Consider the following 57,671-nt stretch of genomic DNA (forward strand, 5'->3'; position numbering starts at 1 on the left):
AGAGCAAATTATTAATGTTATAACGCCTAATATAAAAGATCGCAGTCGCCAAGATGCACCGCTTGCTTTCACAATCGCGATTAACTTCGACCCTCGTAAGGGTAACATTGAAGAGGCCATTGTTAGCCAATGCACTTTAGGCGAAGACTACTCAAGCTTTTATAAACAAATTAGTAAAGACATTACATCCCAACTTATATTTGTAATGCGTTTATATATTTCGCGCACAGGTCGCCCTGACACTGACTACCTCTCTAATGAGCTAAAATACGTAAGCCAATACGCAATGCACAAAGCAAAAGATTTAGAAGAAGCCTTATGGGCTGTTGCGGGTGTGGGTGACGTAGTAGATATAACTGAAGAAGCTTTAAGCCATTTAGAACTTAAAAAAGAGCAAGTTGAACAAATGGGCCGTCGTAAGCTAATTTGGTTAAACCGCTTACGCTAAGCGGTTTAACTTAATTTATTTTAAAGTGTTGGTTGTTTTTCTAACGGAATAGCCAACATATACAGCAATTGCAATAATGACCCTTCACAAATAGCTGCTTGCGCTTGCTCAACTACTTTAGGTTTACCATGTACAGCAACACCAAGGCCTGCTTTTGCCATCATTACTAAATCGTTTGCGCCATCTCCAATAGCTACAGTTTGTGTTTTTTTAAACCCTAGCTTTTGCTGAAGCGCCTCTAAAATAACCGCTTTTTGCTGCGCGTCTACAATTGTACCCAGTACCTTACCTGTTAATTTATCGTCTTTAAATTCAAGCACATTAGCGTGTACTTCATCTAAATTAATAAGCTCTTGAACGCGCTCAGCAAACGGTACAAAACCTCCAGAAGCTATTGCTAAATACCAATTATGCTGCTTTAAAATTTGGCATAATGCTTTAATACCAGGCATTAAAGGCAATGCATTTTTTAGCTCTTCAATTAAGCTTTTTTCAATACCTGTAAGCTTCGCTACACGCTGATTTAAGCTCTCGCTAAAATCAAGCTTACCGGCCATAGCAAGTGCGGTTACAGAGGCAACTTCATCGTATACATCTGCAAGGCGTGCTATTTCGTCTATGCACTCAATAGTTATTGCAGTTGAATCCATATCCATAACCAATAAACCAGGCTCATATAAATTAGGTGGAGTAACAACTTGCACTAATTGACAATCTAGAGTGGTTGAAAATTCTTGTAGCACGAGCGGGTTTATAGTTTTATCTGCATTTTGCGCGTAAAAACACAATGCAGGTGCAAGCCCTAAATCTGGTTGATATTGGCATATAGCAGTGACGGTTTGGTTATGCGTAGCTAAAAAATCAATAATGCTCACAATGTGTTTTTCTTCAAAATCACCTGCAAACGCGATGCTGAATAACCCTAATGCTTTATTGGGAATATAATCAAGAAATGTAAATACACCATCACTAAAGCCAAACCATTTATTTAAAGTTAAGTGTTGTAATGGCTGCTCAGCAGTTGGCTGTGCCATGTTGATTTGCGACATGGGATCTCCGTGTTTATTTTTATTTTCCTGATAGTTGGCATATCAAAACTGGTATTCTCAACACTAAATTCGCCATCAGGTGGGGTTTAAGGTTATAGTTAGTGTAGTTGTAACATCAAATCAAAATGCTGTCAGCAGCATAAACGGTGACTATGAAAAATAACCATATTAAAAACCCTATTACCGCTTCACAAAGAAAGCGACTTGTTCGCTTAATACTTGCGGCTGGCTGTTTTGTATTATTAAGCTGGGTAGGCGTTAATAGTAGTTTTCAAAGTCATCAATTGTTATACGATAGCGCCGATAGCACTGCAAAAAGCCTCACTCAATTTATGGCTTTAAATGTTAAAACACCGCTCATAGAAAAGAATAAACCACAACTCAACGCCATTTGTAACGATATAAGTAAAGATGAGTTTGTGCTTTCTGCCACTATTTATGATCAACAAGGCATTTTAATTGCCAGTAGTGACAATTGGCAATCACACCATATTTATGGACAGCTTCCAGACTCAACACCGGGTATTAGTAAACTAAAAACACCTTTTATGGAACCCGTGATAAGCGATGATGACCGCCCTATAGGCTTTGTGTCTGTTACTTATTTAACTCGCGCTGCAATATCCGACAGCCATAATCATTTTCATGACTTAGGTCGGCAGGTACTATTAATGCTAGTGATTGCGTGTATTTTTACGTGGCAATTAGGCCGAGGTTTAAAACGCTGGCAAGTAAACCGTTATATGCAAAAAACATCTGAGCAAGAATCGTAAAGCTGTTTTGCAAGCGCTTCTCTTTCGCTGCGTGGCTTTAAATCACATAACGCGTTAAACACATCTGGTATATGTAATGGCGTGTTTACTTTACCTTGGAAGCCGCTTAGTGGCATTGAGGGAGAATCTGTTTCAAGCACTAAGTGCTCTGGCTCAATAGCAGCAATAACAGCACGAGTTTTAACTGCACGTTCATAGGTAATAACACCGCCTACGCCAAGCTTAAAGCCGTGTTTAATATAATACTGCGCTTGTTGGATTGCCCCCGAAAATGCATGAATCACTCCCCCATTTATTGGCTTACAACGTTTAAACGATTGCGCAATTAAATCATGGCTTTGTCTGTGATGTACAATAAGCGGTAAGCTTAGCTCATTAGAAAGCCCTATTTGCTGTTCAAATAAGTAAGTTTGTTTAGAGAGGTTTTCAATACTTCTATCAAGCCCGCACTCCCCAATAGCTACCAGTTGGCGCTTATTTGCAGTCGCAAAATCAAATAACGCTTCTATGTCCGATTCTTTATGTTGCTCTAAAAAGTAAGGATGTAGCCCTGCGGCTATTTTTATACTTGGGTAAGTTGCTTTGAGCTTTATGAGGGTATGCGATTGAGCAAGCGTAATACCTGGCACAACAAACTGATTAACTCCCTTTGCTACACACTCGTTTATGAGCGATTCACGATTTGAATCAAACTCGCTAAAGTCGAGATGGCAATGAGAGTCAATAAATTGCACGGTTACTTACTCATCTTTTTATTAAGGGTTTAAGCGTGTAATTTGCCAGCTGTTATCGGCTTGACGCTGATACATAAAACGGTCGTGCAAACGATGCGCTCCGCCTTGCCAAAACTCAATTTTAGTGGGTACTACACAATATCCGCCCCAAAAATCAGGAAGTGGTATTTCACCTTTAGCAAACTTGTTTTTCATATTGGCAAAGGTTTCCATGAGTACTTTACGTGATGACACCGGACGACTTTGCGCTGATGCCCACGCGGCTAATTGGCTTTCTTTAGGACGGGATAAAAAGTACTTTGCCACAGCAGAAGTCGGTAAGGGTTTAGCCTCGCCATACACAATAACTTGGCGCTCCATGTGATGCCACGGAAAGTGCAAGGAAATTTTATTATTACCTTTAAGCTCTTGCGCTTTACGCGAGCCGGTATTAGTAAAAAACACAAACCCGTTATCATCTAAATGTTTTAAAAGCACAATACGCTGTGAAGGCTGACCGGTTTCATCAACGGTTGCTACAACCATTGCTGTTGGATCGGGTAGTTTACTTGCTACCGCATGCTCAAGCCACGTTTCAAACTGCTTAAACGGCTCATCTTGCAAATTATCTTCGCTTAACGCGTCTTGCAGGTATTCACGGCGGATATCTTCGAGTTTCATAACAAGTCCTTTAAATAAAGCCTTAGAAAAGAGCTTAGAGTAGCGAGCTTAAAACAATAGATGTTGAGTAATAACAAATATTAAGATTCAGGTGTATGCGATAGCAATAACACCGAGTCTTGAGTGTATTCGATAACAGTAAACATAGAGTCTCAGGTGCATTCGATAGCAATAAACACAGAGCCTCAGATGCATTCGATAGCAGTAAACATAGAGTCTCAGGTGGATCGTTGGGTTTCGTTTCACTCAACCCAACCTATAACGTAAACTACACAACTCAGATATCTGCAAGTGTAGAAGTGCTGACAAGACGGAGTGCTTTTTTATGCCAAGGAGCATACATTTAGTATGTGACTTAGGCTAAAAAAGCACGACAACGCAGTCAAAGCGAACTACACGCAGCAGAAGGTGATTACATTTGCTCCATAACTTCAATGCCAAGTAAGTCTAATCCCGTCTCTAATGTTTTAGAAACCAAATTACACAGCACTAAACGGCTATCGCGCACGCTTGGCTCTACGCCTTCTTTAAGTACTGGGCAGGCTTCGTAAAATGTCATGTATAAGCTTGCTAACTCATATAAGTAACCACATAGTACGTGCGGTGTTGCTTCACTGATCATTAAATCAAGTACTTCTTCAAGCTGTAGTAGCTTAAGTGCTAGTGCTTTTTCTTGAGGCTCAACAATTGCTACGTCTGAATTTAATGTAGCTGCATCAACGCCTGACTTACGGAAAATACTGCGGATACGTGTATAAGCATATTGTAAGTAAGGGGCTGTTGCGCCTTCAAAGCTTAGCATGGCGTCCCAGTTGAATATGTAATCGCTGGTACGGTGCTTAGAAAGGTCAGCGTATTTAACTGCGCCAATACCTACTTTACGGGCAATTTCGCTGCGATCGCTATCACTTAAATCCGATTCACGTTCAGCTAGTTTTGCAGCTGCACGGTTGATTGACTCTTCTAATAAGTCAGCAAGTTTTACTGTGCCGCCAGTACGTGTTTTAAATGGTTTGTTATCGGCGCCCATCATGGTGCCAAACGGGCAAAACTCGTAACTTGTTTCGTCTCGTAATAAACCTGCTTTGCGTGCTGTAAGCTCTACTTGATTAAAGTGTAGATTTTGACGTGCATCTACAAAAATTAAGATGCGATCGGCACCTAATTTATTTGAACGGTAATCACATGCCGCTAAATCGGTTGTTGCATATAAAAATCCGCCGCCAGATTTTTGTACGATAAACGCAGATGGTTCGCCATCTTTGTTGGCTAGCTCATCTAAAAACACAACTTGCGCGCCTTGCGACTCTACAGCAATGTTTTTATCTTTAAGTAGGCTAATAATATCGTTAAGCTCTGCGTTGTATGCGCTTTCAGCCATAATATCGGCTTGAGTAAGCGTTACATTTAAACGTTTGTATACTTCTTCAGAGTGCTTAACTGAGGTTGCTATAAATAGTTTCCAAAGCTTTTCACAGTGCGCGTCGCCACCTTGTAATTTAACAACGTAATTACGGGCTTTATCTGCAAAGCCTTCTTCGTCGTCAAAACGTTTTTTAGCATCGCGGTAAAAGGTTTCTAAATCGGCAAGTGCAACTGTATCTAAGTCTACACCTTGGCTAATTTGGTCTTCTAAATGCGCGATTAACATACCAAATTGCGTGCCCCAATCACCCATGTGATTTTGACGTACAACCGTATCGCCTCTAAATTCAAGCGCACGTACAATTGAGTCACCAATAATGGTTGAACGTAAATGGCCTACGTGCATTTCTTTAGCAAGGTTTGGTGATGAGTAATCCACAACCACTTTTTGTGGTTTAGCGTGCTCGTTTACTGCAAGCTTTGCATCGCTATTAGCTGCTTTAACACTTTGCGCTAAAAACTCTGGCTTTAAATGAATGTTAATAAAACCTGGACCCGCAATTTCAGTTTTCTCTGCGATATCACTTACATCAAGGTTATCTATAATTTTTTGTGCAAGCTCTCGTGGGTTGCTTTTCATTTTTTTAGCCGCGCCCATTGCGGCATTAATTTGGTAATCACCAAATTGTGGGCGTGTGCTTTGCGTTACTGCTGGGTTTGTGTCTTCAGGTAAGCCTGCGCCAGCCATAGCGGCAATAGCTTTTTCGATTAAAATAGTACGAATGTTCATTATATTATTTACCTTTGTAAGCCCGCCTTAGCAGGCTTTCAGTTAACTGTAGTCGGTCAATTCTAGTTTTCGCGCGTGTGGTTAAACGTTACTTCTGGGTAACGCTCTACCGATAAATTAAGGTTTACACGGCTCGGCGCTATGTAAGTTAAGTTATCGCCACCATCGAGTGCTAAATTGCTTTCGCATTTGCGTTTAAAGTCTTCAAACTTTTTAACGTCACTGCACTCAACCCAGCGTGCTGTATTTACGTTTACACCTTCGTAAATAGCATCTACGTTATATTCAGCTTTTAAACGCGCTACAACCACATCAAACTGAAGTACACCTACCGCGCCCACAATTAAATCGTTGTTTATAAGCGGTCTAAATACCTGTACAGCACCTTCTTCAGAAAGCTGTACTAAGCCTTTTAATAATTGCTTTTGCTTAAGCGGATCGCGTAGACGAATACGACGAAATAGTTCAGGCGCGAAGTTAGGAATACCACTAAATTTAAGTTTTTCGCCTTGCGTAAACGTATCACCAATTTGAATTGTACCGTGGTTATGCAAGCCAATAATATCGCCAGCGTAAGCATCTTCTGCTCGCTCACGATCGCCTGCCATAAAGGTTACCGCATCAGAAATACTCACCTGCTTACCAATACGCACGTGGTTCATTTTCATGCCCTGGCTGTACTTACCCGATACAATACGCATAAATGCAATACGGTCACGGTGTTTAGGGTCCATGTTGGCCTGAATTTTAAATACAAAACCGGTAAAATTCTCTTCTGTTGCAACAATAAGTCTGTCTTCGGTTTCGCGTGGTAATGGCGTTGGCGCCCATTTAGTTAAGCCATCTAAAACATGGTCAACACCAAAGTTACCAAGTGCAGTACCGTAATAAACTGGCGAAAGTTCACCGGCTAAAAACAGATCTAAATCAAATTCGTTTGATGCGCCAATAACAAGCTCAAGCTCATCGCGTAATTGCGCGGCTAAATCTTCGCCAATCGCAATATCTAACTCTGGGTTATCAAGTCCTTTAATAGTGCGAACTTCTTGAATTTTATGACCCTGACCTGTTTTGTATAAAACAGCTTCGTCATTATGAATATGATAAACACCTTTAAACTCTTTACCACAACCAATTGGCCACGTAATTGGAGCACAGGCTATATTTAGCTCTGTTTCAACTTCGTCCAATACTTCCATTGGGTCACGAATATCACGGTCACACTTATTCATAAACGTAACAATTGGCGTTGTACGCAGGCGCGTAACTTCCATGAGCTTACGGGTACGGTCTTCTACACCTTTTGCCGCATCAATAACCATTAAGCACGAATCTACCGCTGTTAGCGTGCGGTAAGTATCTTCCGAGAAATCTTCGTGTCCTGGCGTATCAAGTAAGTTAACAAGCGCATTGTTATACGGGAACTGCATTACAGAGGTAGTAACCGATATACCACGCTCTTTTTCCATTTCCATCCAGTCAGATTTAGCATGCTGATTAGAACCACGCCCTTTTACAGTACCGGCTCTTTGAATAGCTTGTCCGAACAACAATACTTTTTCGGTGATAGTTGTTTTACCAGCATCCGGGTGAGAGATGATAGCAAAAGTCCTTCGCTTGCTGATTTCATTGATAATAGTTTGGTCTGCCATTAATAAATTCTTTTAGTTTGATGCGGGGTTGAATGCATTTAAATAAGCGCTTGCGAGTAAACCCGTAATGTTGATCGTAATTAACTACTATTTTCGCTGATTTTAACGTTATAAACAGCTGATAATAAAACGCCAATAGCTAATTTTTTAATAATGACAATTGTAACAGGAGTCGGTATAAAAGTGTGCTATCTAACTTAAAAATATCTTGGCTTTATAATGAAGAGATGTGACTAGAAATATTTGAAATATGCTCAGCAATTAAATTACAGACCATTTTATAATTGTTTAAGCGATGATTCGTTGCTTTTTAAGCTTATTTTCACCGAGGAATTTATATAAGTATTTTATTTCACAACCTTAGATAAATTAGACTCACTAGTTAGCACGTACTCAACTCTAAATTAATAATTACTTAGCGCTCACCTAATACTTCAAAATCGTCACTTTTTAACTTTGCTTTTCCATCTGCAGCAACAACCCAATGTTCGCGATGAACAACACCATACGCTTGGTTCATTGTCCATTTAGCTGATAAAACATAACCATCATCACCAAGCATTTCCCATGTTACATCAGTGTATTGCACATTTTTAAAGCCTTGATCCATGATCCCTTGCCAAAAGCTTTCTATAGCAACCTCTCCTTTAAACATACCAAATGGGCGAGCATGCATTTCACAATCAGAAAAATACTGTTGCGCGCAGCCTTTTGCATCTTGGTTATTAAATGCATCCTGCCAATCCGCTATCCCTTGTTTGCATTTTTGAAGTACTAATTCGCTATTCATAGATCACCTGTAGTTAATAAATTACGCTTATATTAGCCATATCTTTTAACACTAAAAACAAAGATAATAAAAAATACAGTTTAGAAAAACAGAACAATAAATATGAGTAAATTTAAACAAATGTCGGTGTTTGCAAATATTATTGAGGCAGGTTCTATATCTGCCGCAGCTGATAAGCTTAATGTTTCTAAATCGGTAGTAAGCCAGCATTTAAAAGCGCTAGAGCTAGAGCTTGGGGTAACCCTTTTAAAACGCACAACGCGTAGACAAGCATTAACGGCAACCGGCGAGCTGTTTTACATACAATGTAAAGAGTTAAATAATATCGCGACTACGGCATGGGATACCGTAAAAACTCAACAAGCAGAGCCTACTGGCAATATAAAGATAACCGCCCCAAATGCATTAATGGAAACGCTTATTACCCCTGTTATTGCTAACTTAATGAATCAATACCCCAAATTAACGCCAGAGCTTGTAAGTGCCGATCAGCATATAGATTTTTTAGATCATAATATTGATCTCGCTATTCGAGTGGGTCCCTCAAAAGACAGCGCCCTAAAACAAAAGCGCATAGGTAGCTTTACTGACAGGCTGTGTATAAAAACGGGAGTAATTAAAAGCCCTAAACAGCTAGAGTCTAAAATATTAAATGCAACGCCTTACATCGCTAATACTTGGCAAGGGTTAAATATAGATCACACCTTTAAAAATAAACATGGAGAACTACTTCACTTCAGTACCCAAGCTCGTTGCCTTGCAAACTCTTTCCATAGTTGTTTATCGCTTATAAGAGCAGGAGCTGGAATGGGGCTGGTACCTGATTTTTACTTAAACTTAGTAAAGCCATCACTTGAGGTAATTAACCCCGATTACTCACTTAGTAGTAAAAGTATTTATGCATTAACGCCCTACACGCACAACATGCCAATCTCTGTAAAAATATGCATTGATGAAATAACAAAACACTTAAACAAACTTACAACTTAAGTTTAATAAGCGTTACTCCACTTTTTTAAATATATTAAGCATAAAAAGTCACTTTTACATGCATAAATATTGTAAAATTTATTCAATCACTAAAATACCATTTCAATAATACGTAACTTATTAAATTAAAATAACTTAATTATACAAATAAGTAGCTAACCTTAGCTAAATACCGCGCAATTAATGGTTACATTTCAGCCATCAAGACCGCTATAAGCTTGTTTAATAAAGCCGTAACGCATATTATTGGTAGATTGCATGGAGGATAAGTCGCTTGGTCATGAAAACCAGTAAGTTAAGTATTCGATTATTATGGTATATAACACCCCTTGTTATTCTACCGCTGCTATTTTTAGGTGGCTTTACGCTCACCAATGTAACTAATTCAACACAAAAACAAGCTGATTTAATAATGAGCCGTTTTGTTGAGCAACAACAGCAAAAAATATTTAACTATATCGACTCTTTTCACTCTACAGCAAAACTACTTTCAACTTCGCCAGTACTTAGCGACTTTTTAGCAAACGACATTCGTGCCAACGGTAACCACACCCGAAAACTTGGCGCGCTGATGGATGTATTTGCCAGCTACAGTGAAGCTTATCCAGATATTATTAGTATTAATTTAGTCTCTGCCAGTGGGAAAAGTGATGCTTACTACTCTAACAACCTAACTACTGCACCTAAAAGCTATCCATTTTTTAATCAAGTCTTGCAAAGTAATTTAAGTAAACAGCAATTTATGATTCAAAAGGATGACGGCACCACTAGTTTGTATTTTATTCAACGAATTTATAGTGTTGATTACTACTTAAAACGCCCACAGCAACTTGGTTTTATTGTAATACATATAGAGCCTTCGATACTTAACTCCAGTATTTTAGAAGCCCCATATAACAACACGCTTAATTTGATGTTAACAAAAGACGGTAAGATATTATTTAGCTCTGACTACAACATGCGCGGCCAATATATAAGCGAATACGAACTCAACCAAATCCACGACCTGGCCGATATAGGCATGCTTTCGACCATTGAGCTCTCAAGTATAGATAAAATTGAGCGTATGATTTTTGCAGTACAAATGCCTGGCGGATATTATTACGTATCTACCATTCCAAAAGGTGTGCTTTACCAATCAGGCAAAGCTATAAGTTTAATAACGGGCTTAATTGTTATTATTTCAGTGATCACTCTACCAATATTAATTTTTGTAGTGGTGCGTAATTTATTACTTAATCCAATTGAGTTACTAGGTGCAGCGAGTCACCGTGTAGGTGATGGTGATTTGTCGGTGCACTTACCTGCGCACACTAATGATGAAGTGGGTGTTTTATTTAACGACTTTAACCACATGGTTAATCAAATAAGGCATTACCAGCAGCAGCTTGAAGAATATAAGCATCATCTTGAGGATAAAGTAGAAAGTCGCACCCAAGCACTTGAAGCCATGAACAGCCAACTTGAGTTGGCTATTGGCCAAGCTGAGCAAGCCAATCAACTTAAGAGCCGATTTTTAGCTAACATGAGCCATGAAATACGCACGCCACTTACTGCTATTATGGGCTTTACAGAACAGTTGCTACACAATGGCAAGGTTGAGAACGATAAGCAACATCTCAGTACTATTTTACGTAACTCAAAACACTTATTAGAGCTAATAAATAATATTTTAGATTTATCTAAAATTGAAGCCGAAAAGCTAGCTGTTGATTTGTCAGCATTAAACGTAGTGCAGCTTGTGCACGACATTGAATCAATTATTCAACCACTGGCACAAGAAAAACAATTAACCCTTAATATTGACTATCAACTACCGCTACCTCGCACCATTTATAGTGATGTGACTCGCTTAAAACAAATACTTATAAACATTGCCAATAACGCCGTTAAATTTACCGAAAATGGCAGTGTGTCTATTTGTGTGCACTATTTAGAATCGAGTCAAAAGCTTGAGTTTGTAATTAAAGATACCGGTATTGGTATGTCTGAGCATCAAATAGAGCGTGTATTTAAACCGTTTGAACAAGCTGATGCAACAACTACACGTCGTTTTGGTGGTACAGGTCTTGGGTTGTGTATTTCTAAAAACTTAGCACTGCTACTTGGTGGCGATGTAAATCTTGAAAGTGAAGTGGGTGTTGGTAGTCGCGTTACAATTAGGGTGGCGTGTCAGTTATCTGATGATCAACCCATGCTTGAATTTTTAACGCAAGACAGCCAGTTAATACCAGAGAAAGACCCTCTATTATCATTTGCCAGCAACAGCTTCGACGCCAATATATTAGTTGCTGAGGATAACCCAGATAACCAATTATTAATTAAATTACTACTGCAAACCTGGGGTCTTGAACCCGATATTGCCAATAATGGTGCACAAGCCGTAGAAATGGCACTCGTAAACGACTACCAACTTATTATTATGGATATGCAAATGCCTGTAATGGGCGGGTTAGAAGCGACTAAAATGCTTCGCCATGCCGCGTATGATGGCCCTATTATTGCCCTTACTGCCAATGTAATGAACCACGATATAGGGACTTACCTAGAGGCTGGTTGCGATAAAGCACTTGCTAAACCCATTGATAAAGATGCTCTGGAAAATGTACTCGTGAGCTACCTGCATCTTGAAAAAGATAATCAAAATAAATGGGATAGCCTATTAAAAAGCGAAAAATTCCAGCAAATTGCTGATAATTATTTAGCTAACTTACCTACATATTTAAAAGAAGTTAAAGCTCTGCAACATTGTGATGATTGGGAAGCATTAAGAGGTGTAGCGCACAGTATTAAAGGTAGTTCTGGATGCTTTAACTTTGATGAAATTTACCATAGTGCTGCGGCACTTGAAGAGAACTTAAAAAGTAACAATAAAGTGCCAAGAGACGAGCTGGTAAATGATCTAATAGCAGCCATTGAGCAAGCAATTAGCGACAAAGTAACCTAAAAGCAAACTTACAAAATGCAGTACTTTAGCGACTCTGTATTTTAAATGCTAATTATCGACTTTAATTATGAAAAGTTTAAACCTAGCGCCATACCCATTAAAATTGCGTCTTCAAAGCCATTTTTAGCAGGGTTATCACTTGGGTAGTAGTTTTTACGCACTGACATTTCAGTAAAGCCTGCGTTCTCGTACAGCGCAATAGCACGCGTATTTGATTCGCGTACTTCTAAAAAGAGGTTTTCAGCATTTTGCTGCTCACCATATTCAATAAACTGCGCTAACAACTGCCTTGCAATACCCTTACCCTGGTGACTTGGTGTTACACAAATATCCATAAGTGTAAAATCAGGCCCTGCTTTTTCACCAATATAAAAACCAATCATGCTCGCATCATCAAATGCGGCAACATTAAAATAGCGCCCGCCTATGCATGAACTCATTGTATTTAAAGTCCACGGATGGCTATGACACGCTGTTTCGACGGCCATTAATTGAGATATTGCAGTTTCATCTACTGGTTTAAAGTTTATCAAGGTGTTCACTCATTAAAGCCCATAAAGCACGCTTTTCAGAAGCGTTGAGCTGTGGGGTTGGCAATGTAAGCTCATTATCGTTTAATTGCATCTCACGGCCCTGTACAACACTATTTATAATAATAGGCTCGGCACTTAGTTTAATGTCTGCAAGTAATTGCTCATTGAGCGTTAAAGGACTGGCTATCGCACTTTGTAATAAAGTATTAGCTTGATCATTTGCTTGAGGACAATAATGTTGATTGAGTTCAAGATTTTCTATATCAAAAATAGCTGCGTAACGTGGATGCATAACAACTCAGTAGATTAGACATTTGAACAATATAAGAAGTAATAAAAACGATGTAAAGAAGAAATGGCAGGGGCGGAGAGATTCGAACTCCCAACCATCGGTTTTGGAGACCGCTGTTCTACCAATTGGAACTACGCCCCTGCAATGACGACGAATTATAGAGAAGTTTCGCCAAAGGTAAAGAGAAAAATCACTCTTTTAGCTCAACTGCTTTTAAAATAAACAAAACGGTGAATTAGCATGCTAATTCACCGTTTTATCTACTGTAGTAACACAATAAATACTTTTATTTAGCGCTCTGCCCAGCGAGGGTTATTAAGAATAGACATCATAGAAACATAAAGAACATCAGTTCCATGCAAAAAGTTGGTGACAAAAACACCTAAAGTAACTGTCATTACTGTTTTATTAACTAAATAAAACTTAGCGGATGAGTAAACATACAAACAAATCAATAACATTGATAGCATTTATGATACAGTTTTTCCTCCAGAAGATCCGCGCTTTATCTCTAAATTGCATATTTCATCATGTATCTTATTCACGCGGGTTATACACAATACCAATATGGAGGAGTTTTACTATTCGCTTTTGCGGATGGTTTACACCATGTTATATGAAGTTTAAATCAAAAAAATATAGTATCGATTCAACCGATTATCAAGTAGGTCAAGATAACGTCAGTAAATGGGGGATGGATATTCATAGTAATGTGTTTTCTATTTCAATTGGCTTATCTTTACTTTTCATAATAACTTTACTCGCCTTGCCACCTAGCGAAACAAAAGACGCTATTAACACGATAAAAAATGCTGCACTCGTAAATTTTGATTTCGTATTTATGTGGGGGGCAAATATACTCCTGCTTTTTGCTATCGGCATTGCAGTATCTCCGCTTGGAAAAATTCGCTTAGGCGGCGATAAAGCAACAACCGACTACTCTACCCTTTCTTGGGTTTCAATGTTATTCGCTGCTGGCATGGGCATAGGGCTTATTTTTTGGGGTGTTGCCGAACCAACCGCATTTTATACAGACTGGGCAGGTACTCCTCTCAATGCTGAACCATTTACCGAGCAAGGTCGAGAAATTGCCTTAGGTGCAACGGTATTCCATTGGGGTCTTCATGCGTGGGCGATTTATGGGATGACCGCATTATGCCTAGCTTATTTTGTTTATAATAAAGGCTTACCACTTTCAATGCGCTCTATATTTTATCCACTTTTTGGGGATCTAGTATGGGGGAAACTAGGCGATGTTATAGATGTAATGGCTGTTTTAGTAACTCTATTTGGTTTGGCTACATCACTTGGTCTCGGTGGGTCGCAAGCAGCAAGTGGGATAAGCCATGTTTTAGGGTTTGAAAATTCGCTACTATTGCAACAAGGCATCATTTTACTGATTATGGGCTTAGCCATTTTGTCGATTATACGTGGTATGGATGGCGGCGTTAAACTGCTTAGCAACATTAATATGGGCATTGCTTTTGTGTTTCTTGCTCTAATTGCTATTTTAAATTTTACTACCGTACTTGATTCTGGCTACACCGCAGTCGTCGGCTATGTAAAAAATATTATACCTTTGAGCTCAAGCACAGGCCGAGAAGACACTGAGTGGCTACATAGCTGGACTGTATTTTACTGGGCTTGGTGGGTGGCTTACGCACCTTGCTTTGGCATGTTTGTGGCACGTATCTCTAAAGGCCGCACCATACGAGAGTTTTTAGTATACGTATTACTTATCCCAACGCTTGTTACTACAGCCTGGATGTCGGTTTTTGGTGGGATAGCTATCGATCAGGTTATAAATGAAATTGGAGTGCTAGGCGCCGATAAAGGTATTACTGATGTATCACTTAGCTTATTTTATATGTTGGATGCATACTCTTTTAGTACAGTGCTTTCGCTTTTAGCTATCGCGTTGATTATCATCTTTTTTGTAACGACTCTAGATTCGGGCTCTATTGTGATAGATAGCCTTACATCAGGCGGTAAACTTGAAGTACCAATAAAACAAAAGCTAGTATGGGCTAATATTGCAGGTATTATTGCAATGCTAATGCTCTGGATTGGCGGTACTGAGTCTATTCAAGCACTACAATATATAACGATCATTGCGGCGCTCCCTTTTACGCTTATTTTATTACTTGGCAGTATTAGCCTTGTAAAAGGACTAATGACAGAGCTAGAAACACACAAGTAAAAACCTATCAGCACGAAGCTGTAGTCGTAAAAAAGCCCGTTTTATAAACGGGCTTTTTAATGAGCGACTATAAACTGACTAAAATAAGCTTATACGCTTATACGCTTATACGCTTAGCGTTATTCCCACTCAATAGTTGCCGGTGGCTTACCAGAAATATCGTAAACTACACGTGAAATACCATCTATTTCGTTAATGATACGGTTTGATACCACACCTAAAAACTCATATGGTAAATGTGACCAGCGCGCAGTCATGAAGTCGATTGTTTCAACACAACGAAGTGATACAACCCAATCGTACTTACGTGCATCGCCCATAACCCCTACCGATTTAACAGGTAAAAATACAGTAAATGCTTGGCTTACTTTATGGTAAAGCTCAGCTTTGTGAAGCTCTTCGATGAAAATCGCATCAGCGCGGCGTAATAAATCACAGTATTCTTTTTTGATTTCGCCAAGTACACGCACACCTAAACCTGGTCCAGGGAAAGGGTGACGGTAAAGCATGTCGTACGGTAAACCTAGCTCTAGGCCAATTTTACGTACTTCATCTTTGAATAATTCACGTAATGGCTCAACAAGTCCCATTTTCATGTCATCTGGTAATCCGCCCACATTGTGGTGAGATTTAATAACATGTGCTTTGCCTGTGGCAGATGCCGCAGATTCAATAACGTCTGGGTAAATTGTACCTTGCGCTAACCATTTTGCATTTTTAAGCTTTTTGGCTTGCTCATCAAATACATTAATAAACGTGTGACCAATGGCTTTACGCTTATCTTCTGGGTCTGACTTACCAGCAAGATCATTTAAAAACTGCTCTTCGGCTTCAACTTTAACAATGTTTAAACCAAATTTATTACCAAACATGTCCATTACTTGTTGGCCTTCGTTTAAACGAAGTAAACCATTATCAACAAATACACATGTTAGCTTTTCGCCAATTGCACGGTGAATTAGCATAGCCACAACCGATGAATCAACACCACCAGAAAGGCCTAAAATAACTTCGTCATCACCAACGGTTTCTTTAATACGCTCGATAGCATCATCGATAATTTTTGCAGCAGTCCACAACTTTTCACAGCCACAAATATCAATAGCAAAACGCTCTAATAAGCGCTGACCTTGATGCGTGTGCGTCACTTCTGGATGAAACTGTACGCCGTAAAAACGTTTTTCTTCATTAGACATTGCAGCATGTGGACAAGTAGATGTTTTAGCTGTTGTAGTAAAGTCAGCTGGAATATCCATTACTTTATCGCCATGGCTCATCCAAACGTCAAGTATGCCGTTGCCGCCATCTGTAATATGGTCTTCAATTGCATCAAATAATGCACAATTGCCCACTTTTTCTACTTGTGCGTAACCAAACTCTTTTTTATCTGAGCTGTGTACGTTTCCGCCTAGTTGAGCTGCCATTGTTTGCATACCGTAGCAAATACCTAGTACAGGCACGCCTGCATTAAATACATACTCAGGAGCGCGCGGGCTATTTTCAAGCGTTGTTGATTCTGGGCCACCAGAAAGAATAATACCTTGTGGGTTGAACTCGCGGATTTGCTCTTCAGTCACATCCCATGCCCATAGCTCACAGTAAACACCAATTTCGCGGATACGGCGCGCGATCAATTGCGTGTATTGTGAACCAAAGTCTAAAATGAGAATTCGTGAATCGTGAATATCTTTGCTCATGGAGTATCTCGTAAAGTCTGATGCTAAATGTCATTTGTTAATGTAAACGACTAAAAAGAGGGCTTGCAAAGCAAGCCCAGTATATTAAATTAATTACGCTGCTTAACCTAAGCGGTAATTTGGTGCTTCTTTAGTGATTTGCACATCATGAACGTGCGACTCACCCATACCCGCTGAAGTAACACGTACAAATTGTGGTTTTGTATTAAGCTCTTCAATTGTTGCACAACCCGTTAAGCCCATAGCACTACGTAAGCCACCTACTTGCTGATGAATAATCGTTGCAATAGGACCTTTGTAAGCTACGCGACCTTCAATACCTTCAGGTACTAACTTGTCTGCTTCGTTTGATTTTTGGAAGTAACGATCTGATGAACCTTCTTTTTGATCCATCGCGCCCAATGAGCCCATACCACGGTAAGATTTATAATAACGGCCTTGGTATAATTCAACTTCACCTGGTGCTTCTTCTGTACCAGCAAGAAGTGAACCCACCATTACACACGATGCACCAGCAACAAGTGCTTTAACAATATCACCAGAAAAACGAATGCCACCATCAGCAATAACAGGAATGTCGCGACCCTTTAAGCCTTCAACAGCATCTGAAATAGCTGTAATTTGTGGAACGCCACAACCGGTAACTATACGTGTAGTACAGATAGAACCTGGGCCGATACCTACTTTAACTGCATCCGCTCCCGCATCAGCAAGTGCAATCGCACCTTCAGCTGTTGCGATGTTGCCTGCGATAATTTGTAGGTCTGGGTATTCTTTGCGAGTTTTAGTAACACGGTCAATAACACCTTGAGAGTGACCATGCGATGTATCGATAAGTAAAACATCAATACCCGCTTCTACTAATGCAGCAATGCGCTCATCAGTACCTGCGCCAACACTTACAGCAGCACCTACACGTAAACGACCTTGGTCGTCTTTACATGCGTCAGGTTTGTCTTGGGCTTTTTGGTAATCTTTTACTGTGATCATGCCTTTAAGTTTAAATTCATCATCAACAACTAAGATTTTTTCAATGCGGTGTTCGTGCATTAAGCCTAAAATTTCTTCGCGAGCTGCGCCTTCTTTAACGGTAACAAGCTTTTCTTTTTTAGTCATAACGGTAGAAACAGGCTGTTCAAGCTTAGTTTCAAAACGCATATCACGACTAGTAACAATGCCTACAAGCACATTGTTGCTATCGGTAACCGGAAAGCCTGAAAAACCTTTTTCGTGCGAAAGCTCAATTGCATCTGCAATTGTTAAATCGGCAGTAACCGTTACAGGGTATGAAACAATACCTGCTTCGTAGGTTTTAACTTTACGTACGTTTTTCGCTTGTTCTTCAATAGTCATGTTTTTATGAATAAAACCAAGACCACCTTCTTGCGCAAGGGCAATAGCTAAACGAGCTTCTGTAACAGTATCCATAGATGCTGAAATAAGCGGCAAGTTAAGTTTGATACCACGCGTTAAGCGAGTTGAAATATTTGCCGTGTGTGGCAAAACAGTAGAATGACCAGGTACTAAAAGTACGTCATCAAAGGTAAGAGCTTCTTTAGCGATTCTAAGCATTTTGGCAACTTCTCACATGTGGATCTAAGATAAGGAATTGCGGCCAAATTTTAACAGCGTTGTTGGCATGAGTAAATAATATTTCGCAAATATTTATGATAAAGTAGCCCTATAAATAGATTTAGGTTGTTTTTTATGTTTTCACCGTCCTCAAAAGCAGTTTACACCGTGTCACGCCTTAATAGAGAAATTCGCACGCTTCTTGAACAAGGGTTTGCATCGCTTATATTAACCGGCGAAATTTCGAACTTTATTACACCAGCATCTGGGCATTGGTATTTTTCGTTAAAAGACGATAAAGCACAAATTAAAGCCGCTATGTGGCGCGGCAACAATCGCAACCAAAGCTACCGCCCTGCCAATGGCGCACAAGTTACAGTAAAAGCGCGTGTATCGCTTTATGAACCTCGCGGTGATTACCAGCTTATTGTTGAGCATATGGAACCCGCAGGCGAAGGTCAGCTAAAGCAAGAATTTGATGCGCTTAAAATGCGCTTAGCCGCCGAGGGATTATTTAGCTCAGTTCACAAACAACCATTACCGCAAAATATTAATCGTATTGGTGTTATTACCTCAGCAACCGGCGCTGCTATAAAAGATATTTTAACGGTACTCAAACGCCGAGCGCCGCAGCTAGAGGTCATCATTTACCCTGCTATGGTACAAGGCAAAGAAGCGCACCTGCATTTAATTAACCAAATTGACTTAGCCAACACACGTGACGAAGTAGACGTACTTATTTTAGGACGCGGCGGTGGTTCACTTGAAGATTTATGGTGTTTTAATCACGAACAGCTCGCCCGCGCTATTTTCAAAAGTGAATTACCGATAGTAAGTGCGGTAGGCCATGAAATAGATACAACTATTAGCGATTACGTTGCTGATGTTCGTGCAGCGACCCCATCAGCCGCTGCAGAGCTTGTAAGCCCAAATACACAAGAGTTACATAACAAGGTAACGCAATTAGTTAATCGTTTATCCAACGCGTTTAAGCACGATATTGCTGAAAAACGCGCACTTGCAACGCAGCTACAACATCGCCTTAACTTATGCCATCCGCGTAATCAGCTTAATCAAAAATCACAACGTTTGGATGAGCTAAGCATTGCGCTGCAACAAGCTATGCGTAATCGTTTATACCAGCAAGAACGCACACTCAATAACTTAACGCCGCGTTTAATGCGCCAATCGCCTGATAAAAAACTCGCTACAGCAAGCCATCAACTTTCGCAATTACAAGCTAGGCTAAACCAAGCTATACAGCATCAATTACAGCAAGCTAATAATAGCTTGGCATTGCAAGCAAGTAGGTTAGATTCGGTAAGTCCGCTTAATGTTTTAGCGCGCGGTTATAGCATCACTAAAACACAGCAAGGGAAAGTAGTTAAATCTGTGGATAAAATTAAAACAGGCGATGTTTTAATTACAGAGCTCGTTGATGGCTCTATAGAATCACAGGTTACTTAAAGCTCGGTACTTAGCAACAATTTAAGCTCGCTATCGCTAGATGTAGAGGTAGTGCTTTTAAATTGCTGCCAAAATTCCTGCTTCATCAACTTGTCGTTTAGCTCTCGCCATTGAGCACTGCCAAATGTATCGTTATCAGCGGGCGCGGCTAGTTCAAATTCACATACCGTTGTTTTACATTTTGCGCTAACAATATCAGGCATAATTGCCAAATCAGCTGTTAATAAAAAATCTTGTAATGCCATTTCAGTACGATAAGCCCATTCTTCGTCACGCGTTTGCTTTTCAAATTTATCACGTAAGACCTTCTCAAAATCTGAAGGACCTCTCATTTGCTTTAAAACGCTTTTAAGCGTCGCTTTCTGTTCGGCGAGTTGCTGCTTAAGCTGAGTGACTTGCTCTTCTAAAGGTAGCTCATCAAGCATTTGGGGTTCTAAATCGGTTGGAGACGTGTCTTCAGCGGGCTCTCTATTAGCGACTTGCTCAGGTACTACAGAGTCTGCATTACTCAATACCTCATTACTTTGTTGTTCAGTATGAAGCTTTTGCTGTTTTTCATAGCTTGGCTGCGACTTAACAGATTCTGGATGACTTGAAGCTGCATTAAAGTAGCTCCAAGTTAAACCTACACCCGCAATAAACCCAATCCCTAGAGCCAATAAACTATTCTTGTTCATGTTAATTCCTTTTAAGTTTTATTATTTTTAATTACTTATAGCATTGCACTCGTGTGCGATTCGTTTTCAGGCTCAGGATTTGCTAAAAAGTTTTGGTTCATACTTTGCGCCGGACACTCACAATCCGGTCGACCAATAATTTTAGCGGGTACGCCAACAGCGGTTGTGTGTGGTGGTACATTGCTAAGTACAACGGAGCCCGCACCAATTCGTGCGCCCTCACCCACTTCAATATTACCCAGTACTTTAGCACCCGCGCCAATTAATACGCCCGCCCTAATTTTAGGATGACGATCGCCCTGCTCATTGCCTGTGCCGCCAAGCGTTACAGATTGCAAAATTGATACGTTATCTTCAATTACCGCGGTTTCACCAATAACAATACCGGTTGCGTGGTCAAACATAATGCCTTTACCCACTTTACATGCTGGGTGAATATCAACCCCAAACACTTCAGAGTTACGGCTTTGAATAAAGCGCGCTAGCTCTTTGCGGTTTTGTTGCCACAAACAATTAGCCAAACGGTGCGCCTGAATAGCATGAAAACCTTTTAGATTTAATATAACCGTAAGATAGGTTTCTGATGCAGGATCGCGGTCTTTTACCGCTTTAATGTCCTCAGCAACAAATGAGAGCATACGGTCACATTTTACAAATGCTTGGTCGAACAGCTCTCGGATAGTGAATGCAGATACAACCGCATCAGCCAACTTATTAGCAACAATAAAGCTCAATGCCGAACCTAAACAATCATGATTCAAAACACATGAATAAACATGACTTGCTAATAATGGTTCACGTTTTACTACATCGTTAGCTTCATCGCGAAGCTGTTGCCAAATTGCATGACGCATAATACTGCACTGCCTTAAGTTGATATAAAATAGCCTTTTCCCAAGTCTAACGGATTTAGCCACTAAGGTGTTAATCCCTTAGTTATTTGTTCTGGTTATTAGATATAACTAGGGCGTGTTGATCTTTGGTGATTGGATTTGCAGCAGTACATTTGGTTTTTAGGCAAGGCAGAGCCTATGTAGCGTGGTTACTCCCCATAAATAGGCGATAACGCAGCATAAAGACCAAACATGCGCTGCCCTTTGGGTTCTTTCTAGGGACGATTAACTCTTTGTTGCTCGGTTTTTACTTATTCTTATATGGATGTAAGCCAGTAGAATAACGCAGGAGCAGTTATCGAGCCCACTAGGTTACAAACCTCGCGCCGCGATTAAATCGACCTTAGATTGAACAAATTTCAATCCACAGAGTTCAACACGCCCTAGCACCCAGAAATGATATTTTAAATACATACCCACTTTTTAGATTAAGTTATACGACAGTTGCTAAAATTTCCAATACATACTTAAAATATAATAAATTAATAAAAATCAAAAGCTAACAACATATGACAGCTCACCTGTCATATGCCAAAATACATACTGGCGTATAGCTGACGGCGTAAATAACAAAAACAAACGCTAAATTAGCATCATCAACTCAACAAGGATAACGATGATGAAAAACGATATATTAAATACAAGAAAATTAGGTTACAAATTTTACTTTCAAGATGGCGATAATCAAATAGCGTGTTTTGGTAGCTACTTTACAGGGAAAGAAGAAGTATACGTAAATGATGAACTTATAAGTAATAAGCGTAACCAAAGGATTCACAGTGGCCATCAATTTAATATTGGTGACAATGATTTTAAAGTAATGTTTGAAATGCGTAATATTTTAACTGGCAAGTTAGAGTGCTCACTTTATAAAAATGGCCAATTTATAAAAAGTTATGAACAATCATCATTATTAAATAACCCAAAAACTTCATTAAAAGTGCTTTTTGGCTGCTTTTTTGGAGGCCTAGTTGGTGGCTACTTGCTAATTATAATTTTAGAATTCTTGATTGGGAAGCTTTAAAATGCAACTTAATCCTAAAACAATAAAAGAACTTAGGCAGCAATTTAATTGGACGCAACAGCAACTTGCCGATGCCTGTGATGTAAGCTTGAGAACAATCCAACGGGTAGAAAAAGAAGGCGCGGCATCAAAAGAAACCACAATGGCTTTATGCGCGGTTTTAGAAGTACGCCAGGGTAAATTAATTAAGCTTGATGAAGATACAACACCTCTCGGTGGTGCAACAACTTTAAACAAGCACACTATAACCACGGTGTTAGCATTGTCATCAGTAGTCAGCTTCATATTAGGCATGATAACTGTTTTTTTTATTATGAAATAAAGAGCTACAGCAATATCAAAATATAAGTCGAAAGAGCTACGTGGCCACATCACTTTAGTTGTAATAATAAGTGCAATGATACTTTTTGGGTTAGGTGTAAAAATTGGTTCAATACTATATCCAACACCATAAAAAATGCCCCAATATATGGGGCATTTTAATTATCTTAACTTATATAACTATTTAAACCTTCATTGAAAGACTTTATCGACTTTCATCACTTCAATATTTTTTGCAGGAATGGCTAATTTGTAATCAGCAATTACTTTATCCTCAGCAACCAGCTCAGCAGGTTTATTAGTGTTGTAAACCATTGGTGATGTTTGCTCAGACGCTAAACGTTTTTGCATATCAGCACCGTCTGCGGTTATAAACACATATTGAACATTGTCTGTTTGTAAGTTTTCTTTAATAACGCGGTTTACATCAGCAACGCTTAGCGTTTTAAGTTTATTAGTAACGTAACTTACAAAGCTATCTGTGTTGTAAAATTCGCTATCAAGTGCGTAACCTAATTGGCGATTTTGACTTGCGACCATTTGCGGCACAAAGTTAATTAAAAAGTTACGCGTAGCTTCAAAGTCATCTTCGCTCATACCATTTTTAATTAGCTTATCTAGCTCAAACAAGGCTGTACGTGTTGCAAAGTGCGCATCGTTATTAGAGCGAAGTGGGCGTAACCACACTTGAAAAATTTGCTCAGAGCGCCCTAGGTTTGCATCAGGCTTGGTTTGAAACATACCACGTGGAAAATATTCAATGTATGCGTAATCGCCGTAGTTCATGCCGCGAGTTTCACGAATGCGCTCATATAAAAAGCTGTTAGAACTACGGTGCTCACCAAAGTACGAACGCACAAGCCACAGGGCTGTCCAGTCTTCGCTACTTCTTATTGTATCAATAGGAAAACCAAACGATACCGCTGTCGATTGTGCCGATTTTTCTACAATCGTTGCATGATGACCTTTAAACACTGGCGCATCAGGAATACTTAAACGGCTTTGCTCACCTTTTGGTAGCGTTGCAAAATCGCTCATCATTTTAGCTTTAAGTTTTACAGGCACAGCCCCAATTAAGCCAACCGTGAGTTTTGATTGCGTAAGCTCGCTGTTATAAAACGCTTTAACATCATCCAGCGTCAACGCTTCTAAATCCGAAATATCACCGTAGTTGTAGCTTTCGTAAGGGTGATTTTTGTAAAGCGCACTGTAGAGCACTTCTTTGCCTAGCTCTTCATCGTTAGATGCTTTTAAGCCTGATTTAATACCGTCGATCATTTCTTTTTTAAGGCGCTTAAAATCGTCATCTCTAAAACCTGGATTTAGTAATTGTTCGCTCACAAGTGCATACCACTGCGGTGCATTATCTTTATGAATACGTCCTTGAAACGACAGCATTTCTTTATCTATTTGATAGCCAAAGCTACCCGCAAGCGGATAAAGTGCTTTTTGAATATCTTTATAGCTTGTCGCCTCTGAGCCACCTTGTGCAAGCATAGCTGCAGTTAACGCAGCAACACCTTTTTTGCCTTGCGGGTCGGCAGCCGCACCGGTATTGAATAAAAAGTTAACATCAATTAATGGCGAGCTATTGGTTTTATCAAGTACTTTAAATACAGGTGCCGCAGGTGCTTGTTCAAGCTTTGCAGTAAGCGCATTTAAATCAACTTCTTGCTCAAAACCAGGGGCTTTATCAAGTGCCGACATCGTTAATGTGGTACGTGCGTTATCAGTAAAGTATTTATTAGCAACGGCTTTAATATCTGCACTGGTAATGTTATCTGATGATTTATAAAGCTGGTTTATAACCTCAGGATCGCGCTCAAAATGCATGTAGCTGGCAAGAGTTGATGCAATCGCTTGCGACGAATCTAAGCCGTTAATAAAGCTGTATTTAAGGTTCGATTTTAAATCATTTAGCTTTTGCTCATCAACAAGCTCAGTGCGTGCTTTTGCATAAGTGCGGTTAATTGCATCGCGTGCAGTGGCTAAATCGTCTGCGTTTTCTACCTTAACAAATACGTGTAATAAACCCGGATCTTTAGTCTCTGGGTTATAGGTAAACATTTGGCTGGCAATTTGTTTGTCGACCACTAGCTCTTGATATAGATCTGAATTATTTGAAAAATAAAGCTGTGAAATTAAATCAAGTGCCGCTCTGTCCTTTTTAGCAGGCTCCCACGCAGCGCCTTTGTACGATACAAGTAACCAATGCCCTGGTAGTGCTTCATCTTGCTGGTGCAAATATTTTGGTGCTTGTTGAACAGGCTCTGCTGTAATGTCAGCAACATAGTTACCCTTTTTCCAGCTACCCCAATGCTTTTTAACCATTGCCATTGTTGCTTGTGGGTCTACATCGCCCACGATGACAAGTGAAACATACTCAGGCTTATAAAACTTAGCAAAAAACTCTTTCCCGTACGCCATTTGATCAGGCATGGCTTCTATGTCTTTAAAAAAGCCCATAGTGGTGTGTTTATACGTGTGCTTATCAAACGCTTCTTCGCGTACAGCACTTAATAATTTACGAATTGGGCTCGCGTTGTTTTTTAAGTACTCACCTTTTACCGTTTGTGCTTCGGTTCTAAATTGCTCTTCGGTGTAGGTTAAATTTTGAAAAATATCAGCTTCAAGCTCAAGTACTTTATCAAGATGCTGCTTTGAAAAGTTTAAATGGTAATTTGTGTAATCGTTTGTTGTATACGCGCGGTTATCAACACCTGAATTTTTTAATATGTCTGAATATACGTCTTCAGGGTATTTTTGTGAGCCTTTAAACATCATGTGTTCAAAAAAGTGGGCAAAGCCTGTTTTGCCCTCTTCAACTTCGTTACGCGACCCTACCGATACCGGAATTTGCAGCGACACTACATCAGGGTAATCGGTTTTAACAACCATGACACGTAAGCCGTTTTCTAGCTCTTCAATTAAATAATCTTGCGAAAAAACACGGTCATCAGCTTTATTTACTTGTTCTTGTTGTGCTGTTGTTTGCGTGCTTTGGTTTTGTTGCATGGCGCAACCCGTTAACGCCAGCGATACCGCTAAGCTGGCTGCTAATAATTTAAATTTCATTGTTGTCCCTTTTTAAATTGAGCAAATTTGTTGTTAGATTTAACACTAACTCACCCTCGATTATGCCCCAAAGCCAATAAATATAAGAGTCCCAAGGGAATTTATTATGTAAACAACTGTGTCAATTATAAATAATGGGAACAAGCACTATGAATAAACATCATGTTAGTTGAAAAACTTTCATTAAATAAATCTATCTAGACGTCTAAATGGCTGCTATATTAAATCTATCGAAACGCACTTGGCTGGAATGAGGATTATGGCTTTATCATTAAAAGAGAAAATAGAGGACACCAACCAAGGTGTTTATCTTATTGGTACTACCCCGCCTAAAATAGGCACCGATAAAGCGCAATTAAAAACTATTGCAGAAAAGCTATTAGGTCGCTTACACGAAATTGAATACGACGGCGTAATAATTTACGACATTCAAGACGAAAGCAGCCGAACTAATCAAGCGCGCCCGTTTGCGTTTAAACAAACCGTTGATCCGCGTGAATACAGCCATTTACTCCGTGATTTATCTGCACAAGATGTAATTACTTACAAAAGTGTGGCGCAGCGTGGCGTAGGCGAGTTTAAAGATTGGCTAAGTGAAACTAAAAACGACTACGATTTACAAAATGTAGTTTTAGTAGGTAGCCCGTCATCGGTAGGCGATATAAAGCTAAGTCTGCCAGATGCGTATAAAGCAATGGCTGAGCAATCAGATGATTTCTTTTTAGGTGGCGTTACAATTGCCGAGCGCCATTCAAGTAAACGAAATGAGCACGAACGATTAATAGAAAAAACAGCACAAGGTTGTCAGTTTTTTATATCGCAAGCTGTTTACGACGCACAAGCGACTATAGAGCTAATTACTAGCTACGCACGTACATGTAAAGCACAGGGTATTACACCTCAACGTATTATATTAACGTTTACCCCGTGCGGCGGCGAAAAAACCTTAGAGTTTATGCAATGGTTGGGTATCTCAGTGCCAGAGGCTACAAAATGGCGCATGCTTGATGCAGACAATACTCTAAGCGAATCAGTTCGTATTTGCCGCGAGAACCTCGACTTAATACTTAAAAGCTGTGCACATTTAGACGTGCCGCTGGGCTTAAATATTGAAAGCTTAACAAACCGTAAAGAAGAAATTGATGCATCAATAAACTTATACCGTTTATTAAAAGCCATTATGGAATTGAACCTTGCGGAAAAGCTAATTGCTTAGAGCTTGAGCCTAAACTAATTCACACCCTTCTTGGCAAGCCTAGTGGCTTGCTTTTTTATGTCCGTTCTTTGAAAAATGAATTAATAAATACAAGTAAAGATTTGCAGCTTAAGCTATTTATTAAAGCTATTTTTGGTTATTACTCTCAAGCTTTTTTAAAGCAAACCCCATTGAGGAGCACATAACACCAAAAATAACTCCCTCATTAGATATAAATCTAATGTTAGGGAACGTTTCAAATCAGCTTATTATTGCTAATGAAAAAATAAAACCTATCGCAGAAAAAACCAACTAAGTTTTGTGGTATTAGTCATGACGAACTTCCTTTTATTATTGTGCTTTTTTAGCTAGCTTATACGCTTGTTTATTTTTATACATTGCGTGGTCCGCATCATTTAATAGCGCTTCAAAGGGCTGCTTTTGTTTATCAGTAAAACTATAACCAATACTGAGTGATAAATCGCACACGTTTACTTTAAGTAAGGCTTTTGAATACTCGGTCGAAATTTTATTCATAATATAGTTAATTTTACTTTTATCGCTTACTTGCATTACTGCAACAAACTCATCGCCACCTAAACGCCCTACTATATCGGCATCTCTTAAATGCGTTTTTAGCGTATCTGCCAATATAATCAATGCTTTGTCACCCACTTCATGTCCGCAAGTGTCGTTTAATTTTTTAAAGTCGTTTATATCAATAAACAAACAACACACGTCAAAACCCAAACGTAGCGCTAAGTTAAGCTTTTGCTGAGCTAGTAAGTTAAGTGCTCGGCGATTATAAATATTAGTTAATGAGTCTAACATGGCTATTTCACGCATTTGCTCATAGCTATAAACAAGGGCTAAGTCGTCTTCAATCAAATCGCGTAGCTGTTCTATGAGTTCAAAGTATTCATCGGTATAGCTTGTTATTTTAGTGTCTTTTAAACATAACGTGCCAAACACTTCGCCTTCAGGCCAATGAATGGGTAAACCTAGGTAGGATTCAACACCGTCTTCAACGACTTCTGACAGGGTATTCCATGTATCGTTATTACTTGCATCATTAACATATAATGTATTGTTAGTTTCAGCTACGTGGCGACAAAACAGAGGAGTTTGAGGAGGGAGTATAGGGTTGGTCTCAAAGTTAGATCCACCCTCGTTACTTCTAATAACAACGCGATAGCCTTTGCTTGTTGCCTGAACTATATAACCAGACGGGGCTGAAAAAAGCCCCGTTATAAGATCAATTGTTTTTTGCCATTTATGCAAAGATATTTGGCCATCAATACCAGAAAATGCCCATTGATCAATTTCAAACATTGCTTTACCTCGGCTGCTTAGTAGCTCCAGTATAGGCAAAAAAGCAAAGTAAAAGCTATTATTTACGACGCCTACTTGGCTCTCTTTTACCAGTGATGCGCTTTTTATCGCGATCTTTTCGCGACTTATTGGTGTTTTTACGATTGTCTTTTGGCTTTTTATTAGGATCTGGCTCGTAACCTTCTAACCACTGCGGCGTTAGACGCGTATCGAGTAATACTTCAATTTCTTCTAGCAGCCATTGCTCATCAAGACTTACCAGCGACATAGCAAGTCCTTGTTCACCTGCACGACCTGTACGACCAATACGGTGTACGTAATCCTCTGCAATGTATGGTAGCTCAAAGTTAATTACGTATCTAAGTGTTGAAATATCTAAACCACGCGCGGCTACATCGGTTGCAACAAGTACACGTGTAATACCTTCTTTAAAGTTTTGCAATGCACGGTCGCGCGCGCCTTGCGATTTGTCGCCATGGATTGATTCGGTTTTTAAACCGTCTTTACACATTTCTTTAGCGAGCTGATCAGCCATTTGTTTTGTGCGAGTAAAAATAAGCACTTGTCGCCAGTTTTTCATGCCAATCATGTGCGATACAAGTTCGCGCTTACGATCCTCATCTACAGCGTAAATAACTTGCTCTACTTCAACTGCGGCTGAGTTACGTTTATCAACTTCAATTAGCTCTGGGTTTTTAAGTAACTTTTTACTGAGTTCAAACACGCTGTCATCAAACGTAGCTGAAAACAGTAAAGTTTGGCGATCGCCTGGGATATGACGCAATATACGTCTAATTTCATCAATAAACCCCATATCAAGCATGCGGTCAGCTTCGTCAAACACTAAAGAGTCTACGCTTGAAAGTACCACACTGCCTTTAACTATATGATCAAGTAAACGCCCAGGTGTTGCCACTATAACTTGGGCTGTTTTAAGTGCTTTTATTTGTGGACCAATACTTACGCCGCCATACGCTAAAGCACCATTGATATTAGTGCCTTGTGCGTACTTTTCAAAGCTGGCAAATACTTGCTGAGCAAGCTCTCGTGTTGGCGTTAAAATTACAACGCGGGCAAGACCTTGCTCATCTTTTTTAGGGGTATTTAAAAGCTTATGTAACAGCGGTAAAACAAAAGCAGCTGTTTTACCCGTACCTGTTTGTGCACTGCCCATTACATCACTTCCGGCTAAAATAGGCGGAATAGTTTTAATCTGAATTGCGGTAGGCTGAGTGTAATTATTTTGCTCAATCGCAGTTAATAATAACGGGTCGAGATTAAGTGATGTGAACGTAGTGGCAGACATAGGCTTAGCTTTAAAATAACAAAGAGCGCTATTGTACGCATATTACTGTACTGCGTAAATTAACCAGTTCAGAAAAGTATTTAATCGTAGTTACTCACTTTCGCTTTAGCGCTAAAACAATAAAAAAGGCGCTAAATAACAGTTGTATTTAGCGCCTTTTATAATTTTCTGTAGCTTTAAGCTGGCTTTAGTGTCGCTTTACGTTCGTTGTAAAACGCTATTAAATCGTCAACTGTTGCTTGGCAGTATTCGCGTATACCCGAAACCACCATGTGCTTTTCACCACTACCCACTTTAACGCCGTTTTCCAACAGGTTAAAACGTAGTGTGATTTTTCCGCGCTTACCGGCATACTCAAAACTAGGCTCTGCAAACTCAAGTTCTGGTTCTGTAATATCAAGATTATCAAGATTGATAAGCATTGATTCGTAAATCACCATCGGACGAGCAGGGTTTATCATTACCTCTTGCTTACCCATTAATGGAATAATTACATGCGGAAAAGTAGTACCAGAAAACTCAACATAATTTTTTATAAGACTATTAGTTAATGCTGGGCATTGGCTGGTTTTACCGCTGCGCTTTACCTTTAAAATTACTTTTTCGCCATTGGTAACATCAAACTCATCAGCTCCCTCAGGAAAATTAAGTTTGGTGTTTTCATCAACCATACCGGCAAAAGTAAATTCCATTTGTTCACTAATACCGTAGCGGTCTAGTACCAATGAAAAAAGTAAGTCTCCTGGCGCGCAAAACTTTTTGGCATCTTTGTCATGAAGTGGATTGTAATCGTCAGCAACGCATTTAGCGAATCGACAACCCTGCTCACGAGAGATAGAAACATAATCAGCATGCTGCTGAAAAAAAGGACTTAACATAGTTTGTTCACTGCTTAAACTGCTTATAACCTATCTATATTACCAGAAAAAAAATACTGAGAGGTCGAATCTGTTAGATTAGTTGCTAAATAAAACAGAGCAATAAAAAACAATGACCTTTTATTTATTAGCGCTATCAATTATATGTGTTTTTCCGTACTGCAAAATATCAATAATGCGACAACCCCTTTGGCACTACTTAATGGCTTTAAGTGTTACAAGTGCGTATTTTCAAGGTTATATAAATTTATATGCACTGCTCAGTACTGGGCTTTACGTTGTTTTATACTACTGTGTGCTAAATACAAAGCGGGTAATAATACGCGCTACTTTAAGTACTGTTTTTATAGTTTCCTCATTGGCATTAGCGCTTCATTGGGTGCCTAGTTTTAGTAACCTCCCTATTGTTATAGACGAGCGTATTACAAGCGATGCGATTACTTTTACCCTTTATGCTAATTTTGATAAAGCTATGGCTGGGTTATTTCTTTGTGCTTACTTTTTTTCAAACCTAGATTCAAATAAAAAGCCTTTAAAAACAGACTCTAATAAAGCGGGCTCATTAAACGTTAAACAACCCATTTTTATAATTATTGCTACTGTTTTAGCTTCGCTCACTGCGGCTTTAATGCTTGGACTTGTAAGCTTTAACCCAAAAGTGCCCAACTTTTGGTTAGCCTTTATTGCTATTAATCTTTTATTTACCTGTGTAGCTGAGGAAGCTTTGTTTAGAGGATTACTACAAACTAAGCTTAGCAAAATAATTACACCGACCCGTTTAGCAATACTTGCCCCTGTAATTACTGCAGGTATTTTTGCTTTGGCACATTTTGCTGGAGGAATTAACTATGTATTGGTTTCATTTATTGCAGGCTTGGGGTATGGCTATGTTTTTTATAAAACGCAGCGCTTAGAGTGGGCTATTTTATGCCATTGGTTGGTTAATGTTTGTCACTTCTTTTTGTTTACTTACCCTATGCTCAGTAAAATCTAAATACATTTACAAATGCTAACAATTTACTCAGCAGTAAACATTGCCAGCATTTGATTTTGTTAGTAATTTACGACTTTAAATAAATTAAAGGATTAATGAATATGCTACGTTTTATAGCAACAATAACTGTGCTCGCCACAATAACTGGTTGTTCAAGCATGACTTATCATACAGATATAGACAACGGCGTTTTATCTCAAGAAATTGGCACCTACGTTAATAAAAGAGATTTACAGCAATTTTATAGCGATCAAGAAGCTCACGAAAGTGGCGCAACACTTTTAGGCCGAATAGAAGCTGAAAGCTGTGATGGCGACGGTAGAGGTAAAAATAATGTAAGCTACAATCGATCTAAATCAAACGCGATTGATTTACTTAAAGCTGATGCCATGCGCAGAGGTGGGAATGCTTTTACTATCAATTCTTGTAGTGAAACCTCTGTATCGTACTGCGACCTATCTGTTTTATGCACCGGACAGGCCTACGATTATTAATAACTTATATATTAAGCGCAAAGCTCAGTAGCACACGCTTTCCAGACTCGATTTTAGATACGCTGTGTTCGTACTTATCGGGTCTGAATAAATACACGCGATTAAATAAATTTATAATGCATTTTGAACATTTAAATACCCCACCCGCTTTAGGTTTTTCTAATACAAAGTTGAGCTTGTAATAGCGCCCTTGCTGCACAGGGTCAATATGGTTCATTACGCTGTGATTAGTTGGGTAAGTAACAAGGTTTATCGAAAATGTATTACTGCTAAAAATAGCTTTGTTTTTAACGGTTGCAATCATACTGCCTCCATATTGTTTATGTGTCTTATTGTATCATTGGGCTGGGTCTTACTTCGTTTTTAAACGAGACTAAAACGCCATGATATATAGCCAAAAAGCCTAATATAAAACTATCTGACACAAAAAAGCCGAGCTTAATAAGCTCGGCTTTTATAAGTGCATTTTAGTAATTATGCACTTGGGTATTCGCGGTACGCACGTTCTATATTTTTAGCCTGCTTTTTAGAAATACCTAAATGAGCAAGCGCTACACGTAAACGGGCGCGTGATAGGTCAGAGCCTAAAATTTCCATTGCATCAAGCACTGACGTACTTGATGTTTTGCCTGTTATGGCGACAAATATTGGTTCTAAAAAGTCTTTAATTTTTAGCTCGTGGAATGTTGCAACTTCTTTTGCGATTGCAAAAATAGCGGGCTTTTCAAAGCTACGCAAGCCTTCAAGCTGCCATACAAAAAATTGTAGCGCTTGGCGAATTACGTTTTCGTCTGCTTTGCCGGCTGTTAATAACGCAGGATCGTAAGTTGGAATTCCGCCTACAAAGTGCCCTGCTAGTTCAACCATATCCGACAGTGTATTAATACGTGTTTTAACTTCTGGTAATATTTTAGCGAGCATTTCGCCGTTAAACTTCCAATCAACAAAGCGCTGAATTAACTGTTCGTCGGTTAGGTTTTCGCGGATCCACATGCCGTTTAACCAGCTTAGTTTATCTACGTCAAATACCGGACCACCAAGCGATACACGCTTCATGTCAAAGTTTTCAATCATTTCATTAAGTGTGAATTTTTCACGCTCATCTGGCATTGACCAACCCATACGGCCTAAATAGTTAAGTACGGCTTCTGGCAGGTAACCCATTTCTTTATAGTAATTAATAGATGTTGGGTTTTTACGCTTAGACAGCTTTGATTTATCTGGGTTACGTAGTAATGGCAAGTGACCAAGTACTGGCGCTTCCCAACCAAAATCTTCATATAGTTTTAATAACTTAGGTGCTGAGTTAATCCACTCTTCACCACGGAAAATATGACTAATTTCCATGTGGTGGTCGTCAACTACGTTCGCTAAAAAGTACGTTGGGAAACCATCCGCTTTTAAAAGCACTTGCATGTCTACGTTTTCCCACGGGATCTCAATTTCATCACGTAGGTAGTCGTTAAACTTAAATGTGCCTTCGCTTGGGATTTTCATACGTATAACGTAAGGTTTGCCTTCAGCTAAGTTTGCTTTAATTTCTTCATCTGTATGGTTTAAACCACGACCGTCATATTTAGGGCGTAGGCCTTCTGCCATTTGCTCTTCACGCATTTGATCAAGCTCTTCGCTTGTTGCAAAGCAGTAAAACGCTTTACCATCGTCAACTAACTGATGCGCGTACTTTTTATATAAATCGCTACGCTCAGATTGACGGTAAGGACCAAATTCGCCACCCACATCAGGACCATGATCCCACTCAAGCCCTAACCAACGTAGGCTATCCATAATCGCAAGTTCAGACTCTGGCGTGCTACGTACTTGGTCTGTATCTTCTATACGAAGTACAAATTCACCGCCTTGTTGTTTAGCAAAACAGTAGTTAAATAAGGCGATATAAGCGGTGCCAAGATGCGGGTCACCAGTTGGCGACGGGGCAACACGGGTGCGAATTGTCATGGTATATTCTCTTTAAATAAGTGAGATAGTAAAAGTGGTTTATGCAGCTACTTTGTTTAAGTAAGCAATAATATCGTTTGATTCATACAGCCATTGTACTTGGCCATTTTGCTCTATACGCAGGCAAGGTACTTTAACTTTGCCACCTTGCTCTAGTAGCTCTTGACGATATTGCTCATTGTCTTTTGCATCACGCGTTTCTATGTTTAAGCCTTCGCGTTTAATGGCGCGACGTACTTTTACACAAAACGGGCATGCTTTAAATTGATACAGTTTAAATTGTGAGGTTTGCTGATCAAGCTGTGCTTGCTCGTCGCTTGCACGCTTTTTACTGCGAGGAGTAAATACAAAATTAAAGAATAAGATTATACAACCTAAAAACCAACGAACTAATTTCATGTTCTGTGCTCTGCTTACAACAATTTAAGGAGCCAGATTTTAGCACAAATTTACAATCAAAAAAGTGTAATACTCCGAGAATTACACTCAAGTAATTTAATTTACTAAAAGTGCTTCTATAGCAATACCATATCATCCCTATGAAGTACTTCTGCGCCACTATCGTAATCGAGTAATTGGCCTATTTGACTAGAGTGCGCACCCTTTATTTTATTTACCTCAACGCTACTAAATCGCGTTAAGCCCCGTGCAATCACTTGATTTTTTGCATCTATTAAATCAATTAAATCACCGCGTTCAAAACGTCCAAATGCATTAGTAACGCCTTTAGCGAGTAAACTTGCGCCTTTATTTTGAAGGGCGCCAATAGCACCTGTATCAATAACAATTTGACCGGTACTTTTAGGCCCGGCTAGTAACCATTTTTTACGGCCATCTTTTGGGGCGGTGAGTTTTAAAAAACGCGTGCCTGGTAACTCGTCACTCATACATTTTAAAATAACGTTTTTACCTGCACCTTTAGCAATAATAACTTCAACGCCTGCGCGCCTTGCAATATCGGCGGCTTGCAGTTTAGTTGCCATACCGCCGGTGCCTAAATTTGTGCCACTGCCACCAGCAAGTTGGCGCAGTTCATCGTTTATATGTGTTACCTCGCCAATGAGGGTGGCATCGGCGTTTGTGCGCGGATCGCTGGTAAATAAGCCTTCTTGATCGGTAAGTAGCAATAATTTATTAGCATTAGCCAAAATAGCGACAAGCGCCGATAAATTATCGTTGTCGCCTACTTTTATTTCACTGGTAGCGACTGCGTCATTTTCGTTAATGATGGGTACAACGTCGTAATTTAATAACGCATTGAGCGTATCGCGTGCATTAAGGTAACGCTCTCTGTCGTCTACATCAGCGCGAGTAAGCAGCATTTGTCCTACATTTATCCCATATAAACCAAACAAGCTCTGCCAAATATGAATGAGTTGACCTTGTCCAATTGCAGCAAGCATTTGTTTATCAATTAAGCTTCTGCCACAGGGTTTTAATAGTTGTTCGCGCCCAGCAGCTACCGCGCCGCTCGAGACTAAAATAACGTGATGTCCCAGCTTTTTAAGCTCGCAGCATTGGCGTACTAATTCAACCATGTGCGCTTTATCTAGTTTATCGGTGCCGCCAGTAAGTACGCTTGTACCAAGCTTTACAACTATTACCTGTTCCCTTTGCATGTGCTTTTTACTAATCATTAATTAAAGATGAATTAATTTATACCAGCTCGGTATTTTTGAACAAGTTAAAAATATTCATGCTAGGATCTGATTTTATTAAATTATATAAATTACTCTCTATGCCTGCCAGTTTGTGTTTAATTATTGCCACCTTTTTATGGGGCAGCTCTTTTATAGCGCTTAAATATGCCATTGCCATTTACGACCCTGCCTTGGTAATATTTTTACGCATGCTCACCACGTTAGTTTTATCGCTTTGCTTATGGCGCTACGTTATTCGGTTTGAGTATTTAAAAGGTGATTGGAAGTATTTAGTGGGTATGTCGCTTGCTGAGCCTTGCTTGTACTTTTTATTTGAAGGTCACGCAATGGAATATACATCAGCCTCGCAGGCGGGTGTTATTGTGTCGTGCTTGCCTATAATTATTGCGCTGCTTGCCTTTTTATTACTTAAAGAATACATAAGCAAAGCCATTGTTGTTGGCTTTACGCTGTGTATTGGCGGCAGTATTTTACTTACGCTTCTTTCACCCAATTCTGAGCAAGCACCTAATCCGTTACTAGGTAACTTTTTAGAGCTGATGGCTATGGTGTGCGCTGCATTTTATACCGTAAGTATTAAGCATTTAGCTAATCGCTACTCCCCCCTTACTTTAATTGCACTTCAAGGTATTAGCGGCAGCTTGTTTTTTGCACCTTTTTTGTTTTTTATCGATCTACCAAGCGAAAACCAACACGACTTAACCGCGCTAATGAGCATTTTATATTTAGGTTCGTGTGTAACCCTTGGCGGCTACGGCATGTACAATTATGCTATTAGCAAAGTATCGGTATTAACCGCGGCTGCGTACTCTAATTTAATTCCTATTTTTACACTTATTTTGTCAGCTATTATTTTGGGCGAAGTGCTCAACGTGTGGCAATGGTTGAGCATATTTGTGGTATTTATTGGTGTAATGGTAAGCCAGCGCCATCAAGAACTTGTAGTTGATATACCACTTAGTGAATCGGGCGAAGACATTTGCGCAGATACAAGCAATCTTAAATCAGTACCTGAGGCAAGCGAATCAAAAGGGTAACAGGTAAGCAAGTACAATCCAGGTGTTTGTAAAAAGTCATGTTGAGATTGATGAATAACCTCAATCCCTGTTACCTTATAATTTTGTATCACCCCATTTTGCAGTTGCAAAGTAAACGCCTCCCCCACTTTTGCGTTTTGTAAAAATGCAAAGTGAGTGTCGTTATGCCCTGCTATTAGCGCGCCTTTTTCGTTTCCAAATTCTTTTCCGCCAAGCTCCCCTGCGGGTAAAAATTGGCTAGGCGCGAACGCTAAATTACGACCACTCGCTCCAGCCAATACACTTAATGTTTTATTATGACTTGGCCAATCAAGCTTTGCAGTAACGTAGCTGTCGGCGTAATACCACGGCTTTACTTTAGTGCCGGGTGATTTAAGCGCCTCTTGCCATGCTTGCTCAATTAACACTTGAGCAAGCCACGCTTTTGCCTGCATATAAGTGCCGTGCCCAAATAATCCAAGCCCAGCTATTAGTAAGCCCGCGCTTAGCCACTTTTTCATTTATGCTCCCTACTTAATTTAAGCCCTCGGTTTATTTTAAGAGCGCCATAGCCGAGTAATAAAATACATCCTAGCAATATATGTAATCTGCTTTGCCCATCGGTTTGCGGTAAACGCATTGCCATACCTTGTGGTACTGCATTAGTAGCTTGCGCCGTTTGCTTTGCCACTTCTTTTATTTGAGTTTGTTCAATCGCTATAAAAGCAGTAAACGGGCTAAGTAATTGATGAGTAAGCGCAAGCCCCTGTACTTCATCTTTAACGGTACTTTGCTCGTTGTATAAAAGTAATGACTTAATTTTTTGGCGCGCCCACAGTTTTGCTATACCTTGAGCGCTTGAGCTATTTTGTGTACTTAATCTAATACTTAAGGGCCCTTGTGCAGTTTGCCCAGCAAGTACCACTCTTTTAACATTATTAAGTTTTATAGCGACCATGATAGGCTCGCCAAAATATAAATCAGGTAGTGGTGACGGCCAAAAATCTAAGCTGTTACCGCTTTCATCGCTTAGCGCCAAATTAGTAATCGCTGGATGCGCAAGCTTATCAAACAACTGCTGCATTTTAGGTTGCACCTCGCTTGTGCTGCCTATAAACGTAAATGAGCCTTTGCCTATATCTGCCGCTCGGCGCATAAAAAAGCTGTTGGGTGCACTGCCAATACCCACTGTAAATAAGCGGCTATCGCCTAATTTACTTTGAATATTTTTAAATAATGCGTCTTCGTTGCTTACGCTGCCATCAGTTAAAAATACAACTTGGCGTACAAAACCATCAAACTCGCTGCCATCAAGTACGGCATTAAGCGCACCTTGTATTTCTGTGCCGCCGTCGGCTTCTAGGCTATAAATAAATCGCTCTGCACGGCGTAAGTTAAAGTCGCTGGCTATAAGTGGTTTATCGCTCATTGGAGTTACTATGTTATCAAAACCAATAATATTAAAGCTGTCGTCGCTATCAAGTAATGAAAGCGCATAAAACAACGCTTTTTTAGCTTGCTCCATAGATTGCCCGTGCATAGAGCCCGACGTATCAACTACAAATACCATTTCGCGAGGTAATCGCTGAGTTTGTGTAAAGTGATCCCCTGGTGGCATTAGCATAGCAAGCCCGTATCGGTCACCATTTTCAAACTGCTGAGTAAAAAATGCGGCTTGAGCTTGCTCTTTTTGCAATGGTTTAAACTCCAGTACAAAGTCGCGATTAACTGCATTTTTCTCACTTAACGCTATTTTATATTGCCCAAATGCGGTGTTTTGTACATCAACATTATGAAATTTAGAATTGATATCAACCAGTTCTAAGCCCACGTCTATATCAATGTTTAAGCTAAATTGGCTACCTGGTGCGTTATCAGTTTGAGTACTATTTTGAGTGATGTTTTGAGTGCTGTAAACAGGGCTCAACCATCCCGTTGGGAGCGGATTAACATGCGTTTGGTTTTGAGTATTAACTTCAACTTCACCACTAATTGCGTGATAACGCGGTGTAATGGTAGTAGGAAACCTAATAGCAAATGTGCCGCTGCTGTAATCTATAATTTCTTGATATTCAAGATCAATAATTACTTGCTCACCAGGGCCAATGTTTGCCACATTCGTAATAAACATATTGGCGCGTTGCTGGCGTACAAGGGCCGCTTGCTTACCTGCTTTTTTAGCCTCCTCGTATTTTTTTTCGGCCTCTACCTTTTTATCAATTTGGCCTTTAATAACTCGCTCACCTATACGCATTGTCATGGCGTGCACAGCGCTTTCATCTGGCAGTGGAAAAACGTAGCGCGCGTTAACTGCAAACGGGTTTTCTTTTTGATAGGTCTGCGTTACTACAACATGGTTAATTAGGCCAGTTAAGGTCATATTGGCATCGCTTTTTAATATTATTGCAGGGCCTGCTGGCGCCCCATTGCTATCAAAAAGTTCTAACTTGGGTGATTGCGCATGGCTTTTAAAACTTGCTAACAGCACAATCACTATGAATATAAAAATGCTTACTTTAGTAAGCATTTTGGTTGGTTTACTCAATTTGAACATAAAATCACTCCATCGAACGCTTAGCTTTACTTAGGTTCCGTTAGGTTTAGTTACTCGCCGTTTGGCCATTTACACTATTCATTGAGCGAGTGGTAAGCGTTACGCGTCTATCAAAAAAGTTGTCTTCCACCGTATTGCTGTTAGCCAACGTTTGCTGCTCGCCAAATGCCTGCGTGCTTAAGCGTTTATGGCTCACGCCGTGTTTTATTAAATAGCTTTGCACGGCATTTACACGCGCTTTAGAAAGTAAAAGGTTAGCTTGCTCATCGCCGCGTTGATCGGCAAAGCCACTTAAATCAAGTGCGAGTTGTGGTTGGTTGTTTAACAAGGTAACCAGTTGGTCTAACTGCAGCGCAAAATGCGGGGCAATAACACTTGAACCTGTTTTAAATTGTACCGTCATCGCCAATAAGTTATTAATTTGAACTTGAGTTAACTGCTCATTTTGATTGGCAAGCACTTCTAGCTGTTGCTCTAACATATTATTGTGGTTAAGCACGTGTTGGTAATCGCTGGTTTTTTCTTTCATGACCGTAATGGCACGCTCTTGCTCTGCAATTTTGTTATCAGCTACTTTTGAATCACCTATTAAGCCACCGGCAAATGCCCCAATAAACGCACCAATTGGCCCGCCCACTACGCCGCCAATAATAGCGCCTGCACCTAGCCCAATAGCCGTTTCTTTATGGGCTTCTTTTGATGGCGTGTTAGATGTTGAGGCAATTGCTGGAGTACAAAAACTAGCAACCAGTGTTAACGCGATTAATGTCTTCTTCATGATTTGATCCTTAAACTTACTTTTAATTTGTGATGTTTTGTTTTGATGGACCTATTAAAACAAGCTCAAGTGGCAACAAAGGGGATCAAAAATGGCAAACTGCTGAGCAATTGTGGCAAAAAAATGGCAATTGCCTTTTTAAGCGTACTTAGCTTAAAAACTTCGATATAGTGCACAGCAGAGCCGATAGGATAATGATTAAGATGAAAAAAATAGCCATCGTTGAAGATGAACCCGCAATCCGCGAAAACTACATAGAAATGCTGAGCGCACAGGGCTACCAAGTAAGTGGCTTTGCCGATCGCGCTTGCGCAGAAGCTGCATTTAAAAATGCCCTGCCCGATTTAGCCATTGTTGATATTGGCCTAGGCCATGAAATAGATGGTGGTTTTTTACTGTGCCAAACATTGCGATCGCTTTCTAAAACACTGCCTATTATTTTTTTAACCGCCCGCGATAGCGAAATAGATACCGTATGCGGCCTGCGCATGGGCGCCGACGACTACCTAACAAAAGACATAAGCTTGGCTCACTTGGCTGCACGTATTGGTGCGCTGTTTCGCCGAATGGAAGCACTTGAACAACCCGCTGATGCAAACGCACTCATAACACGCGGGCAATTAACGCTCGACACACAACGTATGCAGGTATTTTGGCAACAACAATTAGTTGATTTAACCGTAACCGAATTTTGGATGCTGCATTCACTCGCCCAGCGACCAGGCCATGTTAAAAGCCGTAACGAATTAATGAGCGATGCTAAAATTTATGTAGACGACAGCACTATTACTTCACACGTAAAACGTATCCGTAAAAAGTTTATAGCACTCGACAGCGCCTTTGATTGCATAGATACCGTGTATGGCATGGGCTATCGGTGGGAACAACACTAATGCTACGATTTGGTCTGCGCAGTAAATTTATATTACTTTCATGTTTTTTGTTTTTGCTGCCGTGGCTTGGCTACGAGTACGTATGGGAAATGGAAAAGTTTTTACGCCAAGGCCAAGAAAAAACCCTCGTAGGCACTACTCGCGCACTTGCTACTGCACTACATGAGCGCCCCGCATTATTTGACGAGCAAACCAACTTTTTAGACCAAGTAGTAAAAGGCCGCGATTTATACGCTTATAATCTTAAAAATCCTATTCAGCTCGACGGTAAACTTAACGATTGGGACAACTACCAACCGCTATTTTGGCATTACGACAAGCGCTACTTACAAAAAACAGATAACAAACATCAAGCCAGTGACTTATCGTTTGGTCATATGGTGGGAAAGTTTGATAACTACTTATACGCCGTATTTAAAGTCACCGACAATACCCTTATTTATCGCGCTAAAAATAGCTTAAGCATTACTAATAACGATTATTTACAAATTGGCCTAAAAACGCCTGACGGGCAGTTTAATACTTACATTATTGCGCCGCGCCAAAACGGCTGGGTTAATGCGTTTGATGCAAAAACCAAAGCCCCTTTTACTAAAATCCAGGGCTATTTTGAAAGTACCGAATCTGGTTATAACGTAGAGCTGCGTTTTCCTATTAACATGCTGGGCAACAAACTTGGCTTTGCTATTGTTGATGTTGATAATAAAGAGGCATTATTAGAGCCTAAAATAATGTCGACCTCAAACTTAAATAACCCAAACGATTTAGGCTCGGTACTCGTACCTTCCCCAGAAATTAGCCGTATATTAAAAGGTATGGGCCACAGTGGTAGCCGCATTTGGGTGGTTGATAACCATCATCGTGTGCTTGCGCAATCGGGTACTATTCAAAATGCAGATGGCGTATGGGCTGATGGGCTTGCTAATCAAGCACCTGAAACTTGGTGGCAGCGCTTTGAGCAAAATTACTTGCACCCAATTTACTATAAAATATTAACGCGCCCCGAAAATGAGTTTTTAGATACCCTGCACGATGTAGCTTCTATGCAGGGCACACATTTAGCTAAAGCATTAAAAGGGCAACCAGCATCGTCTTGGCGCTTAACTCCCGACAGCAAAGCTGTTATTTTATCGGCCGCTTACCCTATTTGGATTCAAGATCAAGTAATTGGCGCGGTAATAGCAGAGGAAACCACAAACGGCGTACGTACGCTGCGTAATAAATCACTCGAAAAACTATTCAACGTTATTTTAGCTGTGATGCTAATTGGTACTGTCACGCTATTCTTTTTTGCCTCGCGTATATCGAGCCGTATTAGACGACTGCGCGATACAGCTGAGCAAGCAATTGACTCACAAGGGCGTGTTACCGGTAGTATTAATTACAGCGACGCTAATGATGAAATTGGCGATCTGTCTCGTAGTTTTTCAAACATTGTCAGCCGACTTGGTGGCTATACCGATTACTTAGAAAATATGTCGTCGCGATTATCACACGAGCTGCGCACGCCTGTTGCCGTAGTGCGCTCATCACTCGAAAACTTACAAAGCTTGCCGCAAAACGAGCTGAGCCAAAAATATCTCGATCGCGCCAGCGAAGGCGTTGAACGCTTAGGTAAAATAATAACCACCATGAGCGAAGCCACTCGCCTTGAACAAAGTATTCAAAGCAACGAACCTGAGCCTTTTGATTTACAAAAAGTAATAAATGGCTGCATGCAAGGCTATCAGCTTACTTACCCACACCAGCTATTTACGCTTGATGTATGCCAAAACAAATTACCTATGCAAGGTGCACCGGAGTTTATAGCTCAGCTACTTGATAAGCTTATTAATAACGCGCTGGAGTTTAGTGAAGCCAATACGGCTATTAATGTAGGCCTTAAGCAGAGCGAAAATAAAGCAATATTAACAGTGAGTAACACAGGCCCCGCGTTACCCGAAGGATTAACTGAGCATATTTTTGACTCTATGGTGTCAGTACGTAGCCAGCAAATGCAGCAACAGCCACATTTGGGGTTAGGTCTTTATATTGTAAGGCTGGTGTGCGACTACCATAAAGGCAGTGTAACAGCGCAAAATGACGAGCAAGGTGATGGTGTCGTATTTACCGTAACGCTGCCGTTAGTTACTGGCTAAGTCTGTATTTTTACCATTATATTTATAGCTACAGTCTTATATGCAAATAGTAAGTACACAATAAATTAAATTCAGCTGTATATTTTTAGTTAAAAATAGTTACTTTAATTTACCTTAACTCCATATAAATTAACAAATAAACCCCTCTCATCCCTCAAAACCTGCCGGTTACAATTTAGTACAACTTCAAATGTAACTATTCACTTTTAATTCAGTCGAATGACCATACCCTACATCATATTAAAGTATTAAATTGAAGGAATACTCATGAAACCATCACTAGAGCGTGAAGAACTAGACTTTATTTTTGACTTATACAGGCCCTCTAAAAAACCTAAGTCTGAAAATGTAAAACCAAAAAGTACAAACTACAAAGAGCTAAGAAAGCACGACGCGACTAAAAACCAAGGCGTATCGCACTACTTAGTCTAATTTTATTGCGCTTGGGACTTCTCATGTTTTAAAAATGCTTTAATGCAGTTTATTTCTGCAAGTTTTACTTCTTCGCCTATTTCAGGGCCTTTTTTGCCATTTTTAAGTGCATTTTGCACTACTTGCTTCTTATCCATTTTTTGCAGTTCAGTATGAATTGCTCGCAGTTTAGCTGCTTGCGGGTATGGCTTATCAACCAATGTTTCACCACGCCCTTGTGCATCGCATTGGCATGCTTGGGTAAACGCTATAAAACGTTCTGGGTGTACCAACGCATTTAAGTTAGTCACTATTAGCTTGTGAATGGTTTGCGGCCTTAACTGGTCAATCGTGTGGCACAGGGTATGATTATCACTGGTGAGTACACCAATATCGCGAAAACGGTTAGGCACTTTTAAGCGCTCACAAAACGCCTCAATAACTGCAACACCTTCGCGTTCGTGCCCACGTAGGTTTCCATATTTTTTAAAACTAAGCGCTTTTCCAAAATCATGGGTTAGTGCAGCAAAACGTGTTTCTAAATTAAAATTTAAATCGGCTGCACGCCTAAGTACCAGCATAGTATGTACAAATACATCACCTTCAGGATGATGGTTTGCCGGTTGCGGTACTTTAACCATGCGCTCAAGCTCTGGAAAAACACCTAAGCCTTGCAGTGCTTCAAAATAAAGCTCAGGGTACTTTTCACCCAGTGCTTTTTCGGTTTCAAGCCACACGCGCTCTGGTACTAAATGATTTAGCTCACCTTTATTTTTAAGCTCACGCATTAGTGCATACGTACTTGGGTGAATACGCCAATCACTGCCATAGCGCGCTAAAAAACGGGCAATACGCAGTACTCGAACAGGGTCTTCTACAAATGCCTCTGTGGTGTGGCGCAGTGTTTTATTTTGTAAGTCAGTTTGGCCATTAAACGGGTCAATAATATTACCGTGTTCATCAAGCGCCATTGAATTTATGGTTAAATCACGCCTTGCTAAATCTTCTTCTAGCGTTACAGTTGGGCTGGCATCAACCACAAAGCCTGTATAGCCCTTCCCGCTTTTACGCTCCGTGCGCCCGAGTGCATATTCTTCTTTTGTTTTTGGGTGTAAGTAAACCGGAAAATCGCTACCTATTGGTACAAAACCTAGCGACTGCATTGTGTCTGGCGTTTCACCAATCACTACATAATCGTTATCTTTTGATTTTATATTTAGCAGCTTGTCGCGAACTGCCCCACCAACGAGGTAAACTTGTTTTAAGTTACTTTTCACTTTATTCCCATAAACATTAATAAAATTGTTTGATGTTAATCATAACATTAATTAAAAAATTCTGCGGTGTTTGCCAAGCTCAAGTAAGCTCATTACAATGGCGCATTATTTTCAGCTATAGCCTCACAATTAATGAAAAACCATTCATCAAAAAAAGAACTTATGTTACTACCCATTTTATTGGTGGTTATTTTAATGTGTGTGGCGGGTCACTTTTTACTACAAGCAAATTTTCAAGACAGTAATGTGGTTGAATACATGTTAGCAGCACTGCCGTTTGCTATGTTTGGATTGGTTATTGTAGCGTTTAAAATGGCGGCTAAAAGCGAAAAGGATGAACAAAACGAGCAGGACTCTTAATCCTGCTTTTTGGCTGATTTAAAGTACGTGGTAGCCAAACCAGTCTGGCTTTATCGGCTGCGATATACCGCTGGGCGTGAGTTTAATGCTTAGCTGGCTATCGAGTAAATCAATGGCAAAGCAATCGTCTACGTCATGTAAATCATCTTTATGAATATGGCTAAGGCCTGCAAGTAAATCGTTTTTAGCACGCTCTTTAGCTTCATGGCTACTACTTGCAACATACAACGCAAAGTCGTGTTGCTCAGCCATAGAATCACTTCTGTAAGCGCCTAAATTTACAAAATAGAGTTGTTTATTTTGCTCCACATAGCTATCGACTACTTCTACTTTAAAGCCATCAATATGATTAATTGCCATGTAACTATCCATGTGAACACTACTTCTGTCGCCTACCCACTGGCTTTTTAACTTTGAGTAGGTTTGCTCTATATTCTCCCCAACTACAAAACGGATATCATGCATTTCAATGTGGCAACCTCGAATCCGGCCACCTAAATAAACCATAAATAACTGCATGCTTTTCCTTAACCTAAATTATCAACATCAATATTATGCTTTTTAATCAACTTATAAAAATCTGAGCGGTTACGTTTAGCAAGCTTAGCGCCTTCGGCTACGTTACCACCTGCCATTTTTAAAGTGTTAATTACATAGTCGCGCTCAAACTCTTTTTTAGCGTCGTTTAGTGATAATGGTTCTACATTTGTTTCGTTACTATTTAGCGCTGCTAACACTAAGTGCTCTGAAATAACATCGCTTGGCGTTAATGCTACAACCTGCTCTACTACGTTTTGTAGTTGGCGGATATTACCTGGCCAGTCGTAACGCACAAGCGCATGCATAGCATCGCTTGCAAAGTGTTTTTCAGTTTGCTTCATGCGCTTAGCAATGCTTGCACTAAAATGCTGTGCTAATAAGCTTATATCTTCGCGGCGCTCACACAGTGGCGGTAATTTTAAATTAACTACGTTTAAGCGATAGTATAAATCTTCTCTAAATTGCTGGCTTAAAATAGCTTCAGGAAGATTTTTATGTGTAGCCGACACTATGCGTACATCAATTGCTATTTCTTCTTGAAAACCCACCGGGCGAATTGTTTTTTCTTGTAATACGCGCAGTAACTTAACTTGTAGGTTAAGTGGCATGTCGCCTATTTCATCTAAAAATAACGTGCCGCCCTCAGCTTGTTGAAACAACCCTTGGTGATCTTTAATTGCGCCTGTAAAAGAGCCTTTTTTATGACCAAATAATTCGGACTCTAAAAGCTCACCCGGTACAGCCCCGCAGTTAATGGCAACAAAAGGTCCGTTACTTACATGGCTATGTTGATGAATCGCCTGTGCGAGTAGCTCTTTACCTGTACCACTAGCCCCCGAAATCAATACATTTACTTGTGTTGGCCCAAGTAGTTTTACTTGCTCGAGCAAGTGAAGCATTGTGCCGCTACGCGTAACTATATTACTTTTTGGTGCGGCTTCATCAGCGTTAACACCGTGAATTTCTATCGCTTTAGCAAGGCTGTCAAATAGCTCATCTTTATCTACAGGTTTAGTTATAAATGCAAAAATGCCCTGCTTAGTTGCCTCTACTGCATCAGGAATTGAACCGTGTGCTGTCATCATAATGACAGGTAATGCAGGGTAGCGGCTTTGCAACTGACGATGCAGCGCCATGCCATCCATTTCATCCATACGCAAGTCGGTTATTACGGCGTCAAACACTTGGCTTTTAAGTATTTGTAGTGCGGTTAAGCCGCTTTCACAGGTCGTTACTTCGTACCCTTTTGATTCGATACGAATAGCGAGCAGTTTTAATAAGCTAGCGTCGTCGTCAACGAGTAATACTTTTGCACCTTGCACTTTAGTTGCTGCCATAGTTACTGCTCCTTAGTTTCTTCTCGTAGTAAAAGCTGCTGCTCAATTGTTGCTAACGATGAGAGGGTTTCTTGCATTTTATTGTTAAGTGCTTGTTGCTCTTTTTTAGCATTTATTTGCATAGTCACTTGTTGCTTTTGAAGCCATAAATATTGCTTTATATCATCTGGCCAAAAGTAAGCAAGATCGAGTTTTAGCAACTTAGTCATTACTGTATTTGGATCATCATTTATGTTTAAGCACATAAATTTAAAAAAGCGTTTAAGATCGTTTTCGCCTGTAAAAATATCTTTTTTTGGCACCAATTTAAATCCGCCACACTGATTAGCGTGCCATGCAATAACTTGCTCTGCTGGAGGGTAGCTAGGTTCTATTTTTGGTCTGGGTTTTGGGCTTGGTTTGCTGTTTTTGTCGTTTTTTATTTTAGTAGCGACCACAGGTGCTGGTGTAATTGACACACGCTCTTCTTGCCCATTATTAATTTCACAACCAGATATAACCATGCTGCTACTGAGCACACATAAAATAGCGATTAAACGCAAGCGCATGTTAATTAACTCCTAGATTTTTTGTTATGGGAATTTTAATTGAAAACCGGCAACCATGTGGCTCGTTATGTTCAACAGTAAGTGTACCTCTTAGCTGTTCAACAGACTCTTTTACAATAGTTAAGCCCAGCCCACTGCCTTGCAGCGTAACATTTTTACTGTGTTTACCTTGATAAAATGCGCTGAAAATTTGAGTTTTTTCTTGCTCTTTAATACCGCACCCTCTATCGAGCACAGCGATACAAAGTTGATTTTGCTCAAGCGCTAAATTAATAGTAACGCTTTGCTTATCTTCTGAAAATTTTAAGCCATTTGAGATAAGCTGAATTAAAATCATCTCAATAAGCTCACTAGGTAAAGCAAGCGGTTTATTTGGTAAGTCATTTTTCCATTGCAGAGCCTGCTCACGCGCACTTAAGCGATGCTCAAAATGGCTATTTATTTTATTAATAAGGAGGCTAAATTCAACTTCGCTTAGACTGTCTTTACTGGTACGAATCGCATTATAACTCAATAAACTATCAATCATTGTGCGAAGGCGCACCATAGATTGACTAATAAGCTCAAGTACCGCTTTTTGCTCACCTGTAATTGGGCCTACTATTTCATCAGTTAGTAAGTCAGTGCCTTCGACCATTGAAGCTAGCGGCGTTTTTAGCTCATGGGTAACATGGCGTAAAAAAGTATCTTTTTGCTGCTCAAGCATATGTAGTTGCTCTTGCACCCACTGAAGCTTTTCTCCTAGCTCAACTAGCTCAGCGGAACCTTTAACTGATATTTTTTGCTGCCAATGTCCCTGTCCTAACTTATCAATAACCGTGGTTAACCCTTTTAGTCGCCCACTTATGCGCCATAAAAAACCACCACCTACAATTAAAGTAAGTGGAATAAGTGCCACCAGCCAGTTTATAAATGAGGCTTGCAAGCTTGTCAGCTCATTTTGGTTATTGGTAATTTGCGCTTCGTTTTTATCACGTAACCATAAAGTAAGTTCAGCGACTAAATCGCTCACTGGCACAAACAACTCAGCTTGTTGTTGTTTTTGCTCAACCAATTCAACATGCGCGGTTTGTAAGGTGGTATATAAGCGTTGCCATTGGTGGGTATAATCTTTATTCATGTTTACAAATTTAAGCTCATCAATGCTTTGCAGGGATGATTGCCATTTATCAACAATGAGTTTGTCGAGCGATTCACTTTTTAATACCCAGTTTTGCCTAGTGGCCCGCTCAAGACTGTTGAGTTCTTGTTTTAGAGTATTAAACGATTTAGTAACTTGGTAATTGTTACTCACAATACTTTGAGTAATAGCTAATTGTTTGTTAAGCGCATTTAAAAATACAATCACCACTATAGAAAGCGGGAGCAACGAAAGCAGCATACTCATTGCAAATTGCCCGATTAAATTGGGCCGCCAGTTAAGCATTGCTTGGTATTTTTTAGCTATAGTTACTGGCATTGCGTTTAGTCCTTTTAAATTAAGCGTTCTATTATTAAGTGCTTACCTTATACACTAGCTGAACCAGCAATTATATTTAATACGATTAACAGCCAGTGCTACAAAAACAATGTGTCGCCAAATAGAGACAGCGTAAGCCATTGATTTTAAAAACATCTCTTTAATCTCGCTACATAGTGTTGCAAAAGACATACAAAAATTACAATAAAGCCCGTAAAAAATTCTCACCCCCCTCAAGTTAAAACTCTAAGTACTTGAAAATTAATAACAATTATTGTTGGCATCATTTTTGTAATGCTGTTACTAACTTTAATCAATAAGGAAATAATTATGAACAAACGCATTTTAGTAGTTTCATCATTACTAGCTTTAGGCTTTTTAGGCGCTAACGCACACGCAATGGACGTTCACGCGACTTTTAACGAGCTTGATAAAGACAGTAACGGTACATTAAGTGAAGCCGAAGCAGGTGAAGATGCCGTTTTACATGAGAATTTTTCTCAAATTGATACCAATCAAGATGGGCAATTGTCGCTAGATGAATTCAAAAAATTTATTCAATAAACTCATTTAATAAGGAACGTGATTATGAAACAACTTATAGCCGCTTTTTCATTAATGTTTTTAGCAATTAGTGCCACCGTAATTGCATCCCCAACAAACGTGCGCTTTGCTCATTTAGATAAAGATATGGATGGACAAATATCAATTGTAGAAGCAAAGGAAGACAAGGAAGTAATGAGACAATTTGCCGACTTAGATGAAGACGGTGATGAAAAAGTCTCAAAAAAAGAATTTGAAAGCTTTAAACCTTAATCAGTAATTACTGATTAAGGTTTACTTAAGCTTGTTACAGGTAAACTGAGCTTAAAAGCATTTGCCATAATCCCTGAGGGAGTGTGTAAAAGGATTTAATGTTGGGAGTTAAATTACGGCAAGTGCTTTTTACTTTGTTTTAGTCACGAACTTTTAATACATCTTTTGGAAGGAACACCATGAAGATACTTCCCCTTGTTATAAGCATTTTAATGCTATTAAGTTTTGATGCCGCGGCACTTGATGTAAAGCAACGCTTTGATCACCTAGATAGCGACAAAAGTGGCTATTTAACACACGACGAACTTGATCCCCAACCACAACTTTTAAACACCTTTGTAAAATGGGACAAAAACCAAGATAACCAAATTTCGCTAGTCGAATTTAAAAGTTATCTAACTAACAACCTTTACTAAGTGATTTGTATGAAAAGTATTAGCTATATAACGCTGCTGGCGTTTAGTATTTTTAGCACATTTAGTTTTGCCGCAAGTAACGATATTGCAAAGCAATTTAAAAAGCTAGATAGGAACAAAGATGGTTTCTTATCACGTTCAGAAACCGCTATAGATCCGGCTTTGTGGTCACGGTTCTCAAGCTACGATAGTGATAAAGATGGCAAGTTAGCACTAAATGAATATGGCTTATATGCAAGTAAGTAGTTTTATAGCTAGGTAAACAAGCACCTAGCTTATTATATTTATATCTATTAATTACGTTCAGGCTTTATTTTTAGAACAATGCGCCAAATACTCTGCATCAGTAGGTTTTGGGCTCACCATAAAATCCATTTTGAGATAAGTTAGAATAGGTTGCTTACTCGTATTTTCAGTTGTCGCTTTCCAGCGCCATAAACCCACAGCAGCAGCTGCATTATTATCAAACACACCCTCAGGGTAGGATGCAATAACCTTATACCCTTGGGCTTCACCTTGTGAATTAATTAACATAGCAAGCTCAACACAACCTGAAATACTTTTCTTTGCAGCTTCTATCGGATATCGCGGCTCTACTCTTTTAGCAACATCCCAGTATTCACCTGCCTTACTTCGCAGTTCAGGACTCGATAAATCAATAAAACTCGGCATTTCATCGTTTACTTGTTGATCAGACGTTGAGCCACAGGCTGTTAGCATCATGCTCAACGGGAGTAATAAATAGAGAGCTTTCACAGTATTTCCTTATTCTTGATGCTTATTTAGTTATTTGTAATATCCGTATTAAACTCATACCCATCAGATTTTATAAAGGTTCGATCTAAAACGTTACACACACTTAAAGTAACTTTAGAGTGAGGTAAATAAGTACTTTGTTCAAACCTTATAATCTTTCCCGTTACTTGAAATGTTTCATCAGTAGGAGGTTTTTTTAATTTTACCTGTTACTTGAAATGTTTCGCCAGCCGGACAATTTTTTAAATATTTTTTACCTACTGGTATTGAATCAATCATGAAATCGATTCTGATATGAGTAAGTACAGGTTGTTTAGCTACATTTACGTTAGTAGGTAGCCAGGCCCATGTATTTAAAGATTGCGCTGCGGCTTCATCAAATAACCCCTTAGGGTATGAAGAAGTTACTTTATATCCTTGCGCCTTACCCTCAGAATTAATAATAGTCATGAGTTCTACACAACCAGCAAGACCTTTTTTTGCAGCAGCTATTGGATATCGTGGTTCTGTTCTTGTGGAAATATTCCAATAGTCTTTCACCCTGTCGCGCAGCTCAACACTTGATAAATCTATATAATCGCGTATTTCAGCATTTGATACATCAGTATGGTTTAGCTTTTCTACACTTTTATCTGCAGTAGGTGTCGATCCACATGCCGCAAGTAATGAAGTTAATGGGAGTAATAAATAGAGGGCTTTCATAGCGTTTCCTTATGCTTTATTGATTGTTTTACATACTAAATAATCACATCAATTACCTATTTTGTAAACAGTTAATATAGAGAAAAGCCTTAAAATGAGGTCTATCAATTCATTGGTATTATAAAATCAAGTTTGTTAATGTAAGTAAATTAACAATAAAAATTAAGTAACTATGCCACTCAAAAAAATAATCAAACCACTCATACTAGCCAGCCTTTGCGCTAGTTCTAGCTACACTCTCGCACAAACAAAAGTAATTTATAACGCCAATGGTTATACCCCTTTATACAAAGGTGAAGTACAGCAGTTTTCTACCCTCGTTATTAAAAATGGCAAGGTAGTTAAGCTCGGTAGCGAAACACTTAAAGATAGCTACCCAGATGCCAAGCTAATTGACGCGCACGGTAATACCTTATTACCAGGCTTAATTGATGCTCATGGGCACGTTATTGGCCTAGGAGATAATTTATCGCAACTTGACGTACGCGGCGCAAAATCGGTTGATGAAGTAACAAATAAACTAAAAGTATTTGCCGATAACAAACAAGGTTGGATTATAGGGCGAGGTTGGAACCAAGAGCTTTGGGCTGATACACGCTTTCCTACGGCTAAAGATTTAGACAAAGTAGTGAGCGATCGACCTGTGGTTCTTTCGCGGGTTGATAGTCACGCCATTTGGGTTAATTCAAAAGCGCTCGAACTTGCTGGGATTAACGCCCAAACAAAAGCGCCCGAAGGCGGTGAAATAATTAAAGACGAATTTGGTAATCCTACAGGTATTTTTGTAGATAAAGCAGAATCGCTAATTACCCAGCATATGCCAGCCCCTTCAAAGCAAGATATAAGTGACTCACTAGATGCAGCAGGTAAGCATTTATTAAGTTTAGGCATTACCTCTACTCACGATGCAGGTATTGATAAAGCCACATGGGAGGTTTACAAAGAGCGCGGCGACCTTGGTAATTTACCGCTACGTATTGTGGCAATGTTAAGTGGTGCAAGCCCTGATTTAGATACAATGTTAAAGGCAGGCCGATACCACGACAAAAATGACTTTATGGAAATTCGCAGTGTTAAAGTTTACGCAGATGGCGCACTTGGCTCTCGCGGAGCTGCTCTGATTGAAGAATACGCAGACAGACCTGGTCACCATGGTTTAATGCTTGAAACACAAGAAAAACTCGAAGCGCTCTTTACACAAAGCTTTAAAAGCGGCTTTAGCGCAAATACCCACGCCATTGGCGATAAAGCAAATAAAGTAGTACTTGATGCCTATCAAAATGTGTTTAAAAAAACGGGCGGTATATTACTACGTAACCGAATAGAGCACGCACAAATTGTAACGCCTGAGGATATCCCTCGCTTTAAAGCGTTAAAAATAATCCCTTCAATGCAGCCAGTACATGCCACTTCTGATATGCATATGGCAGAGCAACGCTTAACTGAAAAACAATTAAGCGGAGCCTACGCTTGGCAAACATTTTTAAAGCAAGGATCGGTTGTTGCAGCAGGGTCTGATTACCCTGTAGAGCTTGCAAATCCATTTGATGGTTTGTATTCAGCCATTACACGCATGGATCATGACAAACTACCTGAAAACGGCTGGCGGGCAAGTGAAGTACTAAGTCGCGAAGATGCATTACGTGCATTTACGCTCGGTGGCGCCTATGCGGCTCATCAAGAATTTAAGGTGGGCAGTTTAGAAAAAGGTAAATGGGCCGACTTTATTTTAATTGATAAAGACTACTTTAAGGTGCCTGTTGACGAGATATACAAAACAGACGTCCTGCAAACATGGGTAGCGGGAATAAAACGGTACGAAAAAACCAAAACAGAAAATACTATCGATAAATAAAACCAAAAAGGGTTAACGCAAGTTAACCCTTTTTGTTTGTTATGATAAAAAATGTTTAGCTAAACATGTTTTTCACATCTTTTAGCATATCGTTATATTCATCACTTGTGAATAATTGCATTGACGGTATTACACCTTTATCTATATATGTTTGCAGCGCTGCTGACTTATCAGAAACCTGTAATGTTCCCTCTAAAATAGCGCCTACTCGAATAAAGTCTACGTAACTAACTTTATCAGGTTTGTAACTTGGATCTGCCCAGCTTAGAGCTACATCAACAAACTCTTTAGGAAACTCCCACGCTTGCATGATGGATGAGCCAATTTTTCCACTCAGTTTTTGAATTGCGTGAGCTAAAAAGCTTGGATTAGCAAACACTTCAGGGTGGCGCTCAGCTTCAGTTAAAATTGGTAATACACCAATATTATAAACAAGTGCAGCTAATGTAATTGAATCACGATTTAATGAAGTGTGTTTATTGTTTTTTAAGTAAAACTCCATGAGTGTTATTGAATGGCTAGCAACGGTTAATGTTTTTTGCCAAGCCTTACCCATGTAGCCTTTAATCAGCTCATTGTTTGATACAAATAATTGCTCCATGGCCATAGCCGTTGCAATATTTTTAATTTGGCGCAACCCAATACGAGTCACCGCTTGTTGTAAATTAGATACTTTTACAGAACGTCCCATAATCGCACTATTAGCTACTTTTATCATACGAGCTGAAAGCGCTGGGTCTTGTGAGATTACATCTGACATTTGCATTAAGTTCACATCAGGGTTATCTGCAGCTTGGCGAACCTTAATCGCTACTTCAGGTAGCGTTGGTAAAACCAAAGTATCGTTATTTATTCTATCGACTAGAATCGTTAATAAAGCGTTTTCTGTAGACATAAAGCTACCGTCCTTTTGTGTTCAGCCTGTAAATTAACTGCAAACTCAGGCAGTTAATTTTCGTATTAGTAATATAATTAGTATTGTCTAACTTACCGATAAAGTTAAGAAAATTATAGAAGTTTATTTTTATTTATAATGCTTTACCGCTCATGCTTGCCTTACAACGCCAAATACTTGCTATTTACTATTTAGTTTTGCTTTAATGCACTCACGATAAGGAAGCGTTTGTACATATTTAGTTATTTAACTAAGCAGTACAAGTTATTAAACTTACTTTTTTAACAGGCAATATAATGATCTTAAATAAAATTAGCCAAGCAATTATGCTCTCAGGTGTCGTTTTTCTTAGTGCATGTTCTGAACAAGCACCGTCTTCTACCGACAATACAGCCGTAGAGCTTGCTCAAAAAAGCAGTGCACAATCAGGCCCTAAGCTTATTAATACAGATAAACAACGTTTAGATATTTATACCGACTTTAGCCTAGAGGCTGACCTTTCGCATTTGAGTGATAACCAAAAAGCGATGGTGTCTAAGCTTATTGATGCTTCAAAAATAATGGACGAGTTATTTTGGAAGCAATCTTTTGGTGAGAATAGAGATGCGTTTTTAGCAAAACTCAATGATGAAAAAGTCCGTAAATTTGCCGATATTAACTACGGTCCATGGGATCGCTTAAATGGCGATGAAGCATTTTTATCTAGCTATAAAGAAAAACCTCTTGGTGCACAGTTTTACCCTGCCGACATAACTAAAGAAGAGTTAAATAATGCAGACGTTGAAGACAAAACAGGGCTTTACTCTGTAATCAAGCGTGATGAGCAAGGCAAACTTTATAGCGTACCTTACTCTAAAGAATACGCTGTTGAGCTTGCAAAAGCCGCTGACCTTTTACGTGAAGCAAGTAAACTTGCTGACGATAAAGAATTCGCTAATTACCTAAACCTACGTGCTGATGCCCTACAAAAAGATGATTTTCAAGTGTCTGATTTTGCGTGGATGGATATGAAAAACAATCCTGTAGATGTGGTTATTGGCCCAATAGAAACATACGAAGATCAATTGTTTGGTTACCGCGCAGCGTATGAATCTTACGTACTAATTAAAGATTTAAAATGGAGCGAGCGTTTAGCTAAATTTGCAGCTTTTTTACCTGAGCTTCAAAAAGACTTACCTGTTGATGCTAAGTACAAACAAGAAGTACCGGGTTCTGACGCAGACCTAAATGCATATGATGTTGTTTATTACGCTGGGCATTCAAACGCGGGTAGTAAAACAATTGCAATTAACTTACCAAACGATGAGCAAGTGCAACTAGAAAAAGGGACTCGTCGTCTGCAACTTAAAAATGCGATGCGAGCCAAGTTTGATAAAATTTTAGTGCCAATTTCAGAACAATTAATTGTACCTGAGCAGCGTAAACACATTACCTTTAACGCATTTTTTGCCAATACTATGTTTCATGAAGTGGCGCATGGCTTAGGTATTAAAAATACACTTACGGGTAAAGGTACTGTTCGCCAATCACTACAAGAACACGCAAGTGCACTTGAAGAAGGTAAAGCCGATATTTTAGGTCTCTATATGGTTGAACAGTTACTTAATAAAGGCGAAATTACTGAAGGTACCCTTGAGGATTACTACACAACGTTTATGGCCGGTATATTCCGCTCAGTTCGCTTTGGTGCATCAAGCGCACACGGTAAAGCTAACATGATTCGTTTTAACTTTTTTGCACAAGAAGGCGCATTTTCTAAAAATGACGAGGGTTTATACCGCGTAAACATGGAAAAAATGAGCATTGCAATGGCCAAGCTTTCTCGTCTAATTTTAACCTTACAAGGTGATGGCGACTACGAAAAAGTAGATCAACTAATCGCAACGCATGGCGATATTAAAGAAGAACTAGCTAAAGACTTAGAAAAACTAAGTAAAGCAAATATCCCTGTAGATGTAACGTTTAAACAAGGTAAAGAAGTACTAGGGCTTAAATAAGTTTAGTCAAACTTAGCTAAACCCTAAATAAGCGTTGCAGCTTAAAACTGCAGCGCTTTTTTTATCTCTGTAATTTGCTCATCAGTATAAGGGACTGCAGGAAATTTACCCCAAATTGGCGCAGGCCAAGCTGCATCAGTAGTAAAGCGTGCAATATGGTGAATATGTAATTGCGGCACCATATTACCCAAAGCAGCTATGTTTAACTTATCAGGGCTAAACACATCCATTAATAATTTACTTAGCTTGGCTGACTCTTTTAAATACACAATTTGATCACCCTCAGATAAATCAATTACCTCTCTTAAGTCAGCCTGTCTTGGTACTAATACAAACCACGGATACTGACTATCGTTTAATAAAAGTACTTTACACAGCGGCCAATCTGCAAGTTCTATACAGTCGCGCTTAAGCTCTGGCGCAAGTTCAAATTTAGGGTTCGTCATTGTTATATCCTACTTTGTCTTTAATAATCGCCACTTTATAGCATTTAGTTGCAGTTGCACACGCTTGGCTTTACCATCAAAGCAATATTTATAATAAGCTAAGGCAACCTTGTGCTAAAAAAAATAAAATACCTCTCACTAGCCCTACCATTAATGGTTGGCGCTATTAGTGTTCAAGCAAAACCTTTATCGTTGGAACGTATTTTTGACGATCCAAGCCTGTCAGGTAAATCACCTGTACAACTTAAATTTTCGCCTGATGGCAGCCGTGTAACTTACCTGCAAGGTAAAAGCGATGACTACAACCGCTACGATTTATGGGAATATAATTTAAAAGATAACACCAATCGTGTGCTAGTTGATTCGGCAAAATTATTTTCAGGCCCAGAAAACCTATCAGATGAAGAAAAAGCCCGCCGCGAACGCCAACGTATTTTTGGTAAAGGCATACTTGAGTACAAATGGTCGAAAGACGGTAAAGCACTTTTATTCCCACTTAACGGCGACCTTTACTATTACGATTTAGCCTCAGGTAAAAGTAAAAAGCTAACCGATACTGAAACATTTGAAACCGATGCACGCTTTTCACCTAAAGGTAATTATGTATCATTTATTCGTGAACAAAATCTTTATGCTTTAGAGCTTGATTCAGGAAAAGAAATTCAGCTTAGTAAAGATGGCGGCGGCGTAATTAAAAATGGTATGGCTG

The 57,671-nt window shown here is 39.5% G+C and carries 55 protein-coding genes and 1 tRNA gene (2 of these 56 running past the window's edge); 23 read left to right on the forward strand and 33 right to left on the reverse strand.

Annotated features, from left to right (window positions below; all coding sequences use genetic code 11):
* On the forward strand, nucleotides 1-448 hold the end of the coding sequence (locus WNY79_RS09520) for a PilZ domain-containing protein (RefSeq protein ID WP_342875734.1). The gene continues 2,030 nt to the left of window position 1, outside the view; the window shows 448 of its 2,478 coding nt (coding positions 2,031-2,478); the start codon falls outside the window, past its left edge; its stop codon occupies nucleotides 446-448.
* 20 nt (nucleotides 449-468) lie between these two features.
* Here the strand turns inward: WNY79_RS09520 and serB are convergent, their stop codons facing one another.
* Nucleotides 469-1,497, reverse strand: a complete 1,029-nt coding sequence (gene serB / locus WNY79_RS09525) for a phosphoserine phosphatase SerB (RefSeq protein WP_342875735.1) — start codon at nucleotides 1,495-1,497, stop codon at nucleotides 469-471.
* 152 nt (nucleotides 1,498-1,649) lie between these two features.
* Between serB and WNY79_RS09530 the strand changes: the two genes are divergently transcribed.
* Nucleotides 1,650-2,270, forward strand: a complete 621-nt coding sequence (locus WNY79_RS09530; protein WP_007581635.1) for an AhpA/YtjB family protein — start codon at nucleotides 1,650-1,652, stop codon at nucleotides 2,268-2,270.
* Here WNY79_RS09530 and WNY79_RS09535 read toward each other — a convergent pair.
* From WNY79_RS09535 to WNY79_RS09555, 5 genes are all read right to left on the reverse strand, one after another.
* On the reverse strand, nucleotides 2,237-3,004 hold the full coding sequence (locus tag WNY79_RS09535) for a TatD family hydrolase (protein WP_342875736.1): 768 nt from the start codon (nucleotides 3,002-3,004) through the stop codon (nucleotides 2,237-2,239). The two genes, WNY79_RS09530 and WNY79_RS09535, sit on opposite strands and share 34 nt — an antisense overlap.
* A gap of 21 nt (nucleotides 3,005-3,025) precedes the next feature.
* Nucleotides 3,026-3,664, reverse strand: a complete 639-nt coding sequence (gene pdxH / locus WNY79_RS09540) for a pyridoxamine 5'-phosphate oxidase (RefSeq protein WP_342875737.1) — start codon at nucleotides 3,662-3,664, stop codon at nucleotides 3,026-3,028.
* A 412-nt stretch (nucleotides 3,665-4,076) separates the two neighbouring features.
* A complete protein-coding gene (gene argS / locus WNY79_RS09545) occupies nucleotides 4,077-5,819 on the reverse strand; it encodes an arginine--tRNA ligase (protein WP_342875738.1) in 1,743 nt (580 codons plus the stop codon).
* Nucleotides 5,820-5,881: 62 nt separating this feature from the next.
* The gene (prfC, locus tag WNY79_RS09550; protein ID WP_024598626.1) at nucleotides 5,882-7,471 is read right to left on the reverse strand and encodes a peptide chain release factor 3; all 1,590 of its coding nucleotides are present in this window, start codon (nucleotides 7,469-7,471) and stop codon (nucleotides 5,882-5,884) included.
* Between the two features lie 415 nt (nucleotides 7,472-7,886).
* Nucleotides 7,887-8,261: an isochorismatase gene (locus WNY79_RS09555; protein ID WP_170071777.1), complete on the reverse strand. Its 375-nt coding sequence runs from the start codon at nucleotides 8,259-8,261 to the stop codon at nucleotides 7,887-7,889.
* A gap of 102 nt (nucleotides 8,262-8,363) precedes the next feature.
* Between WNY79_RS09555 and WNY79_RS09560 the strand changes: the two genes are divergently transcribed.
* Together WNY79_RS09560 and WNY79_RS09565 are read left to right on the forward strand one after the other, a co-directional pair.
* On the forward strand, nucleotides 8,364-9,251 hold the full coding sequence (locus WNY79_RS09560; protein ID WP_342875739.1) for a LysR family transcriptional regulator: 888 nt from the start codon (nucleotides 8,364-8,366) through the stop codon (nucleotides 9,249-9,251).
* A 280-nt stretch (nucleotides 9,252-9,531) separates the two neighbouring features.
* Nucleotides 9,532-12,198: a sensor histidine kinase gene (locus WNY79_RS09565; RefSeq protein ID WP_170071775.1), complete on the forward strand. Its 2,667-nt coding sequence runs from the start codon at nucleotides 9,532-9,534 to the stop codon at nucleotides 12,196-12,198.
* A 65-nt stretch (nucleotides 12,199-12,263) separates the two neighbouring features.
* Here WNY79_RS09565 and rimI read toward each other — a convergent pair whose 3' ends face one another.
* From rimI to WNY79_RS09580, 3 genes are all read right to left on the reverse strand, one after another.
* Nucleotides 12,264-12,731, reverse strand: coding sequence for a ribosomal protein S18-alanine N-acetyltransferase (gene rimI / locus WNY79_RS09570; RefSeq protein WP_342875772.1), 468 nt, complete (start codon nucleotides 12,729-12,731; stop codon nucleotides 12,264-12,266).
* A complete protein-coding gene (locus tag WNY79_RS09575) occupies nucleotides 12,718-13,023 on the reverse strand; it encodes a hypothetical protein (protein ID WP_342875740.1) in 306 nt (101 codons plus the stop codon). The genes rimI and WNY79_RS09575 overlap by 14 nt, the downstream gene beginning before the upstream one ends.
* Before the next feature lie 64 nt (nucleotides 13,024-13,087).
* A tRNA-Trp gene (locus tag WNY79_RS09580) sits at nucleotides 13,088-13,164 on the reverse strand.
* Between the two features lie 475 nt (nucleotides 13,165-13,639).
* Between WNY79_RS09580 and WNY79_RS09585 the strand changes: the two genes are divergently transcribed.
* The gene (locus WNY79_RS09585; RefSeq protein WP_076923610.1) at nucleotides 13,640-15,223 is read left to right on the forward strand and encodes a BCCT family transporter; all 1,584 of its coding nucleotides are present in this window, start codon (nucleotides 13,640-13,642) and stop codon (nucleotides 15,221-15,223) included.
* Nucleotides 15,224-15,342: 119 nt separating this feature from the next.
* Here WNY79_RS09585 and guaA read toward each other — a convergent pair whose 3' ends face one another.
* Nucleotides 15,343-16,920: a glutamine-hydrolyzing GMP synthase gene (guaA, locus tag WNY79_RS09590; RefSeq protein ID WP_024598632.1), complete on the reverse strand. Its 1,578-nt coding sequence runs from the start codon at nucleotides 16,918-16,920 to the stop codon at nucleotides 15,343-15,345.
* A gap of 102 nt (nucleotides 16,921-17,022) precedes the next feature.
* Nucleotides 17,023-18,492, reverse strand: coding sequence for an IMP dehydrogenase (gene guaB / locus WNY79_RS09595; protein ID WP_002958783.1), 1,470 nt, complete (start codon nucleotides 18,490-18,492; stop codon nucleotides 17,023-17,025).
* A 135-nt stretch (nucleotides 18,493-18,627) separates the two neighbouring features.
* Between guaB and xseA the strand changes: the two genes are divergently transcribed.
* Complete coding sequence (gene xseA, locus WNY79_RS09600) at nucleotides 18,628-19,959, forward strand: exodeoxyribonuclease VII large subunit (RefSeq protein WP_342875741.1); 1,332 nt, start codon at nucleotides 18,628-18,630, stop codon at nucleotides 19,957-19,959.
* On the opposite strand, the gene WNY79_RS09605 is transcribed toward xseA, so the two are convergent.
* Together WNY79_RS09605 and cysE are read right to left on the reverse strand one after the other, a co-directional pair.
* Nucleotides 19,956-20,636 carry a hypothetical protein gene (locus WNY79_RS09605; RefSeq protein WP_342875742.1) on the reverse strand — a complete coding sequence of 227 codons (681 nt, stop codon included), beginning with the start codon at nucleotides 20,634-20,636 and terminating at the stop codon, nucleotides 19,956-19,958. The two genes, xseA and WNY79_RS09605, sit on opposite strands and share 4 nt — an antisense overlap.
* 35 nt (nucleotides 20,637-20,671) lie before the next feature.
* Entirely contained in the window at nucleotides 20,672-21,490 is an 819-nt protein-coding gene (cysE, locus tag WNY79_RS09610) for a serine O-acetyltransferase (protein WP_002958786.1), read from the reverse strand.
* 658 nt (nucleotides 21,491-22,148) lie between these two features.
* Here cysE and WNY79_RS09615 point away from each other — a divergent pair.
* Nucleotides 22,149-22,553 carry a hypothetical protein gene (locus WNY79_RS09615; RefSeq protein WP_024598635.1) on the forward strand — a complete coding sequence of 135 codons (405 nt, stop codon included), beginning with the start codon at nucleotides 22,149-22,151 and terminating at the stop codon, nucleotides 22,551-22,553.
* A 1-nt stretch (nucleotide 22,554) separates the two neighbouring features.
* Nucleotides 22,555-22,875 carry a helix-turn-helix transcriptional regulator gene (locus WNY79_RS09620; protein WP_024598636.1) on the forward strand — a complete coding sequence of 107 codons (321 nt, stop codon included), beginning with the start codon at nucleotides 22,555-22,557 and terminating at the stop codon, nucleotides 22,873-22,875.
* 191 nt (nucleotides 22,876-23,066) lie between these two features.
* On the opposite strand, the gene WNY79_RS09625 is transcribed toward WNY79_RS09620, so the two are convergent.
* Nucleotides 23,067-25,949: a pitrilysin family protein gene (locus WNY79_RS09625; protein WP_342875743.1), complete on the reverse strand. Its 2,883-nt coding sequence runs from the start codon at nucleotides 25,947-25,949 to the stop codon at nucleotides 23,067-23,069.
* 259 nt (nucleotides 25,950-26,208) lie between these two features.
* Here WNY79_RS09625 and WNY79_RS09630 point away from each other — a divergent pair, with 259 nt between their 5' ends.
* Nucleotides 26,209-27,165, forward strand: coding sequence for a methylenetetrahydrofolate reductase (locus WNY79_RS09630; protein WP_076923616.1), 957 nt, complete (start codon nucleotides 26,209-26,211; stop codon nucleotides 27,163-27,165).
* Nucleotides 27,166-27,495: 330 nt separating this feature from the next.
* Here WNY79_RS09630 and WNY79_RS09635 read toward each other — a convergent pair whose 3' ends face one another.
* The 3 genes from WNY79_RS09635 to WNY79_RS09645 form a co-directional block, all read right to left on the reverse strand.
* Nucleotides 27,496-28,476: a sensor domain-containing diguanylate cyclase gene (locus tag WNY79_RS09635; protein WP_342875744.1), complete on the reverse strand. Its 981-nt coding sequence runs from the start codon at nucleotides 28,474-28,476 to the stop codon at nucleotides 27,496-27,498.
* A gap of 58 nt (nucleotides 28,477-28,534) precedes the next feature.
* Complete coding sequence (locus tag WNY79_RS09640) at nucleotides 28,535-29,782, reverse strand: DEAD/DEAH box helicase (protein ID WP_170071767.1); 1,248 nt, start codon at nucleotides 29,780-29,782, stop codon at nucleotides 28,535-28,537.
* Between the two features lie 176 nt (nucleotides 29,783-29,958).
* Nucleotides 29,959-30,660 (reverse strand): DUF3581 domain-containing protein, encoded by a 702-nt coding sequence (locus tag WNY79_RS09645; protein ID WP_024598641.1) that lies wholly within the window; start codon nucleotides 30,658-30,660, stop codon nucleotides 29,959-29,961.
* Nucleotides 30,661-30,862: 202 nt separating this feature from the next.
* On the opposite strand from WNY79_RS09645, the gene WNY79_RS09650 reads away from it, so the two are divergent.
* Entirely contained in the window at nucleotides 30,863-31,654 is a 792-nt protein-coding gene (locus tag WNY79_RS09650; RefSeq protein WP_342875745.1) for a CPBP family intramembrane glutamic endopeptidase, read from the forward strand.
* A 101-nt stretch (nucleotides 31,655-31,755) separates the two neighbouring features.
* A complete protein-coding gene (locus WNY79_RS09655; protein WP_170071765.1) occupies nucleotides 31,756-32,148 on the forward strand; it encodes a hypothetical protein in 393 nt (130 codons plus the stop codon).
* A 4-nt stretch (nucleotides 32,149-32,152) separates the two neighbouring features.
* Here WNY79_RS09655 and WNY79_RS09660 read toward each other — a convergent pair whose 3' ends face one another.
* The 4 genes from WNY79_RS09660 to proB all read right to left on the reverse strand — a co-directional run bounded on the left by WNY79_RS09660 (nucleotide 32,153) and on the right by proB (nucleotide 35,726).
* Nucleotides 32,153-32,452 (reverse strand): hypothetical protein, encoded by a 300-nt coding sequence (locus WNY79_RS09660; protein WP_021032137.1) that lies wholly within the window; start codon nucleotides 32,450-32,452, stop codon nucleotides 32,153-32,155.
* Nucleotides 32,453-32,622: 170 nt separating this feature from the next.
* On the reverse strand, nucleotides 32,623-34,107 hold the full coding sequence (gene gltX / locus WNY79_RS09665; RefSeq protein ID WP_007581594.1) for a glutamate--tRNA ligase: 1,485 nt from the start codon (nucleotides 34,105-34,107) through the stop codon (nucleotides 32,623-32,625).
* 39 nt (nucleotides 34,108-34,146) lie between these two features.
* Nucleotides 34,147-34,506 carry a glutaredoxin domain-containing protein gene (locus WNY79_RS09670; protein ID WP_007581591.1) on the reverse strand — a complete coding sequence of 120 codons (360 nt, stop codon included), beginning with the start codon at nucleotides 34,504-34,506 and terminating at the stop codon, nucleotides 34,147-34,149.
* A 116-nt stretch (nucleotides 34,507-34,622) separates the two neighbouring features.
* On the reverse strand, nucleotides 34,623-35,726 hold the full coding sequence (gene proB, locus WNY79_RS09675) for a glutamate 5-kinase (RefSeq protein ID WP_076923776.1): 1,104 nt from the start codon (nucleotides 35,724-35,726) through the stop codon (nucleotides 34,623-34,625).
* Between the two features lie 119 nt (nucleotides 35,727-35,845).
* On the opposite strand from proB, the gene WNY79_RS09680 reads away from it, so the two are divergent.
* Nucleotides 35,846-36,805 carry a DMT family transporter gene (locus WNY79_RS09680; RefSeq protein WP_024604368.1) on the forward strand — a complete coding sequence of 320 codons (960 nt, stop codon included), beginning with the start codon at nucleotides 35,846-35,848 and terminating at the stop codon, nucleotides 36,803-36,805.
* Here WNY79_RS09680 and WNY79_RS09685 read toward each other — a convergent pair.
* The 3 genes from WNY79_RS09685 to pdsO are packed head-to-tail and all read right to left on the reverse strand — an operon-like array spanning nucleotide 36,700 to nucleotide 40,116.
* Nucleotides 36,700-37,305, reverse strand: coding sequence for a class GN sortase (locus WNY79_RS09685; protein ID WP_342875746.1), 606 nt, complete (start codon nucleotides 37,303-37,305; stop codon nucleotides 36,700-36,702). The two genes, WNY79_RS09680 and WNY79_RS09685, sit on opposite strands and share 106 nt — an antisense overlap.
* On the reverse strand, nucleotides 37,302-39,338 hold the full coding sequence (locus WNY79_RS09690; RefSeq protein WP_342875747.1) for a marine proteobacterial sortase target protein: 2,037 nt from the start codon (nucleotides 39,336-39,338) through the stop codon (nucleotides 37,302-37,304). Before WNY79_RS09690 ends, WNY79_RS09685 begins: the two co-directional genes overlap by 4 nt.
* Nucleotides 39,339-39,384: 46 nt before the next feature.
* On the reverse strand, nucleotides 39,385-40,116 hold the full coding sequence (gene pdsO / locus WNY79_RS09695) for a sortase-associated OmpA-like protein PdsO (protein WP_290191980.1): 732 nt from the start codon (nucleotides 40,114-40,116) through the stop codon (nucleotides 39,385-39,387).
* 203 nt (nucleotides 40,117-40,319) lie between these two features.
* On the opposite strand from pdsO, the gene pdsR reads away from it, so the two are divergent.
* From pdsR to WNY79_RS09710, 3 genes are all read left to right on the forward strand, one after another.
* Nucleotides 40,320-41,009 carry a proteobacterial dedicated sortase system response regulator gene (gene pdsR, locus WNY79_RS09700; RefSeq protein WP_170071759.1) on the forward strand — a complete coding sequence of 230 codons (690 nt, stop codon included), beginning with the start codon at nucleotides 40,320-40,322 and terminating at the stop codon, nucleotides 41,007-41,009.
* Entirely contained in the window at nucleotides 41,009-43,147 is a 2,139-nt protein-coding gene (gene pdsS, locus WNY79_RS09705; protein WP_342875748.1) for a proteobacterial dedicated sortase system histidine kinase, read from the forward strand. The genes pdsR and pdsS overlap by 1 nt, the downstream gene beginning before the upstream one ends.
* A 267-nt stretch (nucleotides 43,148-43,414) precedes the next feature.
* A complete protein-coding gene (locus WNY79_RS09710; protein ID WP_170071758.1) occupies nucleotides 43,415-43,579 on the forward strand; it encodes a hypothetical protein in 165 nt (54 codons plus the stop codon).
* Between the two features lie 2 nt (nucleotides 43,580-43,581).
* On the opposite strand, the gene WNY79_RS09715 is transcribed toward WNY79_RS09710, so the two are convergent.
* Nucleotides 43,582-44,835, reverse strand: coding sequence for a multifunctional CCA addition/repair protein (locus tag WNY79_RS09715; protein WP_342875749.1), 1,254 nt, complete (start codon nucleotides 44,833-44,835; stop codon nucleotides 43,582-43,584).
* 132 nt (nucleotides 44,836-44,967) lie between these two features.
* Between WNY79_RS09715 and WNY79_RS09720 the strand changes: the two genes are divergently transcribed.
* Nucleotides 44,968-45,195, forward strand: coding sequence for a hypothetical protein (locus WNY79_RS09720; RefSeq protein ID WP_007581571.1), 228 nt, complete (start codon nucleotides 44,968-44,970; stop codon nucleotides 45,193-45,195).
* Between the two features lie 18 nt (nucleotides 45,196-45,213).
* Here WNY79_RS09720 and WNY79_RS09725 read toward each other — a convergent pair whose 3' ends face one another.
* Genes WNY79_RS09725 through WNY79_RS09740 form a run of 4 tightly spaced genes read right to left on the reverse strand, consistent with a single transcriptional unit; the run spans nucleotide 45,214 to nucleotide 49,079 of the window.
* Nucleotides 45,214-45,714: a DUF1543 domain-containing protein gene (locus WNY79_RS09725; RefSeq protein WP_197184657.1), complete on the reverse strand. Its 501-nt coding sequence runs from the start codon at nucleotides 45,712-45,714 to the stop codon at nucleotides 45,214-45,216.
* Nucleotides 45,715-45,722: 8 nt separating this feature from the next.
* Entirely contained in the window at nucleotides 45,723-47,072 is a 1,350-nt protein-coding gene (locus WNY79_RS09730) for a sigma 54-interacting transcriptional regulator (protein WP_076923625.1), read from the reverse strand.
* Between the two features lie 2 nt (nucleotides 47,073-47,074).
* Entirely contained in the window at nucleotides 47,075-47,620 is a 546-nt protein-coding gene (locus WNY79_RS09735; protein WP_342875750.1) for a hypothetical protein, read from the reverse strand.
* Nucleotide 47,621: 1 nt separating this feature from the next.
* Nucleotides 47,622-49,079 (reverse strand): HAMP domain-containing sensor histidine kinase, encoded by a 1,458-nt coding sequence (locus tag WNY79_RS09740; RefSeq protein ID WP_294121503.1) that lies wholly within the window; start codon nucleotides 49,077-49,079, stop codon nucleotides 47,622-47,624.
* Nucleotides 49,080-49,409: 330 nt separating this feature from the next.
* Here WNY79_RS09740 and WNY79_RS09745 point away from each other — a divergent pair, with 330 nt between their 5' ends.
* The 4 genes from WNY79_RS09745 to WNY79_RS09760 all read left to right on the forward strand — a co-directional run bounded on the left by WNY79_RS09745 (nucleotide 49,410) and on the right by WNY79_RS09760 (nucleotide 50,557).
* On the forward strand, nucleotides 49,410-49,643 hold the full coding sequence (locus WNY79_RS09745) for an EF-hand domain-containing protein (RefSeq protein WP_024598657.1): 234 nt from the start codon (nucleotides 49,410-49,412) through the stop codon (nucleotides 49,641-49,643).
* Between the two features lie 24 nt (nucleotides 49,644-49,667).
* Complete coding sequence (locus WNY79_RS09750) at nucleotides 49,668-49,895, forward strand: hypothetical protein (protein WP_007581559.1); 228 nt, start codon at nucleotides 49,668-49,670, stop codon at nucleotides 49,893-49,895.
* A 179-nt stretch (nucleotides 49,896-50,074) separates the two neighbouring features.
* Nucleotides 50,075-50,311, forward strand: a complete 237-nt coding sequence (locus WNY79_RS09755) for a calcium dependent protein (RefSeq protein WP_024598658.1) — start codon at nucleotides 50,075-50,077, stop codon at nucleotides 50,309-50,311.
* 9 nt (nucleotides 50,312-50,320) lie between these two features.
* On the forward strand, nucleotides 50,321-50,557 hold the full coding sequence (locus tag WNY79_RS09760) for a calcium-binding protein (protein WP_024598659.1): 237 nt from the start codon (nucleotides 50,321-50,323) through the stop codon (nucleotides 50,555-50,557).
* A 57-nt stretch (nucleotides 50,558-50,614) separates the two neighbouring features.
* Here the strand turns inward: WNY79_RS09760 and WNY79_RS09765 are convergent, their stop codons facing one another.
* Nucleotides 50,615-51,067: an energy transducer TonB gene (locus WNY79_RS09765; protein ID WP_076923628.1), complete on the reverse strand. Its 453-nt coding sequence runs from the start codon at nucleotides 51,065-51,067 to the stop codon at nucleotides 50,615-50,617.
* 180 nt (nucleotides 51,068-51,247) lie between these two features.
* On the reverse strand, nucleotides 51,248-51,769 hold the full coding sequence (locus tag WNY79_RS09770; protein ID WP_076923629.1) for an energy transducer TonB: 522 nt from the start codon (nucleotides 51,767-51,769) through the stop codon (nucleotides 51,248-51,250).
* A 172-nt stretch (nucleotides 51,770-51,941) separates the two neighbouring features.
* On the opposite strand from WNY79_RS09770, the gene WNY79_RS09775 reads away from it, so the two are divergent.
* On the forward strand, nucleotides 51,942-53,624 hold the full coding sequence (locus WNY79_RS09775) for an amidohydrolase (protein ID WP_342875751.1): 1,683 nt from the start codon (nucleotides 51,942-51,944) through the stop codon (nucleotides 53,622-53,624).
* 55 nt (nucleotides 53,625-53,679) lie between these two features.
* Here the strand turns inward: WNY79_RS09775 and WNY79_RS09780 are convergent, their stop codons facing one another.
* Nucleotides 53,680-54,519 carry an HDOD domain-containing protein gene (locus WNY79_RS09780; protein ID WP_024590070.1) on the reverse strand — a complete coding sequence of 280 codons (840 nt, stop codon included), beginning with the start codon at nucleotides 54,517-54,519 and terminating at the stop codon, nucleotides 53,680-53,682.
* Nucleotides 54,520-54,815: 296 nt separating this feature from the next.
* On the opposite strand from WNY79_RS09780, the gene WNY79_RS09785 reads away from it, so the two are divergent.
* Nucleotides 54,816-56,516 carry a Zn-dependent hydrolase gene (locus WNY79_RS09785; RefSeq protein WP_342875752.1) on the forward strand — a complete coding sequence of 567 codons (1,701 nt, stop codon included), beginning with the start codon at nucleotides 54,816-54,818 and terminating at the stop codon, nucleotides 56,514-56,516.
* A 41-nt stretch (nucleotides 56,517-56,557) separates the two neighbouring features.
* On the opposite strand, the gene WNY79_RS09790 is transcribed toward WNY79_RS09785, so the two are convergent.
* On the reverse strand, nucleotides 56,558-56,962 hold the full coding sequence (locus WNY79_RS09790) for an HIT domain-containing protein (RefSeq protein ID WP_342875753.1): 405 nt from the start codon (nucleotides 56,960-56,962) through the stop codon (nucleotides 56,558-56,560).
* Between the two features lie 111 nt (nucleotides 56,963-57,073).
* Between WNY79_RS09790 and WNY79_RS09795 the strand changes: the two genes are divergently transcribed.
* Nucleotides 57,074-57,671, forward strand: the 5' end (the start) of a protein-coding gene (locus WNY79_RS09795) for a S9 family peptidase (RefSeq protein WP_342875754.1). The gene runs 1,628 nt beyond the window's last position; only the first 598 of its 2,226 coding nucleotides appear in the window; it begins with the start codon at nucleotides 57,074-57,076; the stop codon falls past the right edge of the window.

The organism is Pseudoalteromonas sp. AS84 (genome assembly GCF_038900255.1).
GTDB lineage: Bacteria > Pseudomonadota > Gammaproteobacteria > Enterobacterales > Alteromonadaceae > Pseudoalteromonas.

What these genes read in the sequence shown, in the direction of transcription:
- serB (WP_342875735.1), bottom strand. Translation starts at nt 1,497, where the DNA reads ATGTCGCAAATCAACATGGCACAGCCAACTGCTGAGCAGCCATTACAA.
- WNY79_RS09530 (WP_007581635.1), top strand. Translation starts at nt 1,650, where the DNA reads ATGAAAAATAACCATATTAAAAACCCTATTACCGCTTCACAAAGAAAG.
- pdxH (WP_342875737.1), bottom strand. Translation starts at nt 3,664, where the DNA reads ATGAAACTCGAAGATATCCGCCGTGAATACCTGCAAGACGCGTTAAGC.
- argS (WP_342875738.1), bottom strand. Translation starts at nt 5,819, where the DNA reads ATGAACATTCGTACTATTTTAATCGAAAAAGCTATTGCCGCTATGGCT.
- prfC (WP_024598626.1), bottom strand. Translation starts at nt 7,471, where the DNA reads ATGGCAGACCAAACTATTATCAATGAAATCAGCAAGCGAAGGACTTTT.
- WNY79_RS09555 (WP_170071777.1), bottom strand. Translation starts at nt 8,261, where the DNA reads ATGAATAGCGAATTAGTACTTCAAAAATGCAAACAAGGGATAGCGGAT.
- WNY79_RS09560 (WP_342875739.1), top strand. Translation starts at nt 8,364, where the DNA reads ATGAGTAAATTTAAACAAATGTCGGTGTTTGCAAATATTATTGAGGCA.
- WNY79_RS09565 (WP_170071775.1), top strand. Translation starts at nt 9,532, where the DNA reads ATGAAAACCAGTAAGTTAAGTATTCGATTATTATGGTATATAACACCC.
- WNY79_RS09575 (WP_342875740.1), bottom strand. Translation starts at nt 13,023, where the DNA reads ATGCATCCACGTTACGCAGCTATTTTTGATATAGAAAATCTTGAACTC.
- WNY79_RS09585 (WP_076923610.1), top strand. Translation starts at nt 13,640, where the DNA reads ATGAAGTTTAAATCAAAAAAATATAGTATCGATTCAACCGATTATCAA.
- guaA (WP_024598632.1), bottom strand. Translation starts at nt 16,920, where the DNA reads ATGAGCAAAGATATTCACGATTCACGAATTCTCATTTTAGACTTTGGT.
- guaB (WP_002958783.1), bottom strand. Translation starts at nt 18,492, where the DNA reads ATGCTTAGAATCGCTAAAGAAGCTCTTACCTTTGATGACGTACTTTTA.
- xseA (WP_342875741.1), top strand. Translation starts at nt 18,628, where the DNA reads ATGTTTTCACCGTCCTCAAAAGCAGTTTACACCGTGTCACGCCTTAAT.
- WNY79_RS09605 (WP_342875742.1), bottom strand. Translation starts at nt 20,636, where the DNA reads ATGAACAAGAATAGTTTATTGGCTCTAGGGATTGGGTTTATTGCGGGT.
- cysE (WP_002958786.1), bottom strand. Translation starts at nt 21,490, where the DNA reads ATGCGTCATGCAATTTGGCAACAGCTTCGCGATGAAGCTAACGATGTA.
- WNY79_RS09615 (WP_024598635.1), top strand. Translation starts at nt 22,149, where the DNA reads ATGAAAAACGATATATTAAATACAAGAAAATTAGGTTACAAATTTTAC.
- WNY79_RS09620 (WP_024598636.1), top strand. Translation starts at nt 22,555, where the DNA reads ATGCAACTTAATCCTAAAACAATAAAAGAACTTAGGCAGCAATTTAAT.
- WNY79_RS09625 (WP_342875743.1), bottom strand. Translation starts at nt 25,949, where the DNA reads ATGAAATTTAAATTATTAGCAGCCAGCTTAGCGGTATCGCTGGCGTTA.
- WNY79_RS09630 (WP_076923616.1), top strand. Translation starts at nt 26,209, where the DNA reads ATGGCTTTATCATTAAAAGAGAAAATAGAGGACACCAACCAAGGTGTT.
- WNY79_RS09635 (WP_342875744.1), bottom strand. Translation starts at nt 28,476, where the DNA reads ATGTTTGAAATTGATCAATGGGCATTTTCTGGTATTGATGGCCAAATA.
- WNY79_RS09640 (WP_170071767.1), bottom strand. Translation starts at nt 29,782, where the DNA reads ATGTCTGCCACTACGTTCACATCACTTAATCTCGACCCGTTATTATTA.
- WNY79_RS09645 (WP_024598641.1), bottom strand. Translation starts at nt 30,660, where the DNA reads ATGTTAAGTCCTTTTTTTCAGCAGCATGCTGATTATGTTTCTATCTCT.
- WNY79_RS09650 (WP_342875745.1), top strand. Translation starts at nt 30,863, where the DNA reads ATGGCTTTAAGTGTTACAAGTGCGTATTTTCAAGGTTATATAAATTTA.
- WNY79_RS09655 (WP_170071765.1), top strand. Translation starts at nt 31,756, where the DNA reads ATGCTACGTTTTATAGCAACAATAACTGTGCTCGCCACAATAACTGGT.
- WNY79_RS09660 (WP_021032137.1), bottom strand. Translation starts at nt 32,452, where the DNA reads ATGATTGCAACCGTTAAAAACAAAGCTATTTTTAGCAGTAATACATTT.
- gltX (WP_007581594.1), bottom strand. Translation starts at nt 34,107, where the DNA reads ATGACAATTCGCACCCGTGTTGCCCCGTCGCCAACTGGTGACCCGCAT.
- WNY79_RS09670 (WP_007581591.1), bottom strand. Translation starts at nt 34,506, where the DNA reads ATGAAATTAGTTCGTTGGTTTTTAGGTTGTATAATCTTATTCTTTAAT.
- proB (WP_076923776.1), bottom strand. Translation starts at nt 35,726, where the DNA reads ATGCAAAGGGAACAGGTAATAGTTGTAAAGCTTGGTACAAGCGTACTT.
- WNY79_RS09680 (WP_024604368.1), top strand. Translation starts at nt 35,846, where the DNA reads ATGCCTGCCAGTTTGTGTTTAATTATTGCCACCTTTTTATGGGGCAGC.
- WNY79_RS09685 (WP_342875746.1), bottom strand. Translation starts at nt 37,305, where the DNA reads ATGAAAAAGTGGCTAAGCGCGGGCTTACTAATAGCTGGGCTTGGATTA.
- WNY79_RS09690 (WP_342875747.1), bottom strand. Translation starts at nt 39,338, where the DNA reads ATGTTCAAATTGAGTAAACCAACCAAAATGCTTACTAAAGTAAGCATT.
- pdsO (WP_290191980.1), bottom strand. Translation starts at nt 40,116, where the DNA reads ATGAAGAAGACATTAATCGCGTTAACACTGGTTGCTAGTTTTTGTACT.
- pdsR (WP_170071759.1), top strand. Translation starts at nt 40,320, where the DNA reads ATGAAAAAAATAGCCATCGTTGAAGATGAACCCGCAATCCGCGAAAAC.
- pdsS (WP_342875748.1), top strand. Translation starts at nt 41,009, where the DNA reads ATGCTACGATTTGGTCTGCGCAGTAAATTTATATTACTTTCATGTTTT.
- WNY79_RS09710 (WP_170071758.1), top strand. Translation starts at nt 43,415, where the DNA reads ATGAAACCATCACTAGAGCGTGAAGAACTAGACTTTATTTTTGACTTA.
- WNY79_RS09720 (WP_007581571.1), top strand. Translation starts at nt 44,968, where the DNA reads ATGAAAAACCATTCATCAAAAAAAGAACTTATGTTACTACCCATTTTA.
- WNY79_RS09725 (WP_197184657.1), bottom strand. Translation starts at nt 45,714, where the DNA reads ATGCAGTTATTTATGGTTTATTTAGGTGGCCGGATTCGAGGTTGCCAC.
- WNY79_RS09730 (WP_076923625.1), bottom strand. Translation starts at nt 47,072, where the DNA reads ATGGCAGCAACTAAAGTGCAAGGTGCAAAAGTATTACTCGTTGACGAC.
- WNY79_RS09735 (WP_342875750.1), bottom strand. Translation starts at nt 47,620, where the DNA reads ATGCGCTTGCGTTTAATCGCTATTTTATGTGTGCTCAGTAGCAGCATG.
- WNY79_RS09740 (WP_294121503.1), bottom strand. Translation starts at nt 49,079, where the DNA reads ATGCCAGTAACTATAGCTAAAAAATACCAAGCAATGCTTAACTGGCGG.
- WNY79_RS09745 (WP_024598657.1), top strand. Translation starts at nt 49,410, where the DNA reads ATGAACAAACGCATTTTAGTAGTTTCATCATTACTAGCTTTAGGCTTT.
- WNY79_RS09750 (WP_007581559.1), top strand. Translation starts at nt 49,668, where the DNA reads ATGAAACAACTTATAGCCGCTTTTTCATTAATGTTTTTAGCAATTAGT.
- WNY79_RS09755 (WP_024598658.1), top strand. Translation starts at nt 50,075, where the DNA reads ATGAAGATACTTCCCCTTGTTATAAGCATTTTAATGCTATTAAGTTTT.
- WNY79_RS09760 (WP_024598659.1), top strand. Translation starts at nt 50,321, where the DNA reads ATGAAAAGTATTAGCTATATAACGCTGCTGGCGTTTAGTATTTTTAGC.
- WNY79_RS09770 (WP_076923629.1), bottom strand. Translation starts at nt 51,769, where the DNA reads ATGAAAGCCCTCTATTTATTACTCCCATTAACTTCATTACTTGCGGCA.
- WNY79_RS09775 (WP_342875751.1), top strand. Translation starts at nt 51,942, where the DNA reads ATGCCACTCAAAAAAATAATCAAACCACTCATACTAGCCAGCCTTTGC.
- WNY79_RS09780 (WP_024590070.1), bottom strand. Translation starts at nt 54,519, where the DNA reads ATGTCTACAGAAAACGCTTTATTAACGATTCTAGTCGATAGAATAAAT.
- WNY79_RS09785 (WP_342875752.1), top strand. Translation starts at nt 54,816, where the DNA reads ATGATCTTAAATAAAATTAGCCAAGCAATTATGCTCTCAGGTGTCGTT.
- WNY79_RS09790 (WP_342875753.1), bottom strand. Translation starts at nt 56,962, where the DNA reads ATGACGAACCCTAAATTTGAACTTGCGCCAGAGCTTAAGCGCGACTGT.